This is a genomic window from Paenibacillus sp. PvR098, assembly GCF_017833255.1.
Taxonomy (GTDB): domain Bacteria; phylum Bacillota; class Bacilli; order Paenibacillales; family NBRC-103111; genus Paenibacillus_G.
Map to the genome: position 1 here is coordinate 3,157,844 of NZ_JAFIBU010000001.1, position 57,671 is coordinate 3,215,514.

A 57,671-nucleotide genomic window follows, 5' to 3' on the forward strand; every position below is an offset into this window, starting at 1 on the left:
TGGAATACCGCCGTTCTGGAAGGCACCCATCACCGACGCCAAAACATAGTTGTCCTTGGGGTTCAAAGAGTACAGGATCGTTTTATGCAGGGCGTTTTCTTTGTCCATAGCATCGAGCAATTTTCCTAATGGATAAGCAGGCGCACTGTCGTTGATGGAATCAAAGCCTGTATCCGGACCCAGCTGCTCAAACATCCGCGAGTTGTTGTTTCTGGCTGCGTTAATATGGAACTGCGTGACCCAGCCTAGCTCTGCATAAATTTTGCCTAAGAAAATTAACGTATATGTTTTAAACATTTTCTCTTCTTCTAAGCTTACCGCTCTTCCTTGCATTGCATAGGCAAAAATATCTGCCGCTTCTTCTTTGGTCGTCTCGGCATATGCTACATAGTCTAATGCATGGTCGGAAACCGTGCCGCCCACGCTGTGGAAGAACCTGGCCCTTGAATCCAGAGCAGCCAGGAAATGATCGTAGCTGCTGATCGGCTGACCGGATACTTGCCCAAGCTTCTCTACCCAAGGCACGAACGTGCTTCTGTTGATTTCCAGTCCTTTATCCGGTCTGAAAGCAGGTAGTACGGCCACGCTAAAATCGTTCTCTTCCTTCAGTTTGATATGATATTCCAGGGAATCCGCAGGATCGTCTGTCGTACATACCACTTTTACATTGGACTTTGCAATCAAATCCCTCGCACTGAAGCCTTCTCCACCCAGTAAAGCGTTTACTTTATCCCAAATTAACGGTGCGTTCTTTTCGTTAATTAATTCGTAGATGCCGAAAAACCGTTGAAGCTCCAGATGAGACCATTGGTACAGAGGATTGCCTATGGTCATGGGTACGGTTCTGGCCCATGCTAGGAATTTCTCATAGTCGCTTGCATCACCGGTAATGTACTTCTCGTCCACACCGTTAGCTCTCATGACTCTCCATTTGTAGTGATCTCCGTACAGCCAAACTTCGGTAATATTTTTGAAGGTTTTATTTTCATATATTTCCTGAGGGCTTAAGTGGCAGTGGTAGTCAATGATCGGCATATCTTTGGCATAATGGTTGTATAAATCGATCGCAGTGCCATTGTTTAACAAGAAATTTTCATCCAAAAATTTTTTCATAAACACTCCACCTTTGCCTTTTTAAGATCAATGTTCACGTGTGCTTTAATAGTACTTCTTTTATTGAGCAATTACAATACAAAAATGTTCACGTTAACAATCTATTTTTAGATATCCCTATGTGAGTTTTACTATGAGATCCATACACGTTCTCTCACTAAAAATGGAGGGCTGATTTGCTTTTTCTGCAAGCAAATCCAGCCCTCCATTTCCTATCTCATTACGACTCTTTTATGGTTTGACGAATACGGTTTTGATCGAAGTGAAAAATTCGATCGCCGCTTGACCCTGCTCACGGGAATGGGAGCTTGATTGTTTCATACCGCCAAACGGAGCCTGCAGCTCTACGCCCGCACTTTCGGAATTGACACGGACAAGACCAGCGTCCATATCCTTGATGAAATTCAGGATATTGCCGATGTCACGGGTGAAAATAGACGCGCTGAGACCGAACTTCACGTCGTTAGCGATCTCGACCGCTTCCTGCACGGAATCGACCTTAATCAAGGCAAGCACAGGTCCGAAAATTTCTTCCTGCGCGATGGTCATCTCGGACTTCACGTTCTCAAACACGGTCGGCTCCACATAGAAGCCGTTCTCCAACCCTTCTCCTTCAGGTTGACTTCCGCCGTGAAGAAGAATTGCCCCTTCCTCAATCCCTTTTTGAATATACGAAAGAACGGTATCCAATTGGCTTTGGCTGGCGCAAGGCCCCATCCATGTTTCGCTCTGCAGCCCATGGCCGACCTTGATGTCTTTCACCTTGGCCAGAAGCTTTTGTTTGAACTCGTCATATACCGCGCTTTGAACGATAACACGGCTGGTTGCGGTACATTTTTGACCAGTGGAACGAAGACCGCCGCTGATGGTCGCATCGACCGCAAGATCCAGGTCCGCATCGGCCGCCACGATAACCGGATTTTTGCCGCCCATCTCCAGCTGGTATTTAGCACCGCGTGCAAGCGCACCCTGTCCAACCATTTTCCCAACGTTATCAGAGCCGGTGAATGTGATACCGTTAATGTCCGGATGATCGATAATGCCCTGTCCGATGACGGACCCGTTGCCTGTGACCAGATTCAAGACGCCGGCAGGCAGCCCGGCTTCAGTCAAGCATTCGATCACTTTCGCTGCAGTGACAGCCGTTTCTTGGGCAGGCTTGATGACAACAGTATTTCCGTATACGAGCGCGGGTGCCATTTTCCAAATCGGAATGGCCACAGGGAAGTTCCAAGGCGTAATCACACCTACCACGCCCAGCGGAGCGCGTGTGGTAAACATCAGAGCATCTGCATCGGTAGACGGAATGACATCGCCGTTCTTACGCATGCCCTCACCTGCGTAATAACGCAAAATCGCAATGCCGCGCGCGGTTTCGCCCTTGGCTTCAGGCAGCGTCTTCCCCATTTCCCTCGTCATCGTTTCCGCTACTTCATCGAGACGCTTTTCCAGGGCGTTCGCCATTTTGTACAGGTACTCTCCACGAGCCGGGCCGGACAGCTTTTTCCACTGCGTCAGAGCCTTCTTGGCAGCAGCTACGGCACGGTCCAGGTCTTCCTTGCCGGATTTTTGAAAATAGCCGACAATTTCATGCTTGTTCGCAGGGTTAATGCTCGCGTCCGTTTTACCGGTGGAAGCGGCAGTCCACTCTCCGTTAATGTAGTTCAAATAGGTTTTGGCTTCAGTTTGTACGTTCATTTTTAATAGGACTCCTTCCGAATAACAAATTAGAATGTAGGGCCAATGCGCCAGATACCGAAATCATGCTGTTTTAATATTTCCGTCATCCGCTTATTGGCGTTTTACGAAGTTCGTCAGCACACCGATATTTGTGATTTCATTCTCAATGCGGTCGCCATCCTCCAACGTGAACTCATTCGGCGGAACGATGCAAGTCCCCGTAAGAAGGACCGTGCCGTCAAAAATTTCATTATCTCTAATTAGGAAAGAAACCAGCTCATCAAGCTTTCTCTTTAACTGCCCGGTGCTTGCCGTACCTTCAACGACCTTCTCATTATTGCGGTAAATTCGGCATGCAATTTCGAAAGTGTACGGATCCTTCACGGTTTCCGCCAAACGGATGGACGGCCCGATGGAGCACGATCGTTTCCAAACTTTAGCTTGCGGAAGATAGAGCGGATTTTCCCCTTCGATGTCACGGCAGCTCATATCATTACCGACGGTATAACCTAGAATCGTCCCTTTGCTGTCGATGACAAGTCCGAGCTCCGTCTCCGGAATTTGCCAGTCTGAATCGCTGCGCAGGTAAACATCGTCATTGGGACCCACGGTCCTTGCGGCAGTCGATTTCAAGAAAATTTCCGGACGCTCCGCATCGTATACTTTATCGTAAAACGTCGTTGCATCCAGCTTGCCGCCGGTAGCTTCATAGTTTCGGGCTTCCTTGCTTCGGGCATAGGTAACGCCGGCCGCCCATACCTCAGGGGCTTCAATCGGCACCAGTAGACGAAGGCTTTCGACGGCCGTTGGAAGAGGGTTACCGCCTTCGATTTCGTGCTGAACGAGCTTCAATGGAGTCGTGCCCTGCTCCGAAGCAGCCTGCGTCAGCTCCATAAATCCTTGATACGGCAGCACAAACACTTGATTCTCGTCCGTTAAAGCAGCGACCGTAGATACATCGGACTCATTAATATATCGAATTATACGCATAAAATATGCCTCCCCAGTTTGTATATATTGAACTCCCTCATATCCTTAGAGCACTTCCCGGGCATGATGAAATGAAGGAATGCCGAATCCCATCTGGTCTGAAATTTCCTCAGCGGCCTGCTGCAGGAATTTCACGTGTTCAATCAACTCCGCATCGTTAACGCGTGCGATGAGCGTTGACATACTGATCGCGGCGATAACCTGCCCAGTATGATCCCTTACCGGGACTGCGATGCAGCGCACACCCGGCTCATTTTCTTCATTGTCGACAGAGTAACCCTGTTCGCGTACCTTCTCAAGCTCTTGCATAAAATAAGATTCGCTCATAATCGTTTTTGGCGTATGTGACCTGTAAACATAACCTTCAAGTAATTTCTTTAACTCTTTTGGAATTTTATAAGCAACGAGTACTTTGCCAACCGCACTGCAATGAATTGGAATTCGTTTGCCGATACGGGAATAACGGATAATGGCCTTTGGTCCTTCCACTTTATCGATGTAGACGCCCTCTTTGCCGTCCAGGATGACCAAATTGGTCGTCTGGCCGGAACTGCTCGATAATTGGATCAGGTGCTTTCTTACAACGTTCCGAATATCGAGATTATGCATGACGATCGTCCCTCTCTCGAGCAGCTTCATTCCCAAGCGGTATTTTCCATTTTCGGGATTTTGCTCAATATAGCGATGAACCTGAAGCGTTTTTAAGAGAGAATGAACGGTGCTCTTATGCAGAACCATGCGATCGCTGATTTCGGTGATTTTTAGCTCAGTGTCATACTCATCGAACAAATCCAAAATCAAAAGTGCGCGTTCTACAGATTGAATCATCGGCATGTTTTTTCACCCTTTTACGGAAACCTTTCATTTTTACTCGATCACAGGAACCCCTAATCCGGCAGCGCCTTTTTCTGAGGTTTTCAAATCGGGACTGTACCGCTTGATCATATCCAAACCAATTCTTGCTCGTCTCACGCGCTCTTTGCACAGTGCAATCGAGGTTTGCTCCAAATGCGTGCCGGAAGGGTAAATGTTAGGTGAATTGCGCAATCCAAACTTAATATATACTGGAGCAGCCACACGGATGATTTCCGGAATTTCGTAATGCCGGATAAATCCGCCGATATCGTCTGGGACTTCAACATAAATGTCGATCGGAATATCAATAGCCTGACGAATCGCAGCAAGGCGGGCCAGGGTAAGATCGGTCGGAACGTTATAGGTGTCTGCCCCTACGCTTTCGATCAGTTTAATGGAAACGGGGTTAGCTTGCGCCATTTGCACGGAAATTTTTACGACCAATTCTTCCGGCAGCTCGCCCTTCTTTTTAAACTCATTTACAAGCCAAAGCAGCCCTTCATCCGCTACGAGAATACTGCGGATGCCCATGTCGCAGGCACGCTTAATATCCTCGATCGAATAAACGAGCTGATCCATGCTTTCTACACGAAGTCCGATGACCTTTCCGGCACTAGCCCAAGGCATAGCGTTAGTATCCCACGTGCCTCGAGGTCCGACAAACAAGCTGACCTCCAGGTTTTCGCGCTTGCCGATTTCCGCCATTTGCTTCAGCTCTTCATCGGTAAGCAGCATGATGCCGCTGCCCTGAGACACACGGTGAATCAACACATCATATTGCTTGCAAGCTTCAATCACCCCCTCAAAGGAGGCAGGTCCTTCGACGCTGGGAATTTCAACCCGATACTGGGCGCCATCCGGAAACGTCTTGGTGGAGGACGGCAGATCATGAAGGTCACCACGCGGGAATCCAAGCTGTTCAATCACATCACGAGTTTTTTGCAAGGGTCGCATCTCCTTTAGTTAACGTATTACTGGTTCAGAGCGAACCATTTTCAAATCGATCTAGTCATGCGCCTTTACGGCAAAATCCATGGAAAGCGGCTCCGAAAATATCGATACTCCTGTTGCTCCCAGCCAGGCCGCTTCCGGAACATGCCGCGTTGCCTTAATTCCCGCGCGCCTTGTTTACTTCATCGTACATTTCTTTGATTAAAGCTTCGCCTAACTCTTTGGAGAAAGTATCGAGGACAGGCTTGACGATTTCCTGCATCTTCGCTCTGTCTTCCGGTTTAACTTCATTAACCTGCATACCGGCCTTCTTCAAGTTTTCCAATGATTGCTTATTTTTCTCCCGGTTCATTTCACGTTGGAATTTACCTGCCTCGATAGATGCTTCCTGCAAAATCTTTTGCTCATCCGGAGTCAATCCGTCCCAGAACTTTTTACTGACAAGGAATACGAACGGCGTGTAAACGTGATTCGTCAAGCTCAAAAATTTCTGCACTTCAAAGTACTTATTGGATTCGATCGTCGGCAGCGGATTTTCTTGTCCATCAACCGTTTTGCCTTCCAATGCGCTGAATACTTCGGAGAACGGCATTGGCGACGGATTAGCTCCTAAAGCGCTGAATGCTTCAATATGCACTTTGCTTTGCAGTGTGCGGACTCTCAGTCCCTGAAAATCGGCTGCCGTCGCAACCGGCTTCTTGCTGTTCGTCAAATTACGGAAACCGTTCTCCCAATAAGTTAATCCAATAAGTCCTTGCTGCGGCAGCATATCGAGCAATTTTTTCCCCACAGGCCCATCAAGCACCGCATCTGCTTCTTTGTCGTTATTGAACACGAACGGAAAATCGTACATGCCGAATTCTTTTACCATCGAGGTGAGCGGAGAAGTCGAAGGAATCGTGATTTCCTGCGTGCCGGCTTTTAGCGCGTTCGTCATTTTCAAGTCATCGCCCAATTGAGCGGAGAAGAATGTTTGCACCTTCATGCTGCCGCCGCTCTTTTCGTTCACCAGTTCGGCGAATTTCTTTAAGCCTTGACCCTGCGGATGATCCTCATTCAAGCCGATCCCTGCTCTGAGGGTACGGGATTCTTTAGCTGGCGCTGCTGCCGGAGCTCCGGAATTCCCCTGTGCCGGCGCTGGGTCATTGCTCGTCGTTCCACCGCAAGCGCTCACTACAAGTAAGCTCGGCAGTGTAATACCGATCATTGCTTTTTTGAACCATTTCATGTGTGATTCCCCCAATCTTATTTTTGGATTATATGCTTAAAGGGTTTGATATCGCAGCTCCGGCTGTGAGGCCTTCATTTCTACCTGCTCCTTCACCTTCTGATTCACCAGGTACTTCGGATATTCACCGGCAATCAATACATCGACTACACCCATAGCTGCTTTGGAGCGCATCTCCGCTGCCGATTCTTCCGAATACCAAGCCACGTGAGGCGTTAAGATGACGTTATCCATCGACAGGAACGGATGGTCCTTTGCGATCGGCTCTTCTTCCACAACGTCCAGCGCCGCTCCGGCAATCTGTCCTCTAGTCAAAGCATCGACAAGTGCCTTTTCATTAATGACCGGTCCTCGGGAAGTATTGATGATAATGGCCTCTTTCTTCATCTGGGCAAATTGCTTCTCACTCATCATCCCGCGCGTAGCTTCCATAAGCGGAGCATGTACGGAGATAAAATCGGATTGGGCACACAGCTCATCCAGCTCGACCAGCGTGACCCCCTTCTCTTCAGCCGAATGCTTCGGATAATAAGGATCATAAGCAAGAATCTTCAAGCCGAGCGGCTTTACTTTTTCCGCCAGCATCTGAGGAATTTTGCCGAAGCCGACTAAGCCAATCGTTCTTCCGCGGAGACGATAAATCGGCTGCGTGACCTTGAAGTCCCAATTGCCGTTTTTCACATGATGATTAGCCAGCGTAATCTTCCTGGTCCAGCTCAGGAGCAATGCTAGCGCATGGTCGGCCACTTCATCCATGCAGTAATCCGGCACGTTGGCTACGCAGATTCCCTTGTCCGTAGCGGCATCCAGATCAATCGTGTTCACCCCGACGCCATAGCGCGTGATGACCTTGCAGTTCTCCAGCGCTTCAATGACCTTGCGGCTAAGCGGAGCGTATTGGTTGATCAGCGCATCGGCGTCTCGGCATACCTCAATCACGTCTTCCTCGGTTTTGCACTGGGCAGCTACGAGTTCGATAGCTTCGTGGCGAAGCAATACGCTTTCCTCAAACCGCAGATCTGTATACTCCCAATCCGTAACGACAACTTTCCATTTTTTCATCTACCATTTCCTCCTCTATGAAGTAAACCAACCAAGTGGAACAAGTACGATCTGCGGGAACAAAGTGAGAAGAAGCAGCACGATGAGTTCGACCAGCAAGAACGGCCAAACGCCCTTCATAATGTCTTCCATGCTCAGTTTCCCTACCCCGGCCACAACGTTCAGTACGGTTCCTACCGGAGGCGTAAGCAGACCGATCGAGCAGTTAAGAACAAACAGAAGTCCAAAAAGCACCGGATCGATTCCTCCAGCAATAACGATCGGCATAAGCACCGGCGTCAGGATCAGAATCGTAGGGGTCAAATCCATGGCCGTTCCGACCAAGAAGACAACGAGGTTAATCATCATTAAAAGAAGCAATTGATTGTCCATCAACGGACCGAGCATGGTCGTCAGTTCGTTAGGTATATTCGCTACAGTGATCAACCAAGACGATACCAGCGCTGCTGCAGCCAGGAACATGACAACGCTCGTCATTTTTCCTGAAGAAACCAGTACGCGATACAAATCTTGAAGCTTCAGCTCACGATAAATTACGACACTGACGAACAATGCATAGAAAGCCGCAACAACCGCCGCTTCAGTCGGTGTAAATGCTCCCCCGCGCAAACCGGCAATGATAATCACCGGCAAAAAAAGCGCCCATATCGCTTGACCAGATGCTCTCAAAATTTCCTTCCCCGATTTTTTCGGGAACACTTTATATTGATCCTTACGTACAATCAAAAACCAGGCAATAGTCAAACCTACAGCAAGCAATAACCCAGGGATAATGCCAGCCATAAACAATTTAGTGATCGATACACCGCTAGTCACGCCGAAAATGATCATCGGGATGCTTGGCGGAATGACGGGAGCAATGATGGCGCCAGAGGCAATCAACCCTGCGGAACGGTTTTTGTTGTATCCCGCCGCAACCATCATTGGAATTAATATCGCTCCGAGCGCAGCCGCATCCGCAACAGCAGAGCCGGATAGACCTGCGAAGATCACACTTCCGAGAATCGCTACATAACCGAGCCCTCCTTTGATATGACCGACGAGCGCCATAGCGAAATCTATAATGCGCTTGGAAATGCCGCCCGCATTCATAATTTCCCCCGCAAGAATAAAAAAAGGAATGGCCAGCAGCGGGAAGTTGTCGGCACCATCAATCAAGTTCTGGGCCATAATCTGGCTGTCGAATATATCCATCGTGTACATCAACACCACTCCGCTTACCAACAGCGAAAAAGCGATCGGGATGCCAAGCGCCATGGCGCCAAGCAAAGATCCAAGGAATACGGCAACGGTCATCTTGACACCTCCTGATTCGTATGAGAGGTGGAGGGACTTACATGTGAAATCATTTCCTCGGATTCATGTATCTGCATGTATTGATTAACATCCTCATTAGCAAACAAAATGCGGTATAACTTTATAATGACGATCAGCGCCATACCGACACCCATAACAATACCCGTTCCGTAAATCAGCGTTAGCGGCAAGCCGGTCGCCGGCGCGGTACTGCCAGCGTTAAGAAGCGTAATTTTCCAGCTTCCTTCAACCACCAGGTAGAGAACAAACAGCAGAATCACATTGCTGATAATAAATACGATCTTTTTCAGCGGTTTTGATAGTCTTTTGACAAGCATATCGACACCCAGATGTGAATTGTCCTTGAATGCAGCAACTGCGCCGAGAAGCACGAGCCAGATGAACAGAAATCTGGCCATTTCCTCGGACCAGGTAATTCCGGAGTTAAACAAGTAGCGCAGCACGACATTTCCAAAAACCAGGATAGCCATGAGCGATAGCGCAAAAGCGATGAAACCGTTAAACAGATGCTCAACAGCCTTCCCTACATTTTTCACGCAGATTTCCCCCTCACTTATAATCAGATCAGTGTTTACCGAAGTCATTCTAAGCAGCCAGCCCATATTGAGCGGTATTTTTTTATAACATCAGAAAGCGGATCTTCCAGATCAAGTGATCCTTTCTGATGTTATAAAAAAGGGGCTGGGTGTGCCAAACCCTCGCGCTTCCTTCCTTTGCAGTTATTGCGCTTCTGCCTTAATCTTTTCTACCATTTCTTTACCCCAAGGATATTTCTTGTAGAATTCCTCGTACAATGGAGCTGCGGCATCCTGCATCGCCTTCTTGAAGTTGTCGTCCGGCGTGATGAACTGCAAGCCCTTTTCCTGCAGGAATTTCTTATCCGCTTCAAAGCTGTCTTCAAGCAGCTTCCACTCATGGCTTGCCGCTTCTTTCGATGCATCTTGGATAACCTGCTGCTGTTCCGGCGTCAGTGTATCCCAGAATTTCTTGTTGATGATATACATATTAGGGCTGAACATGTGATTGGATTCCAGCACATACTTTTGCACCTCATACCAACCGGATGCGCGTAAGGTAGCGATCGGGTTATCCTGACCGTCAACCACCTTTTGCTCGAGTGCTGTAAACACCTCGGAAATCGGCAGCGGCGATACGTTGGCTTTCATGGCTTGACCCAGTGCGATGTAGTTCGGAATGTTAGGCAAACGGAGTCGGAAGCCTTTGAAATCCTCCATGCTGTTAAGCGGCTTGGTGCTGGAGAACATCCGGAACCCGTTAGCGCTCCAAGCGAGCACTTTCACGCCGTGTTTGCTTTCCATATCTTCAGACATCTCTTGACCGATTGGACCGTCAAACACTTTCTTGGCATGGGTAAAGTTTTCAAACAGGAACGGCCATTCGCCGACCTGCATTTTCTCAATATCCGCCTGCATAATCAGCCCCGGGATCCCCATCTCGATCGTTCCGCTGCGAACCCCGTTATAAAATTCTTTCTCAGCGCCAAGCTTGTTGTTCTCATAAATCTCTACTTTGAGAGAGCCATTGGAGTTGGTCTCAACCAAAGGCTTAAACTTCTCTCGAAGAGCTACGTTCTGCGGATGATCGATTGCAAAATAATTCGCTACTTTGATCGTTTTCGGCGCTTGACCCGAATTCCCCGCATCCCCGGAGGTTCCCGAACCGGTACTGGCGCCTTGATCGGCTCCTCCGGCGCAACCTGCAAGTACAACGGAAGCAGCCAGAAGAAGAACGGCTGTCATTTTAAACCCTCTTTTTACTCTCACAAATGACACTCCCCTTTGAATAAAGTTTGAATCATTTATTATTTCTGGAAATCCTGAAGGTTTGATTCCCAGTTAATAACCTTATGAAAGCGGTTAAATTATATCTTAATGTTTTATATTATAAAACAATGTTTTGGTTATTGTTCACAAAAAGAAGTGCTATAGTCTGAAGATACCAAATTGAAACGTGTAGGCTTCATGGGAAGGAACTGCTAATCGTCTAGGAGTATTGGTGCGATGTTGTTTTATAATATAGTACATCGTTTTATATATTTGATTTGAAAACGCTTTAAATGAAATATAAACCAGGCTGGTGACTTTTGTCAATCACCCCAATGGTTTTTCCTACGGAAGCCCTACAAGTGTCGGATCATACATCATATGACGGTTGGCCACAGATAGAACGTACTCAACAGCTTGCAGGGCTAAACATGTTGTAGGCCGAATTTAGTCCACCTGAATTGCCGCATGCCCACGAAGCGCAGCTCCATCCGTCCGATAAAGCTCATTCAGAAATTCGATTTGAAACGTACCCGGGCGGTCAGAACCCGATACTTCCAAGGCCTTTTCTGCGGCAACTCCATAGTAGGCCAAAGCAGATGCTGCGGCCAAGGTCAGATTCTTCTCCACAGCCGCAAAAGCGCCGATCACCGAGGTTAACAAGCAGCCCGTCCCGGTCACTTTGGTAAGCAGCGGGGTACCGTTGCTGACTTTGTAGGTCACCGTTCCGTCGGTCACGATATCGTCTTTCCCGGTAACGACCACTACGACCCCTAACGCCTGAGCCGCCCTACGGGCAAGTCCCGCTGCATCGCCTCCCGCTTCCGCGGCGTCGACACCCTTAATACTCCGCGATTCTCCGATGACATTGGCCACTTCGGCAGCGTTGCCCCTAAGAATAGAGATATCGATTTCCTTCATGATTTGGCGTGCTACTGCCGTTCGATAAGGCGTGGCTCCTGCCCCTACCGGGTCAAACACGACGGGCACCTGATGCGCATTCGCCGATTTCCCGGCAAGCAGCATTGCATGGACGACCTCTTCATCCAACGTGCCCATGTTCAATACAAGAGCGCCTGCAATCTTAGCCATATCGGCAACTTCCTCTTTGGCATAAGCCATGACGGGAGAAGCTCCTAAGGCAAGCAGACCGTTGGCGGTGAAGTTCGTCACAACGACATTGGTGATATTATGCACCAGCGGGTTCTTTTGCCGCACCTTTTCCAAAGCTGTGATCGCTTCTTGAATGTCCATTCCGGAAATCCTCCCTTTAACTCATTTCTCATGTACTAATGCATGGTCAATCCGCCATCTACTCTCAAGCATTGCCCCGTGATAAACCCTGCCCATTCCGAGGAAAAAAACAAAACAGCACCCGTAATGTCATTCGGGGAAGCGAGCCGTCCCATCGGCGTCAGACGGACAATCGCATTCTTGACATCTTCTTTCGTCTCGCGGCTCGAATCGGTAGGGGACGTCAGTCCAGGCGCCACACAGTTCACCGTAATGCCGAAGGCTCCGAGCTCTGCAGCCAGATTGCGGCTGTAGCCAAGCAGGGCCGACTTGGCCGTTGTATAATCGTGATAGGGTACGACAGGAAAATCAATCAGGTTGGTGACCATGTTCACGATCCGCCCGCGGTTCTGTTCCTTCATGTGCGGAATGACCGCTTTACAAACATGAAACGCTCCTCCAAGACTCCCGTCCAGCTGTCTTTGATAGTCGTCCCACTCGATATTCCACGCCGTTTGGCGCTGCTTGGGATTGAAGCTGTAATGACTGAGCGCATTATTGACAACGACATCGATTCCTCCAAAAGCATCCACCGCTTCGGAGATCATCCGCTGCACGGATTCCCCATCCGTTACATCGGCCTGCAAGGCCGCGGCCTCTCCGCCCGTCTGCCGGATGTGATCCACCACTTCCGAGGCCGCTTTTTTATTGCTTATATAGTTAACGATAACCAAGGCTCCCAGAGCACCGAACGCCTTGGCAATACTTGCGCCGATGCCCCGGCTCGCGCCTGTGACCAAAACCGTCTTTCCTGCGAAGTCCATTCGCATCCCCCTTTACTCTACATCGGGATCGTAACGTTCGGCATCCTGCTCAACGCTTCGTTCCAAATCGACCCAGCGGACCAAATCCAGTAAATTCAAGTGTCCGTCATGATGCCAGCCCGAAGGAGTACGCGACATCTCCCCGACCGCGCAGATACGGGTAGCCCCGTACATACCAAGCAGTCCGGCCACCGGTTCTAACCGGTCCGGACCGACAGCCAGGCCGACCGTCTGCAGGTAGTCCCGGTAAGGCTGTATCTGATCAGCGGCCGACTCCAAGGACTCACATGCAAACACATGAACCGTCCGGTTCAATGGAGACGCTTCGAAGCCGGGCTGACCATGATAAATAACGGTCCAATCCGTTCCCGTCCTACTAGCATAGACCGCTATGGGCTCTCCCCGTAGACCCATCATTTCAAACCGCTGTCTAACCGCGTGAATAGCCATCGATTCCTCGTCCGACAGAACCGCTCTGGGCTTCTTCTCGTGATAGCGCTCCATCTCGGAAGCCAACAGCTGCCCGAACTGACGCGGAGTCACCGCTCCGCCTTCTTCGACAAACACACTATGCGGCGCCAAGCACCCCTGCTGATCGTAGATCGATGCATCCTCCGCCAGCCTCCGAGCCGTTTCCTGATACCGGTCCGCGGTCAGCGCCTCTTTCCCGATCATGGCGAAGCTGATCTTATAGCCGTAACTGACGAAGCGCTTTGTCCCCGGCACTCTTGACCGCAGCTTTTCCACCGTTTCCTGCGAGCCGTAAGCGACAATCGCTTCCGCCGCATCAATGACGGTCTGCTCCAACGCCTCATTGCCGCCCTTCCACGGCAGTACGGCTAAGCAGTCCGCAAGCAGCGGGTCCACTTCCGCCAACGTCTCCGCGAACAGCACAGCCATGAGCGGTTCGGCCGAGGACGTCTTGCCCAGATTCGCCGATTTCAATAATATTCCCATGACTAAGCTCCAGATCGGAAGCCCAGGCACATTGCCGGAAAAGACGTGAAATAGCAGCTCAGGCCCATACGCCCGGCTCATTCCGCCATTTTTGCGCGGCCGAAACTCATCGAGTACCGCTGAAGCATCGAACTCTTCGTCCAGAAAGCGAAGCAGCTCCTTCCGTCGAAAGGTCCGGAAGAAGCGTTTAAGTTCGAGCCGAATCATTCCCCCGTCGTAGCCCGTAATAACCGGCAGCCAAGCCTCCGCCAACCGGCGGAGGTTATAGTCCGGGTCCAACCATTTGCGCACGGCCAGGTCTAATCGCTCAACAATCTGTTCTGTTCTTAAGCGGGACAAATAATCCCTTCGCCGCATGGATATTTCCCGGGCGATGTCCCCGATCAACTCCGGTGTCAAATCCGGGTATTTAAGAACGAGCGTTCCCTGAGGACCATTGAAATGCCGCTCCGTGAACGAGGTCAGCCGGATTGCATCTGGGACTTTATACGCAGTTCTTACGGTTATCCTCTCCATTGAGCTCATACTTTCACCTACTTCTTATTTGAACTCATCAGCTGGTCGATGGCTATGGAGCAGCCGCGGGCTTCCGAGCCTTTGATCCTCCCCAGCAGGACAAGCCCGTGTTCGTTCTTATACCCCATATCCTCCGTGAGAACAGCAAATGCCGAATTCCAACTGCCCAGATCATAATGGGCAAGCACACCGGTTTCCCCATCAGGAACCGGCTCCAATGAATCAGGATGAAGAACAAGCGTTCGAATCCAGGGGGGATTCGCTTTTTCGTGCACGGTGCGTCCCGTAAGTAAGCTGCTGCGTATGGTCTGATCATAGATTTGGGAGCTGAGCTCGGTCATCCCGTACATATTCACGCAGGACTCGCGCTTCAGTCCAAAATACCCTTCGATCTTCTGGTACAGCTCCTCCGCCGCGATCTCGCGGGACTGTCCTTTCAGACCGCCTGTATCAAAAAGACGGCTCCCCTGCGGAAGCTCGACTTGATATGAATGTTCAGCACAGTAATCCAGCAAATGCACATAAGCAAAGGTGGCCCCGATCAGAAGCACCGGTTCGTTACGAGCCGCACACTCCTGAAGTGACGCAAGAACCCCTTCCATATCCAACCCGCCTTCTTGCGAGTAGAAAAACCGGCTGCCGGATGTGCCGTAATGCTCCACAGCCTTCGTCAAATAACGGGAGAGGGAAGAATTACGATTCAGGTCGGCCGCGGGAGACAGCACCAATACCGTAATCTGGTCACGGTCCGGAAGCACATAATGTTTGAAAGGAGGCGCCATCGAGGCATCCCATACCTCCAAGGTCGGATGATAATGCTTGCCCCGCTTGTCCGCATTCGTTGTTCCGCTTGTCATGAATACGGCTTCCGCTTCCTCCGCCGGCTCGCAGGATAGCGTCAGCTCTTTAAACGCCTGAATCGGGATCGGCGGAATTTCTCGCCAATCCCTTACCGTTAATGGGGATTTACGCCGGGCCTGGCCATATTTCTTGTACGCTGCGTTATGCTGGAATTGATAGCGAAACAGCTTCATGGCTGCCTCTTGAAACGAAGCCTCCGTTTCCGCCTCCGTTACATCGCCTGCCGAGAAGCGCTCGATATACCCCAAAATATGTTGTACGATTTCTCTCGATTCCGCCTTCAAATGCGTTCCCCCTCCCTATATCACAATTCCCATTATTGAAAGCTTGATTCCGGCTCACACTTAGGGCATTACTTCTTCGGCACCAGGTCATTGGTCACAATGTCATTTAGCTTCAAATTGTTTTCGATCAAACCGAGCTTCTTATATACATCGGCGCCTTCCTGCAGCACAGACGCATCCAGCCAACCGAGTCCGTTTTTGTCCGTATCTGCGGATACCGTCGATTCATTGCGAAGTTTAATAATCTCCACATTGCGCTGCTTATCTTTCCCGTCGATTGCTTTTGTCAAAGCAACTTCCGCTGCCGCGTCGGGATTCTGAATCATCCACTCTGCGCTTTTCTTATAAGCCTCCAGGAAGTTCTTCAGCATTTCTTTCTTCTGCTGGAAGGTCTCCTCGGTTACAACGAACACATCGCTCGGTACATTCAAAGAATCCCTCACGTTGATGACATTCACGTCTCCGAGTCCCTTCAGCTTCGCATCGGACAAGCCCGTATCTGTGGCCGCCGTTGCATCTACCTGTCCTTGGATCAGAGGAGCGAAATTGGATACGCCGGTTTCCACGATGGTGACGTCCTTTTCCGTTAGTCCAGCCTGATTCAGAACAACCAGCAGGTTATGCCGGGTGCCGCTGGATAGACTGTATACCCCGATCTTTTTCCCCTTGAGATCTTTAGGATCCTGGATGTTTTTATCCTTCAGAGACACGATATTAAATACGTTTTGAGGATAAATATTATAAATGACATGCAGCTTCTCGCCTTTATCTAAAGCAAAGTATAAGGAACCCGGGTCTGTAAACGCAATGTCGGCCTGCTTGGACAAAATGTTCTTAATCGCATCTCCGCCCCCGGCACCCGGAACAAACGTAAAATCAATACCTTTTTCCTTAAACCAGCCTTGCTCCTCCGCATGATAAAGATTCGTTTGTTCGGTGATCGGCTTGCTCCAGCTGGCCATTACGACCTTTTGCGGCTGCGATGGCGCCTCGGCTGCCGGTGGAGCTGAATGGGTTTCATTCGAGGATGAGGTGCCACATGCCGATAACAGCAGACTCCCCGCCAATATCATGATGGCTGCGATAGAATATTTTTTCATTTGTCTTTCTCCCTTTTATATGGTTTTAATTTGATCCGCTCTACGATAATAACCACTTGATACAAGGCCATGCCCAGAACAGTGAGCAGCAGCAGCACAGAAAACATCAAGGGCGTATCCATCATGCCCTGGGAGGCGATGATCAAAGCGCCGAGGCCTTGGTTGCCCCCGATAAACTCACCGACCACCGCCCCCACTACAGCCAACACCACAGCGACGCGAAGCCCTGAAAGAATACCAGGCAATCCCGCCGGCAGCTTCAACCGGATCAACGTCTGCCACCGGGAGGCCCCCAGCACCCGGAACAAGTCCCGCTTCAACGGGTCTACGTAGTGGATAGCGGTTACAGTGCTTTCCAGCAGAGGAAAGAAGGAGATTAACGCCGTGATGACGACTTTGGGGGTGGTTCCGAATCCGAACCAGATCATAAATAACGGAGCCAGCGCCAGCTTAGGGACCGCTTGACTGGCCACGATATAAGGGGATAAAAGCCGCCTTAACCACGCCCACTCTCCCATCCCGATTCCGCAAAGAACCCCGAACAAGCCGCCCAGCAGCAAGCCGAGTACAATCTCGAGCAGCGTTTGGCCGATATGTTTCGTAAAATATCCAGTGACCAAACCCGTCCACAGGGTATCCGCTATGACAGAGGGGGCAGGCAGTACCAGCTCTGAGACCCCGCTGGAGCGGACAAAGCCCTCCCATACGGCGATCATCAGTACAAAAAGCCCGACCGGAAGGATAGAATTCCGAATCACTTCCGCTCCCCTCCTTCCATCGCCTGTCTTACCGCTAGACAGACTCGGTTAAATTCGCTGTCATAGCGCATCTCATAATGGCGCGAATCAGGTAGAGGTACGGAGTATTCCCCCGCAATTCCTCCTCCATGAAGAACAATGACACGATCCGATAAATACACGGCCTCCGTAATATCATGGGTAATAAAGAGGACCGTGATCTTCTTGCTCCTGCACAGCTGGAGGAGATCCTCCTGCAAAGACTCCCTTGTCAACGCATCCAACGCGGCGAAAGGCTCATCCATCAGCAGCAAGGACGGCTCTCGTATCAATGCTCGGGCAATGCCCACGCGGCTTTGCTGTCCGCCGGACAGCTCGGCGGGATATTTATCCGCATGCAGAGCCAAACCCATGCGTTCCAAATAGGCATCTGCCGCTTCCCGGTCCGCCCGTGTCGGCTTACGCACCAAAGACACCGGCAGCAGGACATTCTCCCTTACGGTTTGCCATTCCAACAAAGTAGGCGCTTGAAATACAACACCAACTTGGGTTTGCGGCTTCGTTACCGGCTTGTCCGCGATCCGGACCTTTCCTTCGTCAGGCGTCAGCAATCCTGCTGCCATTTTTAACAGGGTCGTCTTGCCGCACCCGCTTCTCCCGACCAGGGTAACAAATTCACCCTCCTGTACCTGCAAATGCAGGCTATGGATGACTTGTTGCTCCCCATTATAGTTGTGACTTACTCCTTGAAATTCCAGGTAGGTCACCTTAATCCTCCCCCTGCCCTCAGCTAACAAAAAACACACCTTGCCCATAGCAAAGTGCGTTCCCTCACCTCTCCCTACGCTGGCATGACCCAACAGGTTCAAATGGTTAACGGCGAACCAGCCGTACTCTCAGTCCGATTCCTCAGACCCCCATGCTGTATACAATTACATCCATGATACGCTATATATTATCGGATGGTCAAGAAAGAGCCTGTGTTCCTATATTCGGAACACAGGCTCTTTATTACATATCCTTAGGAGCTAATTCAATGGCATCCCGAATGGCCGCTAACATGCTTCGTTCATCGGCAACATTTTTACCTGCAATATCAAAAGCGGTTCCGTGGTCTACCGAGGTGCGAATGATTCCGCCTTTTAACCCGACCGTAATGTTAACCCCTTCTTCCAATCCCAATACCTTAATAGGTCCGTGACCTTGGTCGTGATAGCAGGCCACAACGATGTCAAAATCGCCGCGAACCGCACGGAAAAACAACGTATCGGCCGGGTACGGTCCTGTGACATCCATGCCCTCTGCTTTAGCCTTCTCGATGGCCGGAATCAACTTCTCTTCTTCTTCCCCGTTCCCGAACAATCCATTCTCACCGGCATGGGGATTAATCCCGCATACCGCAATTTTCGGCTGGGATTTCCCCGCACGGGTCAGCGTCTCATGAGCCAGCTTAACGACCGTATACGTTCTTTCCGGATTAATCATTTCGATCGCTTTAATCAATCCCACGTGAGTGGTGAGATGGATGACCTTGAGATTCGGTGAGGATAACAGCATAGAATAATCCTCAGTATCAGTTAATTCGGCCAGGATTTCGGTATGACCCGGATACAGATGTCCTCCTTTATGAAGGGCTTCTTTATTCAAGGGAGCCGTACAAATCGCATGAATTTCCTTCGCCTTGGCGAGCTCCACTGCCTTTTTAATAAATTGGAAGGCCGCGTTCCCCGCTTCACTCGACACTTGCCCAAACGGTAAGTCTTCCGGCAAAATATCCAAATCAACACAATCGATGATGCCGTGCTGGAATACAGCCTCGCTAAGCTGACTAATTTTACGAATGTTCACGTCCGCCTGCACCACTTTTCTGGCCCGCTCCAGAATTTTGTAATCGCCTATGACAACCGGCTTGCATTGATCGTACACCTGAGCGGATTGCAGAGCTTTCACGATAATTTCCGGACCAATGCCTGAAGCATCGCCCATCGTTATACCTATGACTGGTTTCATATGGTTCATTCCCCCTTGAGCTTTTGTATGGAATTGAGCAGCGATAAGTCCGTACCGAATGCCCCCGCTTTGGTGATGGCATACATGGGCTTAGCTCCAATGGTGCGGCCAAGCGGGATGCCGATTTCCACTTCGGCAATGAGATGAAATCCGGTCACGCCCAGCTGCATGCAGACCTGCTTCGCCGTATCGCCTCCGGTTAACACCATGCCCTTGATTTCACAGGCTTCGATGAGCCATGAAGTCACTGTTCCCAGCGCCCCGGATATCGAATTGCTCACAGCGCTTTCGTCCATCCCGTTCTTTTTCCCCAGCCGCTGTGCCTCTTCAATATCTTCAGGTCTTCCTGAGGAAAAGAGAGCAATATCATGCCGATCATCCAGTGCCCTCTTCGCTTCCTCATACACCCTTTGCATCTCTGCCTTGCGTGATGCATTATCGGCTACAAGCAAGGAAGACCGGAGCTCTATTCCTTTAATATGAGGCTGTTGAACGACAATGTCCAGCTGCTTTCGGGTGGTTGGGCTTACGCTGCCGACCACGAGCAGCACAGGCTTTTGATCTCGCTGAATGTCAAGCTCGATCTCCTTCGTTTGCAGCCCGTAGATTTCCGGCAAATAGTTGGCAAGTCCTGCCGAGCCTACCCAACAAACGGAGCGGCCGATGCGGGCCATCGTTTGAACAATACGCCTTAAATCCTCTTCCTCTTCGGCATCAAATACGACATATCGGATTCCATCTTCCTGACACTGGATAAGCTTCGCCTGAACAGCTTCCAATCCAGAACGCAGCTCCTCATAAGTAACCAAGGCGATCGGCTGCTCCGACTGACTTTGAATAATGCTCGGAATAAAGGAATCGCGAACAGGCGTTTTCGGATCTTTTGCGATTTCCGTTTCACTCAAAGGTTTCTCGTGAAGATAGTGATAGCCATCGATCGTTTTTCTGCCATTCTTTGGATAAGCAGGTGCAATCACGACAAAGTCCGGGCGGAATACTTCGTATAAAGCGTCGATCTCCGCTCCAAGATTTCCCCTCAGGGTAGAATCGACTTTTTTATAAATCACATCAAAGCTGCCGGATTTGAGTACCTGCGATACTTCTTTTACCTTATCGTACGCTTGACTCCGGGGTAACCAGCGGCTGTCCGTATCGATAACAACCGCTTCCTGATGGATTGCCGTTACATCTGGCTCGAACAGCACTGACGTATTCAATCCGTAACGAGCCAGCTGCACTCCGCTGTCATTAGCCCCGGTCAAATCATCAGCAATCATCGCTAATTTCAACGCCTTCACCTCTCTTGGAGTAAGTTCCGGGCAGCTGCAGCTTACTGCTGAGCCGCCTCTCCTCTTTGAATTCCATACTTTTCAAGTTGTCCCTTCTTTTCCAAACGTTTCACGAGGAACGCAATAAAAATCGGCATCAGAATGGCTGTCGTTACCACACTTGCGGCGACTTGCACTGTGGCCAATTCGGCCATCGGAGCGAATGCGGCGTTGGCGGCGGCGATGGCTGCAGGCGTTGCTACGGCGTTGCCTGCCGTAGAACCTTCGGCCGCTCCGACAATAGGGTTCCAGCCGATCGCTTTAAATACGAGGTAACCGCCCAAGCCTGTAAATAGGACCGTGGCCACACCCAGCATAACCCCGCTGATCCCGCCATTGATAATGGCGTTGAAGTCAATTCCCATACCCAATGCGAACGCAAAGAACGGAATTAACATATTGCTGCCCTTCGCAAAAAATGTCCTCATTTCGGGATCCAGATTCCCAAGCACCATCCCTACCACAATCGGAAGTAACACAGAAACGAAGGATACAAACGAAAACATACCTTCAACAAATCCCATCGCTCCAAAAATCGATAAAGCCACCATCGTCAAAAACGGGCCGTCATTCAGCGCCAGCAAGGAATACGCCGCTTTATCGTCTTCTTTCCCGTATTGACCGACAACCGCCATGTAGAGGCCGCCGTTACTGTTGGTCATTGCCGCAATAATGGCGATAGGCGCCAATCCAAGGAATAATCCGTTAGGTCCGGCCAGCAAAAAAGCCGCTAAACCGAATAAGGCTCCGATTAACCATTTGATGGTCAATAAGGTTGCGCCTTTGCCTAAGGAAACTCCAACATTTCTAAGATTGATTTGGGCTCCTGCACAAAGAAGGAACAGAGCAATCAACGTCGAAGCGCCGTTAACGAACAACGCCTGTGTGAAATTTCCGATCCTTAATAAATCAGGCGCAAACGTATTTATAGTTGCAGCCAGCAGCAAGGGTACGACCATCATCCCCCCCGGGATGCGTTCTAAGGTTGCTTTGATTTTCATGATGAAACCTCCTGGAATGTTTAAATATTATACAAGTATATTAAAACCGCTTTCATTTTCATCTCAATCATAAATCAAAGTGTTAAAAAAATCAACATAAAAATCATTATTAGACCATAAAAACAAAAAAACTAACCAAGGTGTTTATTTTTTAAACACCTTGGTTAGTTTTGGTTGCTTTCAGCTTTCTCCACAATGTAGCTCGCGTAATGCCCAGCCGCTTGGCCGCTCTGGATTGATTCATGTTCTCCTCGGTAAGAACTCTCCCGATAATCTCGTACTCAATCTCCTCAAGCGTTTGGCCGATATCGATTTCCATGACATCGCCTCGTGCTGTATTTTTGACCTTGTCCGAATGCATTGGCATGGACAGCAGGGACAACACGGGCTCTTCGATATATTGTCCTTCCGACAACCTTACGAAGGCATCAACCATATGTTCAAGCTCTTCCAGGTTGCCTTGCCAAGCATATTCAGACAGCTTCTCCAGTACCTCTTCCCGGATCCCGACAATTTGCTTTCCATACTTTTCATTATATTTCCCGATAAAATAGCGGATATACTCATCCAGATCCTCCAGCCTTTCACGTAAGGGCGGAATATAAATTTCATGGGCCGAGATGAGGCGATACAGCTCTTCGCATAGGATTCCTTGATCGAGCATGGCCTTCGAGGATTCCCTGAAGGATAGGATAAACTTATAGGTCTCCCGCTCCAGCAGCCGGCTGATGACGGACTGACTGGAATGGTCAAATTTATCCAGCCCTTTCAGATAGACCGATCCGGCTTCGCCCCCTGATAGTGCGTCTTTTAATCCGGAAAGAGCGCCGGGAGTGCCTGCCTTGATATCCACTTCGATAAACAATCCGTTCCCCGGTCCAAGCGACCCGTGAATGGCACCCGCAATATATTTTTTCCCTGTTCCTTCTTCCCCATACAGGGTAATGAGGCGCTCGGCGGCCGCTTGCTTCGCTTTCTCGACGGCTTTCTTGCCTGCCTTGGCTGATCCTAAGATTTGAGTAAACGAAATGATAGGCGGCTCCTCATATTGAATCTCCAGCTCATCCCCTGCGGCCCGCAGCGATTTCATTTTTATATAATACAGCCGCTGATGCTTGTCCTCTTCAAAAATCCCCATGGTCCACTGCAGCTGCTGACCGCCAGCATTCACATAGGATATCGCCTTTTTATTTTCATTCACGGTTTGCACTATGGCGATCCAATCGGGAAACAATTCAATTAAAGATGGGTTTGCCTGCTCTCCGAAAAGCTGCACAAACCGATGAAAGCTAGGATTGGAAAATCTGATCCTCCCCTGCTCGTCCACAATCGCAATGCCTTCCTTCAGTTCATTGAGCAGCACTTCATAAGCCTGAATTTTCTTATCGCTGCGTGAGAGCACCTGATATACCTGCTTCGCGTGATGGAAGGCTTCAATAACAGACTCTCTGCCTGAAGTAATCAAGACCCCCTGTAAGCCGTGCTTCTTGGCCATTCTTATGGTCACGGTATCTCCCACAACCACCTGGACGCCCTTTTCTTTCGCTTCCAGAATAATCCCCTCGACTTGTGACTCTTCATGAATCACGGTATAAGGAATATCGATCCCCATCAGGTGGGAAACCGCAATGACTCCATCGCAAATATTCGGAAAAGCCACCATCTCCAGCTTTCCCTTATAGTCTTTGATTAAGGTTAATGTCCGAAGAATATCGAAGCCTGATAAAGGGATTTCAATCACTGGCTGTGGCACATGATCCCGGAGAAGATTAGCCGTTCCTCCGCGGCTTATAACCATTTGGTACCCTTCGTTTTCCAAATGCCTATAGATGGCCAACGCTTCTTCAAGATCGCCTTCCCTTACCGTGATATCAAAATCATTTTGTTCCGAAGCAAGGCTTAAAGCTAGTTCCTTCAATCCTCTATATGGGGCTAGCAATAAAATCTTGATCTTCATAGCAAGTAGACCCTCCGACTCTTCTTGATTGCTGTTAATCAGCTGCTTGCTCAAACAACAAAGCACTTTAAGCCCCTCCCTCTGTTCGGGTCACCTAAAGTGCTTAAACTGTTTAAAGTGTATCACTATCCGTATGATAATTCATCCCTCTATTTTTCCTGCGACGCTCCCCTTTTCTCGAGTTAACAAGCCACACCCCGGCAAGAATACAGACGATACCGCCCAAGGTTGCAGGCTTAAGACTCTCGTTCAGAACAAGAACCCCCGATAGTACTCCGACCACCGGAACCATCAGCAGCGAGACGGATGCTTTGCTTGCTTCTAATGTCGATAGGATACGATACCACAGAATAAAAGCAAACGCCGATGCGACAACTCCCGCAAATACAATATACAGGACAGGCATGATCCCCCAGTCACTTTCCGTATGCTCAAAGAGAAATGAATACAGGAAGAGACCTGCGGCCCCCACAGCCATCTGCCATGTCGTAAACTGCATATTATCGCAATGAACTAATTTCCTTTTCATAATGACTGTGGATACCGCCCATGTAACACCCGATGATAGTGCCAGAAAAAAGACGCTGTATCCCCCTCCCAAATGTACATCGAGAGTTAAAAACAACCCGGCTATTCCCAATATCACCCCGGCCGTTTTGGCGAGGGTTAACCGCTCCCCCGGGATCCAATAATGGGCCATGACGGTAAGCCACAGCGGCATGCTGTACGTCAGAACGGAAGTTAATCCGGCGCTCATGTCATTTAAAGCCAGCTGTATGGCAATATTGAAATAGGTGGTGTGCAGGAGACCGCACGCGATGATCCACTTCCAGTCCTTTTTATCCGGTAGCGGAACTCGTTTATACACATAAAAGATCAGCAGCACCGCCGCACCCAATCCGAACCTGTAACCTGCGAACAACACCGGGGGGAAAACGGTATTCGCCTGCTTCATCACAACCCAATTAAATCCCCAAATTAAACATAAGATCACAATCATCACGTTCATGACTAGCTCCTCTAGATGTATTCCATTCAAATTGCCTTTTTATTTACCGTACTTCCCGACTTCATGAGGTTGACTTTCCGATGATGCAAGCCATAATAAATGACTGCCGTACAAGCAACAACCAGACCAGCGATGAAATACATCGTATGATAACTGGTGCTGGCTGCCACAATGCCTAGAAGATAAGCGCCCAGGCCGTAGCCGGTATCAAACAGGACAAAATAGGTGCCCGTTGCCACTCCTCTTCGATGATTCGGGGCCGATTGAACCGCTATCGTTTGGAAACTTGGGAGAAGCGCGCCAAACCCGAGCCCGATGATCCCCCCTGTCATCAAAAACACAAGCGGCGTTTGAGCCAGGCTTAATCCGATCATGCCTAGCGAAAACAGTACGATGCCCGGGTAAACCAGAACATGAGGTCCTAACCGGTCAAATATTTTTCCCGTAAAGGGTCTGGATACGACAATCATTGCAGCAAAAATCATAAAAAAATAACTTGCATAGGACCCCATCCCCATGTCAATCGCATACACGGATATAAAAGTGGTGATCGCTCCGTAGGAAAAAGCCAGAATACTTCCAGCTAACGAAATAGGCAGCGCCTCCGGTTCGATAAACTTCCTCCAGCCCGTGGCACGTTCCGTTTTCTTCCGCTCTTCCTGTTCGGGGATCCTTACCATGATCCCGCAAATAAATGATAATAAAGCAAGCACGACACAGAACCCGAATAAAACAGCATCATTAAAATGCTCCATCACGGTCAGCCCCAAAAAAGGCCCGATCACCATGGCAAGACTCATAAACAGGCTAAAATAGCCGATCCCTTCCCCTTTGCGATGATCTGGAACCAATCCAATGGCAATCGCTCCTGTCGCCGTCGCGGCCATTCCGAACCCGATGCCGTGCAGAAACCGTAAGACAAGCAAAGCATAGAAATGATCGACAAGCGCATAGACGGCGGTGCAGCCCATAAACAGCGCCAGCGATAAAATAATGATTTTCCGTTTATTAAACTCGTCAATCCATTTGCCCGCCAGAGGCCGAAAAATAACGGCCGCAATTACAAACACGGTCATGACCAGCCCGATTTGCTCTTGTCCTCCCATTAATGAATCCGTAACAAAGATCGGAAGCGTGACGGCCAAAATATAAAACGTCATAAATAAAAAAAAGCTGCTGAAACATACAGCAACAAAATCGCGATTCCATAAGCCTTGTTCCCTGTTCAAAGTTGTTCCTCCACCTCATTAATGATTCGGTTGGCATTTCTGGTAATCCGGTTCAGCATGACTCTAAGAAGGTCAATTTCTTCCTTCGACAAACCCTGTAAGGCCGAGTTTATGACCTCTTTTTCGACAGGCAGCAGCACCTCGTTTACCGATTTTCCTTTGTCTGTAATGAACGTTAAAAAGGATCTCCGATCGACGGCGTTCGGCCTTCTTTCGACGAGACCTTTGCGCTCCAGCTGGTCTAATATTCTTGTGATGTTAGTCTGGTCTTTTTCCGCTCTTTGGGCTAAATCCTTTTGACTAATTCCATCCTGCTCCGCCAACCGGTTCAATACCGTCCATTGCTCTGTTGTAATGGCATAAGGCTGATAATGAAGCGAGAGCAGATGACTTAATCTGCGGCCAGCATGATTTATAATGAAACCTAAGGAATGATCAATATTCAAGAATGGACCTCCCCATTTAATTGCTATAGCAATTATAGGTTCGGCATGTATTTCTGTCAATGAAGCCAATCCATCTTGAGCTCAAAAAAAATGAGCCCTTGGGCTCATCATGTATGAGATGTATTCCATTTATTCAAACTTCCAAGCGCTTAAACTGAGGTTGCCGTACTGATAGCTCCGATGCAGCAGCGTCGCCTTTTGATTGGAATCGCCGCTGCCCATCGCTAATAACAGCGGGATAAAATGCTCAGGCGTGGGAACCGCTTCTTTAGCATACGGTGCGATTTCGTGATATCGAAATAATGATTCCACATCCCACGCGGTCAGTTTGTCTTCAAGCCATTGATCAAATTCTGCTGCCCACGGGTTGATATGGGATGCTCCCCATTCCAATCTTCGTAAGTTATGAACCGTGCCTCCGCTTCCGATGATCAATATATCCTTCTCTCGAAGTGAGGACAATGCCCTGCCGATACGGTATTGTTCAGCATTCGTCAAATGACGGTTTACGGATAGAGCGATCACCGGAATATCCGCATCCGGATAGAGCAGATGCAGGACGACCCAAGCGCCATGATCCAAGCCCCGAACGGGATCGATTCCCGCCGGGATATTCTCCTTTTGGAATAAAGCTTGAACTTCGCTCGCGAGGGCCAGATCACCGGGAGCAGGATATTGCATTTGATACAGCTCATTCTGGAAACCGGAAAAATCATAGATCGTTTCGTACGCCGCTGACCCGGACACCTGTAGTTCCCCGCTCTCCCAGTGAGCGGAGAATAAAACGATGGCTTTAGGCTTGGGAAGCTGGGAAGCCAACTCCTTCAAAAAGGTGGTATATGGGTTATTCTCTAATGCAAGCGACGGGGCGCCATGGCCAATAAAAAAGGATGGTAGCATAGCAAAAGCTCCTTTATGATGTTATAGTCATCGCATTCTGCTGCAGCCAAATGGTAAAGTCTCTTTTGTTCTCAAGGGTCACTTCATGGCCGGCTGCATAAGTTCTGTAGGTGACATGATCGGATACTTGACGGAGATAGTCATGGTTGTCATCACCAAGCTGCCTCGGAAAAATGGGGTCAAATTCGCCATGAGATATAAAGACGGACAACTTTTTTACCGTTTGAATCGGATACTCGTTTTTCACAAATGATGGAATATATCCATTCAAGGCCACGATTCCTTTGATTTGTTCTCCCATGACGAGGGCCAGCGACATCGACAGAATGGCCCCCTGACTAAAGCCGAGAAGATAGCGGCGAGCAGGATCAATAGCGTATTTATTCGTAGCATAACCCATAAATTGCTCCAACCGCTGTACCGCTTGATCGAAGAGTTCGCGAATCGGATTGCCGATGCTTTTAATATGGAAATAAGCATACCCACTCCCCAAGGGGAGGTCACCACGAATGCTGATCACGATAAAATCTTCTTTTAAACCATCAAGTAAAGGAATCATATTTAGTTCATTAGACCCTTTCCCATGCATGGCGAAAATGACCGGATACTTCGTTACAGGGTTATAGCCCTGGGGCAATATAACCTCATATTTATAGTGTGCAGACATCGGAATCCTTCCTTTACTTAGGATATTTAAGGAATTGGTATTCTTATACAAAACTTTAGTTCATATTTGTTAACTTAAAAATACCATCCCACGTTTGTACTGTCAATCATTTGTTTGGTAATATGAATAATATATATTTAACAATAAACCAAGGGGCGTTCCGTATGGATATTGGAGCTACAATTCGTGCAATACGTAAAAGAAAAAAACTGACCATTCCGCAGCTGTGCGAAGGAACCGGACTTTCCAAGGGTTTTATCAGTAATGTGGAAAATAATAAAACCTCCCCTTCCATTGCTACTTTAGAGAGCATTGCTGCTTTTCTCAAAGTTCCTCTCCCTTATTTACTGCTGCAAAAAGATGAACGTATGCACGTGACCCGGAAAGAAGAAAGGGAGCGGACTACCACAGGCAAAGAAAAATTAAACGTAGAACTTCTCTCTGCCAAAGCAGGCCTGCGCATGATGATCGTGGAGTTTCCTCTGGGAGCCACAACCGGGGACAACCCCCATGCTCATGAAGGAGAGGAGTGCCATTTCGTTTTAAAGGGAACAATCTTAGCAGAGCAGGGAGAAGATCAGGCGGTGCTGGAAGAAGGAGATTCCTTCAGCTGGAATGCCAGTGTTCCCCATAAAGTAACCAATATCGGAGAAGACCCCGCCCTTGTGCTAATCTCAGTTTATAGAGAGGCTCACTCCGATGATATGATGTAACGCAAGCTCAACGTATATTGACACATCGAGGTTTCAAGATATAATGAGAGGCATGAACCCAATACTCGTTTTTAAAGCACTGTCGAACGAAACACGTCTGCAAATTCTCCAATGGTTGAAGGAGCCTGACAAACACTTTCCCTTGCAAGAAGGCGGTGACAATAAGAAAATCGGGGTTTGTGTCGGTCACATTCAAGAAAAGGCCGGCTTATCGCAATCGACGGTTTCCCAGTACCTGTTGATGCTTCAGAGAGCGGGTCTGCTGGAGGCGACTCGTCACGGCCAATGGACATACTACAGACGAAACGAACCGGCTCTTCAAGAGCTGGCCGGTTATATCAAGGACCAGCTATAGCATAGCTTCCCAAGATACATGGCTGAGTTTTCTTGCCTCATTGGAAATTCATCCATGTTTTATCGCGGTTGGTATATCTAAAAAATTAGATATACCAATAAATAAATTTAACTACTGGGAAATCGATATACAGTAAATAATAAAAAACTGGAACTCTTCATAAATGAAGTTACATTCCAGCCGGAAGGGGAATCTGCAATGTCAGAAAGCAGCAATGCACCTAAACGAATTCGAGAAATTCCCATTTCTATTTTGGATCTTGCACCCATTGTCGTAGGCAGCACGGCGGCAAAATCTTTTAAAAATACACTCGACCTTGCACGTCATGCCGAGAAATGGGGCTATCACCGTTACTGGCTTGCAGAGCATCACAACATGACAGGGATCGCCAGCTCAGCCACATCGCTTGTCATTGGACATGTCGCTGCCGGTACGGAAAAAATCCGGGTGGGCTCCGGCGGAATCATGCTGCCCAATCATGCGCCCTTGGTGATTGCCGAGCAGTTCGGAACTTTAGAATCCTTATTCCCGGGCCGTATTGATCTTGGATTAGGAAGAGCACCGGGATCAGACCAGCCGGCAGCCCGTGCCCTGCGACGTGGTTTGGGGAGCGACGGCCATGATTTTCCTGAACAGTTAAGCGAGCTTCGGGCTTACTTGAATCCGTCTATGGGATCACGCCCGATGGGGGTAAGAGCCGTCCCGGGTGAGGGCTTGAATATCCCGATCTGGCTTCTGGGCTCCAGCGGCTTTAGTGCGCAGTTAGCGGGCCAGCTTGGTCTTCCCTTCGCTTTCGCCAGCCATTTCGCACCGGATTATATCCTGCAAGCGTTGGAGCTGTACCGCAGCAACTTCCGTCCTTCAGAAGCGCTGGATAAGCCTTACGCCATGATCGGCATGAACGTTATTGCAGCCGATACCGTTGAAGAGGCTAAGAAGCTGGCCACTTCGCAGGAACAGCAGTTTCTTAACCTCATCCGCGGTCGTCCCGGCCAGCTAAATCCACCGGTCGATAGCATGGATTCTCTGTGGGGCGCCCATGAGAAAGCGATGGTTCAAAAACAGCTGAGCTTTACTGTTGCCGGGAATCAAGAGATGCTGCGGGAGCAATTAGAAGTTTATCTTGAACAAACACAAGCCGACGAATTGATTGTGACGGCCCAAATCTATGATCATCAAGCCCGATTGCGATCCTATGAAATTCTGGCAGAGGTTATGAACGGCAAGTAAATCACCTTGGGCAACCAGATAAACATCATAGCAAAAAGAGAGGTAGCGCTGCGCACCTCTCTTTTTGCTATGATGCTTGGACACGGCCGTCCGACTCATCGGAAAGTATCCGCTGATGACGGTCACAGGCAGCTCCTGATCGACAAGCAATTGGAGCAGCTGCCGGCGGTCGGATCAGCGATGGCTTGAAAAACATCATGCTTTGGTGAAGGGGCCGCCATATTAAGCCTCGACGTACTCGCTCAGCGTCTTGAGAAGGCCAACCCAGCCATTGTCCATCCGTTCGCGAATCATCGCGTGTGTTTGCCCGAATTCGGTTGCCTTGTCCGCATCCCAGCCGGAATGGATCAGCGTAAACTCGGTTTGATTACCCTTCTCCATTAATTCGAAGGTGAGGGTCCAATCTTTGCCCCACTTGAAAGAAAGACGGTGAGGCGGATCGATTTCAGTTACTGTGCAAGGAGACTTCCCGAATGCACCTGCTTCCAGGTGAAACTCATGTCCGACTACAGGCTGAAAATCATTAGGCATGAACCATGCCGAGATTCCCTCCGATGTCGCCACGGCGTCCCACACTTTTTGAATCGGGGCGTTCAACAGCTGCATCTTACGGATGTCCGGCAATGTATTTTGATTTTTACTTTCCATAGACTTACCTCCAGGTTCATTGATGAATAACTCCGCATTATATTTTGTGACCACATTTCCCAAACTATCCTATTTGTCATCGGATTTATGAAACCAAATGGTTTATGCATTAGATGCTACGACACCATTTGGTTTCATGTCAAGACTCTAGGTATTTGTCACATCCTTTCCCCCATTGCATATTATTTTTGTATACTCAATCATCACCTGAACATTCATGACATGGAGGGATACAAATGAGCAAGCTCACTGTAATGGGGATAGACCATGGGAACGGGTATTTTAAAGGATACAGCAATGATGTCAAAGGATTAGTGCTTCCAAGTGGATTTCTTACGAAAGATAGTGTGAAAAGGGAGGACTCCACGGGAGTAGGCGATATCAAATACAGTGAGTTTGAGTCCAGTCTATACGAGGGAGAACGTTATATGTGGGGCCATGCGGTGAATTTAGCCAAAGGCAAGTTCCTTTCCACCTATACAAGCGAAGACCGATATGCTCAAAAATATTACAAGTTATTAAGTCAATTTGGCTTGGCCAGCCTGATCCAAGAGGAAGAAGGAGCATTTGACGTTTTTCTTGTCACCGGTTGTCCTTCGCGGGAAAAGGGTACAAAGCGGGAGGAGGAACTCGCTCGTATATTCAAGGGCAGACACAGTGTCCTAATGAATGATCGTCTTAAAGTCATTAACGTAAAGGAATGCAAAATTTTGCCTCAGCCGCTGGGGAGTATCCTGGACTTATACATTGATGACGAGGGACATATCGACCGACAAGAGATCGGAACTTCTTATATCGGCATTGTAGATATCGGTTCCGGTACGACAGATTGTGACGGAATTGATTCGTTAAGAGCCATCCCGGAGGATCGTCATACGATTCCGGTAGGGCTTCATGAAATATATCAACGCCTTGCGGATTTCATCAATTCCGAGAACCCGGATGCTTATGCGACACCTAAAAGCGTAGAGATCCAATTCGATTGTGATGATTACCAAGTCTCAAAACGTCTTACCATCCCTATTAAAGAGGTTAAGGAAACCATAGTCCGTGAAACGGCGGAATATATCATTAATGAGCTTCAAATCCGTTGGAGAAACCGCAGCAAGTTTGACATGGTTATTTTGACGGGCGGCGGTGTCAAAGTCATGGAACCTTGGTTCAAAACATTTATTAAAGACATCACCGTTATCGAGGATTATCAAATAGCCAACGCCAGAGGATTCCTGAAATTCGGTTTATTGCTTTCTAAAAATCATGATGACGCCGAAGAACGCCTGAACCGGCAGGCCGTCCTAATCAGGAGCTGATATACGTGAAGAAAGCTGGATCCATTGTTTTTCAATTAAACTCCAGTGACTTCGAAAGCAAAGGCAAAGCGGATCGTTTGTTGACATTTTATAAACAACTGCTGAGAAACCGTCGTCTGGCTCGATTCTGCAAAGAGGCTTTTATCGAAAAAGCCGATCGTCATCTGAGTGGGTTAGAGGAACAGTACACCCTGCTCCATAGCCACATTAAATCAAAGGGCTTGGATTATATCCTGGATGCCATACGAGAGAAAGAAACACGAACGTCGTCCGTTGTAGATGAGGAAGATTTCGAAAAGGCAGTCCAACAGATCCTCCAAGCTCTTTTGAGGGAGTTTCACAACGAGCATCACACGCCTATTTCCCTCGATCCCCAAGAACCCATCCCTTTACCAAAACCAAAACCGGATATGGTCAAATTAATGGCTTTACTGTAATGGATGAAACCACTTGCCGCTGCGTAGAGTAGGGTGTCCGTGCCACGAGATAAACACCGGCGGCAACCATCGTAGCAGCATGAATCAGAGCACTGATCGGCGTCGGACCTTCCATAGCATCCGGCAGCCACGTGTGCAGCGGAAATTGCCCAGATTTCCCGATCGCGCAACATTCGGTTAATGACGTAACCGTACAAATGCAAGATGTTTATGAAGCTGCTCAACACATGATGGCACCCATTGATCAAATTGCTTCTAGCATAAATCAAATCGCTCATATTTCTATGGAAAACGCATCTAAAACCCAGCAAGTTTCCGTTTCCGTGGACAACCAGTCTTCTTCGTCTGAGGAAATCAATGCATCTGCCGCGTCATTGGCCAAGATGGCCGAGGAGCTTCAGGAAATAGTTCAGAAATTTAAAATTTAATTTGGGTCGTATATGGGTTTTCTTGAAATAATAAAAAACAGGCTCGCACTTCATACAACGAGCCTGTTTTTTTTTGCCCCAATCTGCCTGTGATATGGATTGCTGATATTGTCCGTATTGAATCCTAGTACTAGTTGGGCTACAATGATTGTATGAAATTGCAACACACCGCATTTGGAGGTCCCCTATGAACAAAATATTAGTGATCGCGCCTTACCAAGGATTGAAAGAATTGTTTCTGGAAGTCAACGAGGACCTTCAAAAAAACATCCATGTCGAGGTAGGCGATTTATACAAGGGCTTGGCCATAGCCAAAGAAAATGAAAATAAGGGCTATGATGTGATTATTAGCAGAGGAGCAACAGCCATATTACTGCAGGATCACTGTCAGCTTCCCGTAGTAGATGTGAAAATTTCTGGCTATGATATCTTACGGACGCTAACGCTGATCAAGGGATATCCTGAGAAAATTGGAGTCATGAGTTATCGGAATACCATTCAAGGTGCCGATGTAGTAGGCAAACTGCTTGAGATGGATCTTACTTTCTTTCCCATAAGTACGGAAATGGAGATTGAAGGCCAAATCCGTTCAGCCATAGACCAAAACATCCAAGTTATTATCGGGGACCGGATATCCACATATACGGCATCTCAAATGGGATTAAAGGCCATTTTGATCACTTCAGGGAGAGAGTCGGTTGAAGAGGCTTTAAAAGAAGCCGAGAAGGTAGCGTATTATACGAAGAAGGAGAGAACACTTCGTCAATTATATGAATCGATTGTACAGGATTACCCGGATGGCATTCTTGTCATGGATGAACATGGTCAAATTCAGGTGCTAAACGACAAAGCGGAGAAATTGCTTGACCTTCCGAAAGAACAAGCTACAGTACAAAAGCTTCGGGGAATTCATCCTGCATTAGGTGTTTCCCATGGTGCGCAAAGTGGAACAGATATAAAGGAAATCATCGAAATGAACGGTGATACCGTGATTTTGAACAAAAGCACTATAGCCGTTCAGGGAAACCTGCCCGGCGAGCTGACGATTCTGCAGACGGTAAGTGACATCCAAGAAACGGAGAGTCTGGTTCGTCAAAAGCAATCGCTTAAAAGCTCGCGGGCGACCAAGCATTTCAATCACCTCGTTGCCAGTTCCCCAGCCATGAAAGAGGTGATCCGAACGGCCAAACAATTTAGTAAATCAAACTCACCTCTATTGATTTACGGTGAACCGGGAACAGGCAAGCACAGTCTGGCTCAGGCGATTCACAATGCAAGCGGACGAAAAAAACAGCCGTTTCTATTTATTAACTGCGAGGCTTTTAACGAAAAAAACACGGAGCTGAAACTACTGGGAGATCATCAGGAGCAGGTACCGGGGATCTTTGAGATTGCGCATGGCGGAACGGTATTCATTGATGCCATCGGAAAATTATCACTTTCACTGCAAGCCAAGTTAATTAACATCTTAATGGAGAAGAAGGTTTCCCGTCAAAATGGCGGAAAAACAATCCCTATAGATGTTCGTATCATTGCCGCCCACCCCAATTCCCTGCATGAACTCGTGGAATCAGGCCGATTCCGTGAAGATTTGTACTACCTTTTGAATGGGGGGACAATTGTTATTCCCCCTTTAAGGGAACGCAGAGAAGATATTCGGGAATTGATCCGTTGGTTTATCGTATCGGCCAATCTGAAAATCGGAAAACAGATTGTGGGCTGTCGGGAAGAGGTGCAAAACAGATTAATACAAGCTTCATGGCCGGGAAATGTGTTGGAATTAGAGCTTATGGTTGAACGAATGTGTGTATTTACGTCAGGCCCTTTCATCGAATTGAAGGATGTGCTGCCTTTTTTAGAGGAAATGGATATGAATGCAAACCACCAACCGCATGTTCAAGGTGTTGATATTGCGGGCAAAACATTAGATCAATTGGAGAAAGAAATTATTTCCAAAGTCCTGGAAGAAGAAAATCATAATCAAACGTCGGTAGCCAAACGATTAGGCATTAACCGTTCGACTCTGTGGCGTAAAATCAAGGAAATTGAACTAAACCAATAACCAAGGCTAATCTATTAGCATGTAAAGACTTATTTTACAATGTCACTTGAACCGTTTGGCGGGTGTATATCACCTTTGAACGGTTAGGGTGACATTTTTGTTTTTAAAAATGTTGCTTTACTACACAAATGGAAAATAAAATCTAAAAATCGCCCTACCTCGTCTCATTAGAAGTCACTAAAACTGGATAAATCCACCATTTAATTGTTCTATTTTGAAAAATAATTGATGCGAAATATAATAGTGTTTTATTTCTCATCATTTTTTTCAAAAATAGGTATTGTAATTTTCAACAACTTCGTGTATTTTAATTATGAAAACGATTTCTTTATAAAATGTATCAGGGGGTAACATGATGAAAAAACTAATTCCTGTTTTGACACTGGCAGCCATTCTAACGTTAACCGCATGCGGCGGAGGTGGGCAGTCGCAGGGCTCCACTGACGGAGGAGCGAAAAAGGTTGCTCTGAAAATAGGTCATACGCTTGCGGATACGTCCCATTATCAAAAAGGGATGGAAAAGTTTAAAGAATTGGTTGAGCAAAAATCCAACGGCGAAGTTACGCTTCAATTATTTCCGAACGGATCCCTTGGCGGTGAGCGCGATATGATCGAAGGCTTGAATGTAGGCAGCCTGGATATGGTGCTGACTTCGACGGCACCTATGAACGGGTTCGTTCCGGAAATTAGCGTCGTAGATTTGCCTTTCTTGTTCCGTGACGCCGATCATGCACATAAAGTATTCGACGGTGAAGTTGGACAAGATCTGCGCAAGAAAGTGGAAGACAAATTACCGAGCGTAACGACGCTGGCCTGGTGGGAGAATGGATTTCGTAGTGTGACGAATAAATCCGCTGCCATTACTAAGCCTGAAGATCTGAAAGGCATTAAAATCCGCATTCAGGAAAATCCGATTCACAGCGATACCTTTAAGGCCTTTGGCGCTCAGCCGACTCCAATGTCCTTTACAGAGCTGTTTACCGCGCTTCAGCAGGGTGTAATCGATGCGCAAGAAAATCCTGTTCCGGTCATTTACACCTCCCGGTTCAATGAAGTTCAACAGCATATGACCTTGACTCGCCATTTCTACTCACCGTCGCTGCTTATGATCTCCAAGAGCACATTTAACAGCCTGACACCGGAACAACAGAAAGCGCTTAGCGAAGCTGCAGTGGAAGCAGGAAATTACGAGCGTCAAGTTGTACAAGACATGGAGAAGGAATATCTCGCCGAGTTGAGCCAAAAGGGTATGAAAATTATCGAAACACCGAACATTCAGTCTTTCATAGATGCCGTGAAACCGGTTTATGATAAATACGAGCCAGAGTTCGGAGAGCTAATTGAAAAAATTCGGAATGTGCAATAAGTTGCAACGGCTACTGTGGCGGATGAGAATCTTATCCGCCATTCCCAATCTAGATTAGAACAGGGTGAGAACGTGTGGATACAATCATTAAACTCATTGACAGGTTAAATGTCGGAGTGCGTTATTTGTGTGCGCTGCTGTTGGGCATTATGACCATTGCTGTCACCTTTCAGGTGGTCACCCGCTTCGCGGCAAAATATTTTGAACTTCACTTGCCGGACTGGTCCGAGGAACTGGCGCGATACAGTATGATTTGGCTCGTCTTTTTGGGGACAGCTTTAGCAGTCCGTTACAGTGCGTTAATCGGTGTGGAAGCCATTGTGGAACGGTTGAGCCCAACCGCGAGTCGGATCGTCCGTATCCTGGTTACCATTGTGACCTTGTTTTTCTTTATTATCCTTATTTATTACGGATTCATGATGCTGGGTCATGTTTCGGCACAAGTCTCCCCAAGCCTGCGAATCCCTATGTCGATTCCTTATGCAGCACTTCCTATTAGCGGTATATTCATGCTCTTAAACGCGATAGCCGTGCTGTTGGAAACGATTAAAGGGAAAGCCGGACTGCAAAAAGAAGTATTTTCGGGGAGTGAATAACGATGGCGCTGATAATGATTGTTTCTTTATTTATTATGCTGCTGCTCAGCGTACCGGTAGCCTTATCATTGGGACTTGCTTCTGCTGTAGCAATTCTCAGCGATGGAAATATGCCTCTGCTCGTTCTTATTCAGCGTATGTTTGCTGCTTTGGACGTCTTCCCGCTGATGGCTATACCTTTCTTTATTTTAGCCGGTTCCCTCATGGAAACAGGCGGAATATCTCGTCGATTAGTCAATCTGGCTAATTCGCTCGTGGGTAGCATGACGGGCGGTCTGGCCATTGTGACCGTCGTAACGGCCATGTTCTTTTCTGCCATTTCGGGCTCTAGTGCCGCTACGACAGCGGCGATCGGGTCCATCCTGATCCCGGCCATGGTAAAACGCGGTTATGATATCAGGTTCGCTGCGGCTAACCAAGCCGTATCGGGTGAACTAGGGGTAATCATCCCTCCATCGATCCCGATGATTCTGTTTGGTATTTCAGCCGGCGTATCCATTGGCGATTTGTTCTTGGCTGGTTTTTTACCCGGCCTTATGATTTCACTCTCTCTGATTTTAGCTTGCTGGTATATTTCCAAACGGAAAGGCTATAAAGGAGAAGGAACATTCTCCGTGACAGCGGTAGCAAAAGCGTTCAAGGAAGCTTTACTGGCGCTTCTTATGCCCGTCATCATTCTTGGGGGAATTTACGGCGGTTTGTTTACACCGACGGAAGCGTCCGTTGTTGCCGTAGTCTATGCGTTTATCATAGGGGTGTTTGTGTATAAGGAACTGAAATGGAAGGACCTTGTGAACATCTTCGCCAAGTCCTCCATTACAACGTCGATTATCATGATCATCATTGCGAATGCCGGCATGTTTGGTTGGATATTGACGCGTGAACAGGTTCCGCAAGAAATCGGAGCATTCTTCACCTCGATTTCCGATAGTCCTCTTGTTTTCTTGTTCTTGATCAACTTATTGCTTTGGTTCGTGGGTATGTTCTTTGAAACTTCCGCAGCGATTATCATCCTGGCTCCATTGTTGACGCCTGTAGCAATCGCACTTGGAATCGATCCCGTTCATTTCGGTATGATCATGATTGTCAACTTGGCTATGGGAATGGTTACACCTCCTGTCGGCGTGAATCTATTTGTCGCTTGTCAAATTGCAGGTATTCGACTAGACCAAATTATGAGACCATTGGTTCCTTTCTTGTTCGTACTTATTATCGATATCTTAATCATCACTTATATTCCTAAAATTTCTCTTTTCTTGCCCTCATTATTTAAATAAGTGCATTATCGAGCCATTTTTTAGAGAGATATAGAATACACTATTTGGATTAGAGAGGTGCTGTTTAAACCATGCAATTTCCAAAGTGGGTTAAAATTAAGCAGCGATTTACCGGACCTGTTGTAACCGACATTGATGCGGCCATCTCGCAGGAATTCGCAAAGGTTAGCCTGGCTGAAAAGATCAGGCCGGGACAACGCATTGCGATTACTGTGGGAAGCCGGGGGATTGCCAATATCGCGTTCATCGTGAAAGCGGCAGTACAAGAGCTGAACAAGCTAGGCGCAGTCCCCTTCATTATTCCAACGATGGGAAGTCACGGCGGTGCGACAGCCGAAGGGCAGATCGAAGTACTAGAGAGCTTAGGCGTTACGGAAGCATTTTGCGGCGCGCCTATTCTATCTTCCATGGATGTGGTCCAAGTAGGTGAAACTCCCCAGGGGATGCCGGTCTATGTAGATAAATATGCCGTAGAAGCTGACGGCGTCCTGCTCATGGGAAGAATCAAGGTTCATACCGATTTCAAATCGCCGATCGGTATTGAGAGCGGTTTAATGAAAATGGCCGCGATCGGCATGGGCAAGCATAAGCAAGCGCTGCTGATTCACAGCTACGGGGTGCACGGGATTCGTGACATGATGCCGGAGGTCGCAAAGGTGATGCTCCAGCAGGTGAATATTGTGTGCGGCGTCGGCATTGTGGAAAATGCTTTTGAACAAACCGCCATCATTGAGGCCATCCCAACACCATTAATACAGCAAAGGGAAAAAGAGCTGCTGCAGCAATCAGCAGCTCTCATGCCCAAGCTTCCTGTAGAAGATATCGATGTTCTTGTTGTTGACGAGATTGGAAAAAACTACAGCGGCACCGGGATGGATACGAACATTATCGGGCGTATCCGAATTTTGGGCGTTCCTGAGCCCAGCAGTCCGCGTATCAAATATATTGTCGCGAGTGATGTCAGCGAGGAATCGCATGGGAATGCGCTGGGTATCGGGCTTGCGGATTTAACCACCAAACGTCTATTTGATCAAATTGATTTTCAAAAGATGAATGAGAATGTCATCACCAGCACGTTCTTGACTCGAGCAGCCGTGCCGATCGTACTCGACAACGACCGTGAGGCCTTGAATGCTGCACTTCGCTCCAATTGGGGCGTAGAACCGGAGCAGGCCAGAATCATCCGCATTCCAAACACGCTTCATTTGGAATATTTATATGTTTCAGAATCACTTTTGCCAGAAATTCTCAATCAGTCTCATATTGAAGTCGTCGGGGAACCGGAAGAGATCCGATTCGATTCGACAGGTTATTTTTCTAAAACAGATTTTACTCATGCCTAAGGAGGAAAAAGCAAGCATGGAAACTTACGGTCATTACATTAACGGAACATGGATTCAAGATGAGAAACACTTTACGGTTTACGACAAGTACACGGGTGAAGCCTTGGCTAGCGTTGGAAATGCGTCTGCGGAGACGGTTAAAAAAGCGGTTGGTGTGGCACTCGATACGTTCCGTTCCCGTAAGCTGAGCCCAACCGAACGTTATGACATCTTGATGAAAGCAGCACACCTTATTCAAGAGCGTAAGCAAGAATTGGCTCTCGTTATGGTGCGTGAAGTAGGAAAAGTACTGAAGGACGCGATAGGGGAAATCGACAGAGGTACCCAAACGCTCATCGCTTCGGCGGAAGAAGCCAAGCGCATTTCAGGTACGGGTATTCCTTTGGGTCAGCCCGGTAACGATCAGAAAATGGCCTTCAGCATTCGCGTGCCCGTAGGCGTGATCTGTGCGATTACTCCTTTTAATTTTCCGTTCAACCTGACTGTTCATAAAGTAGGACCAGCCATTGCAGCCGGAAATACCATCGTTTTGAAGCCGGCTGAAATGACACCTCTTATTGCTTGTAAATTAGCTGAAATCTTAACGGAAGCCGGACTTCCTGCGGGTTATTTAAATGTGGTTAACGGCTTAGGTTCGGAGATGGGTCAATATTTGTTGGAAGATGAGCGCATTGCGATGTATACCTTTACGGGAAGCCCGGGGGTAGGACGTCATATCAAGAGTGCGACCGGGATCCGTAAGGTGACATTGGAGCTTGGCAATAACTCCCCTAACATTGTTCATCGGGACGCTCCTGATCTGCAAAGAGCAGCTGAGCTTTGCGTGACACGCGGCTATTCCAATGCAGGTCAAGCTTGTATCTCGGTTCAGCGCGTTTATGTTCACCAAGACGTATTTCATGAGTTTGTAGACAAAGCCATCCAGGTTGCTCAAAAGCTGAAGGTCGGCGATCCGAAAGACCCTTCGACCGATATCGGCCCGATGATTGCCGAGAAGGAAGCGGTTCGTGCAGAATCCTGGATTAAGGAAGCCGTCGAACAAGGCGCAAAGATCGCATTCGGAGGCACGCGTGAGGGAGCTGTCCTGCAGCCGACCATCCTTACGAATACTACCCCGGACATGAAAGTAATGTGCCAAGAGGTGTTCGCGCCTGTCATCAGTATAGTGCCATATGAGGACATTGACGATGCATTCCGGCAGGTTAATGATTCCCGCTTCGGGCTTCAAGCCGGATTCTTCACCAATGATCTTCAATTGGCGATGCGCGCGGCTCACGAACTGGAGTTCGGTGGTGTCATCATCAATGACGTTTCTACTTATCGCGCGGATGTCATGCCTTATGGCGGCGTGAAGGACAGCGGGACCGGAAAAGAAGGCCCTCACCATGCGGTTCAAGAAATGACGGATGAGAAAATTGTCGTTATTCATATGTAATAATTAGCGTGGATTATCATGATTATATCTTATAGATAATGGGGTAATGGACATGAGAAACGTATGGGAATATTTTTCTACAGAACAAATTGTATTTGGTAATGGCGCCATTCGTGAGTTGGATAAAGTTCTTAAACGCCTTAAAGCGAGCCGCGTTCTATTGGTTACCGATCCGGGAATCAAGCAAGCGGGCATCGCCGATAAAGTGGTTACTATTTTGCAGGATGCCGGTTATACGATCGTTGTGTATGACAAAGCGGTACCGGAACCTCCGGTAAGCTCGGTATTGGAATGCTTCGCATTCGCCAAGGACCAATTGAACCCCGATGCCGTTATCGCTTTGGGCGGAGGCAGCAGCATCGATTTGGCAAAAGTGGTCGCCTTATTGATGGCTCACGGCGGACATCCGCTGGATTATGTCGGGGAGAATCTGGTTCCAGGACCAATTGCTCCTTTGGTGGCTATCCCAACAACAGCAGGAACAGGCTCCGAAGTCACCTCTGTCGCTGTACTTACCGATACGGAAAAAAATCTTAAGGTAGGCGTCTCCGACAATTACCTTCGTCCAGCTGTCGCTTTGTTAGATCCTGAATTAACACTGGGGCTTCCTGCTTACGTAACGGCCTGTGCCGGTATCGATGCGTTATCTCATGCGGTTGAGGCCTACACAGCCAAAAATCATAAGTATATTCAAGCGGAAGGCAGTATCTTGTTTCAAGGATCCATCCCGATCAGCGATGCGCTTGCCATGGAAGCCATTCGCCTCATTGCAAACAATTTAACCGTCGCCGTACAGCAAGGAAGCAACGTGGAAGCTAGGTCCAATATGCTTCTCGGCAGCTTGCTCGCCGGATTGGCTTTCTCGAATGCAGGGACAGCTTCAGCACATGCACTGGCTTATCCGATCGGCGGTCTGGTCAAATCTCCTCACGGCGAAGTGACAGGGCTCCTTCTGCCTTACGTCATGGATTTTAACGGAGATGTAGAGCCTTATAAAATGGCCAACATCGCAAGAGCATTTAATATGAATGTGGATGGATTGACTGACCGGGAGATCGCGGAAAAAGCATCCTTGGCGGTATTGAACACCTTACGCGCGATCGGTCTGCCTACAAAGCTATCCGAGATCGGTATCCGCGAGGAAGACATTCCGCATATCGCTCAAACCGCTTTAACTATCGCTCGTCTTGTCCGGAATAATCCAAGGGTTCCTACACAAAAAGGATTTGAGGAGCTGCTTCGCAAAGCTTTGTAATAGAGCCTGAAGTGTAAGAGGCTGCTGTGAAAGATGAGGAACAGTGTACCTGTTTCCCATCTTTTTGTTCACGTAAAAGAGGCTTGACACTACGTCAGGCCTCTTTTACTTATTATTTTTTAATAAAAGCGCAGTTTCCTTACACTTAAAGCATTTCTATTTTAAAGAAATCAGCCCTACTGAATACAGGAAAATGAGCACAATCAGTACCGGACACACGACTCGAAGCAAGAACATCCATAGCTTATACCAGAAGCCGGACAGTCCCGCTTCCTCACCGGCACGTTTCCATGCATACCCAGTAAATAATGTAACGATAAGACCGCCAAGCGGCATCAATACATAGGAAGTAGCAAAATCGAACAAATCGAAAATCGTTTTGCCCCCGACTTGGAAGGGGTTCAGGATTCCCGCAACGGAAAGGGCTGACGGAATGCCCACTAAAAAACAGAGGATCGATGTATACACGGAAGCTTTTTTTCGGCTCAACTTCCATTTGTGCATAACGTACGCTACAGGCACTTCTAAAATAGAGACCGCAGAGGTTAGCGCAGCAATAGCAAGCAGCAGGAAGAATAAGCCTCCAAAGAAAAATCCAAACGGCATTTGCGAAAATGCAGCGGGCAGTGCCATAAAGACCAGTCCTACACCTTCACCGGGCTTAAGCCCATAGGAGAACACGGTAGGAAAAATAACTAAGCCTGCAATAAACGCGTAAATCAAATCGCCGAATCCAACGGCTAGCGTGGCAGCACCCAAGGATTGCTTTTTCTCAACATAAGACCCATAAGTGAGCATACAGCCAAATCCGAGTGATAGGGAGAAGAAGGCATGCCCCATTGCCACTAGCGCCGATTCTGCATTAAGTTTTGTGAAATCGGGTTTTAGGAAAAAGCTTACCCCCTCCCCTGCACCCGGAAGCGTTAGAGAACGAACCATAAGAATAAGCAAAATAATCAAAAAGCCTGGAATCAAAACCTTATTAAATTTTTCAATTCCGCCGGAAATGCCTTTGGCCAAAATCCAGCCGGTAAGCAGCATGACAACAGCCTGCCAAAACAGCGGCATATACCCGCCGGCAAAGGACACGAACTTCTCTTTATAGTCGACCCCCGGTTGAAACAGTAAGCCGGTAAACGATTCTACCGTATAATGCAGTGTCCATCCCACCACCACTGCATAGTAGCACATAACCAGAAAAGCCGTAATCACGGGGAGCAGTCCGAGTATACCCCAGTATTTTTTTCCGGACAGGTTAAACAAGGAGGTGGATGCATTGCCCCTTCCGCCGCGGCCAATCGTCAACTCTGCGAGCAAAATCGGCAGTCCTGCTACAATTAAACAAATGATAAACAATAAGAAAAAAGCGGCGCCGCCGTATTGTCCTGTAATGTAAGGGAATTTCCACATATTCCCTAACCCTACTGAGCTTCCGATTGCCGCCAAAATAAACCCTGTGGAAGTAAAACGTTCGCTTACCCCTGCCTTAGGAGATGACTGGGATGCTGGTATCTTTCTCATGATGTGTCTCCTGTTCTTTATAGTTATGCTAAACTAGCATAAAACGAATTGTAACTTCTGTCTATGCGGGAATAATTAGCAGCTTCTGCAAAGTTCTTTTCAAAATTTTTCCGTTACTTATAATACGATTTACCGTATTGCGTTTCGATATACCATTTTAGAGAAGATTAAAGTGCGATTTGATGTGAACGTCTAGGCTCCGTGCTAATGCTAGGTTTCTTTTCTCGGAAAGAACTGTTTTAGTACGGGATCAACTCCCAGGGCTGTCACGTTCTCCCGGCTACCGCCAGCATATAACCGCCAGTAATAAAGGCCAACCAGTAAACTCTGATTGACCTAATAATACGAAAGGTATGCCTTATTGCCTTATGAACTTTTAATAACTTGCAAATATAGCTTCATAGCGCTATTAATTGTTACGGAAATTATTTAGTATTACTTTGTATTATAAAGTAATACCTAATGGTGTGTAATACTAAGTAATACTTGGTATTTTTAAGTGATATATAGTATTACTTAATGGGTCTCTTGTCGTTTTAATATAAATCCTGCTTTTCAAAGTGTTTCCGATTAAACCCATGATTCAATATCCTCATCATCGATTTCATCATCAGCATTCAGTTCGGTCATGGGGCGTGTAGATACCTCGGGTTGTCTCGTCTCTTTCTGAGGCATAGACAGGTTCGGCCGTTCCGGCTCCTCCCGTTGAACGGACTGTCCAGCAGAGGCTTCTTCTCTCCCCTCACGTATTTCCCGCATTCCGTCGACGAGAACAACCGTCGCGTTAGGAAGCAGCTCATTTGATTGGGGAGTGTTCATGGGTCCTTCCTGCAGAGGTGGAACCGATCCCAACACGTTTCTTTCTACCGGTATAAAAGTCTGCAGATTGCGAACCCCATTATGAAGAATTTCGTGCTCGATTAGGTACCGCAATGAATCCATCAAATTCGTTTGTGCATTGATCCAATTCATCACTGAAGGATCTTCTGTTTTTTTTGTTTTCAAACTGATGTTGTCGCCGGGTTGTTTCGTCTTTTTCACGCGTGCCACCTTCCGGTATACCTTGGATTAACCACAGACCGTGCCCTTAGACAGGCTGTACCGCTTTATTTTTCAGGGCCTCGTAGATCTTTCCACGAACAAAGGAATCCAGCCCCATGGCATTCATCTGAACCGCATAGTCGGCCGGTATATACAAAAGCTGCATTTCCCGTTCCACACACAGCTCCTCCAGCGGCGGATAAAGGAGGGAACGCATCGAAATACTGCCCCCTCCATAGACACAGATCAGGTCGATCTCATTCCGTGCTTTGGTCAGCTGTCGTTTGACATTCTGCACGATTTGCCTTACTTGGCTTTCCATAGGCCTTTTCAGCGTTTTAATGGCCCGAGCATGATACTTATGCTTGGGACTCTTAATGACATCGCTGAAAAATTGCCGCGGGCTGTCGTGCAGATGAATCAGCCTGTTGAATTCATCCAGGGCTTCCTCGATAGCATAGCCTGTTCCATGGTGGCTGCCATGGACAAATTGGCGCAAAAACTTATTTCCCTCAGTGATCGGATATTCAGTAGACCCATCACCGATGTCCACGTGAAGAATGCGTTTATCTTTGAAATAATTGCCGTTGAACTTCTTATCAAATTCATAGTTTTCGATGAACTCTTGAAATATTTCCCCTTCTCTCCAATTTCCATCAGAATCCTTCTGGAGTGTGAAGATTACGGGTGTTGCTTCCGGAATTACTTTTGTGAATGGAAAAACGATTTTGACCGCCACCCGATGGATACCAAGATGTACCGTGACATGGTGGAAGCCAGTAGTAAACCGTTTCTCAAACTTTGCTGAAGTTTCATCCGTATGCTGGGTAACCGGCAAAGCCGTGGCCATATCCACTTCGACATCGATGTGATCTGGTACCTTTTTCTCTTCCTCGTACGCCTTTTGCACCGCTACTGCGGCAATTTGAGCCAACGTATTCACAACCGGTAAATCCATATCGCATTTCATATCGATGCCGATCTGCAAATTATCCAAAATTTCTCCGCTTTCCAGAGCAAATTTACCGACATAATACATTCCTGGGCGGGCAGCCGGAGAATCGACGGTCACAACTAACTGTTCCTGCAGGTTCTTTATGAAACTCTCGGGCGCCTGTTCCTCGCTCCACGGAAGCTCGTCCACCGAACAATTGACATTCGGCTGCTGGATCAACTTGCCGTCTATGATTAGATCATGTTCGCTATTTCCGTTATCATTACCTACGAAAAAATGATAATTCATGAAGTCTTCCTCCTATTATGTAAAATGGGTACAGTATTACTTTGCCATACACGGTGTTATTTAACAATCCACTAATAGACTCATAAATGGAGTAAACAGTGTTTTCATGCTAAAAGGTGTTATAGTATTGGGTCAACGTTGAAATATAAAGGGCTTAAGGCTCTTTCATCGCCAATTTACGACAAAGGCAATCGAATTATTCAACTCTTTCGTTTCAAAAAACTCCTTTAATGAATATTTCTCCCTATACCGACCTCTTATGGGTAAAAAAGTGCCTATCTGAATCATATCAAAAGGAATATGGGGAATTTGTCATATTGTGTAGTTCCTAATAAATTTATTCCGAGCCAAGAATATACTAGTTTCATATCAAGCGGTTAATGTCAAAAATTTCGCCTACTTATGATACGGTTCACCGTATCATAAGTAGGCGAAAGTTTTAAGGTCACCCTCAATGTATGGCGCCCCCCGATTCTTTAACAAAGCCTTTAAAACATGAAAGGAAAAGCAAATGTAACGAATGCTGCCCAAAGTCCGTAAGCCGGCAAATACTTCGTAACGGCAACGTGGATGGTTGTAGGCCCGGTTTTGTTTCGTAGAAAAGGCAAATAGGAAAGCATAATCCAAATCAAATGGGCCCAGATCAGTAGGTTTAGACCTAAACCAGCAAGCCGGTTGGGTGTAATCCCATAAGAAGAAAGCCTGAACACTATAGCTGATACAGCCACACTATCAATGATAAGAGCAAGAACAATCAAGGCAAAATTTATATAATCGGAAATATGCTTTTTCTCGTCTGTGCCGCTTTCGGTAATGGAGAATATGGTCACGACCAATACACTTAGGAGTACTCCGTTGAAGGACAGGAGGAAATTGCGGTCCAGGAATGGATTTTTTCCGACCCAAAAAACCGTTATCAGATAGATCAACAAGGTGGCCAGTACAAGAGGACTAAAAATTTTGGCTATATAGGGTGCAATATTTTTAGCAAGTTTAAGGTTCCTTGTCACCAGGTATGCAGCCACAATAGCGAGAGCGGCAGCGCCAAATAAAACGACATTTTTAAAATAGAATTCAGATATATCCATCCCGACAAAGGTAAATAGCCGCATGGTTAATCCTGTTAGCAGCATTCCGCTAATTGCCATGCTGGCGTATAGTATGCAAAATTCCCCATTAAATTTCAGATAGGCTAATCTTGTGCTGCCTGTGCCATATTCATTTCCTGTAAACGCAAGCCCCAATAATACCCACAGGAAGATGGGAAGGTGCAGATAAACCAGGATAATACTGTCTTTATGCTCTAGCGGCAGCATATTCAGATAAAGTCCGGAAATTAGGAATAACGATACAAGGGTATAAAGAATAATTTTTTTTGGGGGATTATGGTATACAAAATAGGCGGCAATAAAGGGAAGTATTCCAAAAACAAGATTAATTGGGGCTATCGCTTGCTGTTCGACAAAATGAAAAAGGATCCTGGTGCAGATCCCGGCCAAAATGGCCCAAAAGCCCATAAATAAGGAATCTTTTTGAAGCAAGGGAGCGTTTTCTGTATTTGCACGCTCATTGAAATGCAATCTTTCATACCAAACCGCAAGAACAGGCGAATCAGGGTTTTGTTCCCAGGCTTCTGAGAGTGCCTTTTTAAAAGCTTCGGGTTCTTTTCGAAACATACTCTCCAGCTCATGCGGGTTCGTCATATTTTCCATAATAATCAGATGGTTCATACCCATGGCTATGCCTCCGTTTAACCAAACTATGTTAGGCTTGACTGTCTTCGTCACTTTTATATTCCAAAAGATCTCCAGGCTGACATTCTAACGCCTTGCAAATCGCCTCCAGCGTTGATACTCGAATTGCTTTGGCCTTTCCGTTTTTCAATATGGAGAGATTGGCCATCGTTATGCCAACCCTATCCGAGAGCTCTGTGACGCTCATTTTCCTTTTTGCCAGCATCACATCAATATTGATGATAATCGCCATGTCATTCACCTCAGACCGTTAAATCATTTTCTGTTTTAATATCTATGGCTTCTTTGAGAAGCTTTTGAAGGACAGCAGCAAAGACTGCAATCACCATGGAAGCAAAAATCATGATCAATCCAATTACGATGATACCTGGGGCATCGTCTCCCTCTGCCAGGAGATAAAAGAGCGGCATGCCTAATACATACAAGGTACCGATTGTGACAGCGCAGTATTTTATATTCCTTAAAGCTCTTACGGATAATTCCGAGAAAGCTGTGTTCTTGTCAATATAGCTTAAAAGTTTAAAGGCTTGATACAGCGCAAAGTAAAAAGGGATTACCGTTGCATACAAATCGATAAAAGCGAGATATTTCAGATAAGCCATGTCTGGGTACAGTTCCGCCGTATACTTTCCGATCTCAGGAACCAAAAATATGCACAAAGCCAGAACTGGTATTCCAATAAAAATTACAGCTATCTTTAAAAAGAGTGTAGTTCCCCGTTTCACAAAAAGCACCTCAACTTATTTAGTGTTAATTTGATTGTATCACCGTATTTATCGTTTTACAATAAATAATTACTGTTTAAGATTATATTTTTATCCCAAAAAAAGACCCTCCGCCTAGGCCGGAGGGTTTGGAGCACGCTTATGATCGATGTTTTCGCCTCATTTATGATACGGTTCAGCATATCATCAAGAAGGCGAAATTTAAGAGAGCAGAATTCCTGTTAATTTTAGCGAGCAAAGAATGCATCATACGTTTTACGCCTTATATCCCACTCACAATAATCTGTATATCCCATTTAGATAGAGCGCTAAATCAGTAAAGCAGAATATCAAATCAATCTTCTGCTTTTTACCACTGGCTTAAATCAATAAGTTTAGACTACTTAGTAGATTTTTCTTTTCAGCTATTGTTAACTCGCTCTTATCACTTTTAGAAAAGTAAAAAACAGGAAATTTTCCTTGACTAACAGATTTGTTGTATCCTAATTTAACAAGATAATTTTTGAATTTTGTCAATTCATCTTTTTTAACATTTCCAATACTTTTAAGCGTTACTAAATAAACTGTTGTATCGTTATCAATTAACCTTATCAGCACATTGTTTGCTTCATTGGAAAAATTCACTTTTATTGTATTCTCAAGTGTTATATCTTTGACCTTTAAAAAGCTATTGAGCACTTTTGATTGCCTTATTCTCTGAATTTGATCAATTAATCCCTTTGTTATTTTCGACTCATCATAACTATCCAACGAATTATCATCCACAGTGAAAAGATCACCGTTATAGAGATCCTCTTCAATATTTGGTGATTTGTTGTTTATATAACTTACTGGGAATCTATCACATATTAAAGCCCTTATTTCAGCTAATTGCTTGTCTATTACTTCAACTAATTGCTCATTTCTATATAATTCATTGGTAATAATACGACTTAATCCAGAAAAACCTGAGCTTGTTCCAATAAAACCATAGATGAGAAAATTGTATCTCAATCCATGCTGACTTATTAACAATTCTAGCTCTTCTATATTTCTATTCTTTAATAAGAATAACAAGAAGCTTTTTAGTACAAGTGAGTTTATTGAATTAATATCAACCTGATAATTTCTGTTAAATAATCTTTCATTGATAATATTAATATCGGCATTATATTGTGCCATTAAATCTGGTGCATTTTCTTGAACAATCATTCTTATATTTATTAAGTCTTCTTTTTTAAGTTCTAATTCTAAGTTATTCCCTTTATCAATTAATCGATTAGTGATACTTTCGTATATTTTGAGCTCAATGGCTGATATGACTTCAATATGATTAAACTCTATAGTCCTGTTGTTAGTTAAGTGACGGATTAAACTAAAATCATAGTTATGTATCTTAGGTGCTGACCAAACGTACTTTCCGACCAATTTAAGACCATCTTCAATAAAATTAGAGTATGGAAAAGGGAGCTTGTGAGCAAGAGAAATAGCCTTGTCAATATATTCGACTAGTTCGTTTACATCGGAATCTTCAAGTGATGAATAATATTTATAAAGGAAAGCATAAAGTAGGCCTTTTATTTTATTGTATAGTCTGTCGTTTGCTACTTGTTTCCTTACAACTTCAATATTCGACGGGTCAACTTCTAAGTTATCAATAATATATTCTTTTAATATGTTTTCTGTAATCAAGATAAAGTTATTTCGATATTTATGTACTGTTTTTACTTCTTCAACGATCTTACTCTTAGCAAGAACCTTCTTAACGTGTAGTTCATCAAAGAACCTGAATTTAACCGTTTTTTCGTCAAAATATACTGTCTTGGGATAAATATATATTTCATCATTAATTCTGTGATAATGTTCGCAATCTGTTAATTCTAATTCTAAGATTATTGGATATTCATCGTATTCCGACTCTTGATTAGAAATCAATTTAAATCTTGGTGGTGTTGAGAAAAAAGTTAAGTAATCTGGGCTTATGGACATCTCTGTCTCAAAGTGTCTCTTTGTCCCGAATCCTCTAATATCATAAAAACTTTTGGGAGAAATACTTTCTGTAGCCAGCATGTCATTAAAATTTAAAGATGTTGTTGGATAAAATAATCTCATTATTTTTCTCCTCATTAGTTTATTTCATGTATGTCATAATAGTCGTTGGAAATATTTTTAATGTGAGGGGATAAGTTATCTGTATATAAGATAAATAGATTATCGCTAGCCCGGGTGATCGCCACATAGAGTGCATCCTTAAGATTGTAGGCATTAGTATCAACTTCGCATGAAGGCAGAAATACATGTTCAAACTGAAGCCCTTTTGAGCTATGGTACGTCATAACTTTTGGCTTTGCAGTATAAAAATCAAGTTTGTTTACTGATTGTTTTCCTCTATTATATTTTGCTTCTATGGCAAATCCAATTTGTTTGTAAAACTCAAACGCATCTTTAACTTTATCGTTATTTTGAAATAAAATTGCTACATCAAGCCATCCTTCTCTTTCAATAACTTCTTTGATATATCTAAGCTCTTCATAAAAACTTGTTCCATGTATGACTAGCGGTTTTTCCCCTCCTTTTTTGACACATCTCCCCACCAAATCTTTGTCGTCACTTTTGAGATGGATTGCGAATTCAGCAACTGATTTTGGTAACCTATAATTCTTCACTAATTTTTTATGGTTTGAATCCTTAATGGAAGTTATAGCTTTTACCTTAGCCAGATTCAAACAGCCTTTGTGGGAATAAAGTTGTTGTGCATCATCTCCGAAAAATAAAAAATTTTTATTAGCCATACCCACCATTTTTTTTATTTGCTCTTTGGTGAAATCTTGAATCTCATCAACAATTATATAATCGGCGCTTTCATATCCAAGCTTCTCCAATTGATGATAATTACAGACGCGATCTGGATCTAAGCCTAAATGTGTTATACCATCTTTTATGAACGCTCGCAGTGTAACTGTATAAATAATTATTAAATAGGTACCGGCACCTGAATCTTGAATTTCCTTGGCTTTTTGTAGAGCTAGTATTGTTTTGCCGCTACCTGCACAACCCTCTATCAGATAGTTATCCATTTTTAGCATTCTTATTTTATATTGCTCATCATCTAATTCGTCTTCACGAATTAACCATCTTCTATCCGTAACTTCGCTATGCTCAAACATTCTTTGTTCCCCCTCTCATAAAACAAATGTAGCCTTATTATCAAAATTATGATACCATATTATTAACCAAAACGGTTAATTATTTTTCTTTAGGGGAGAATATCAGTGTGGAGATACGTTTTGAAAACGACACTCAAAAGGAGTTCTACGAAAGTGAAAAGTTACTCCGCAGAGAGTATGGAGAATTAGCAAGAGCAATAGCGCGTAGGTTAGTCCAAATCAAGGCTTATGAATCAGTTCGGCAACTTCTTAATACAGGATTAGGTAAGCCACACATGTTAACTGGTGAATATGATAAATGTATCGCAATAAGTGTTAGTGCAAATTACCGATTAATAATAAAACCCGAGTATCCAGAGTACACGGACTTTGCGAAGCTTGATTTATCGATTGTAACGGTGGTCACTATTATGGAGGTGACGGACTACCATGGAAACTAAAGATTTTCAACCCGGAATAGCGATCCCACCGGGAGAAACATTACAAGAAATATTAGATGATATTCAAATGAGCCAAAAAGAACTTGCAATACGACTTGGTTGCACACCAAAACATGTAAACAATGTCATAAAGGGTACGGTATCCTTAACTCACGATTTTGCAATAAAATTAGAATCTGTTCTAAATTTTCCAGCACAGTTTTGGATGAATCTCGAGCAAATTTATCAAGAGACACAAACTAGACTGAAGGCACTTCCTGAAATAGAAGAAGAGACTTACCTTTTAGATTTGATACCCTATAATGAAATATCCAAAATGGGCTGGGTACCTTCGACTAAACACCCTGTTGAAAAGATAAAATATTTGCGCTCGTTTTTTAGAGTTGCCTCCCTTGACTGTGTACCAAATATTCATGCTGTAGCTTTTAGAAAATCAGAAAAATTTTCAGCCGAAGAGTATGCATTAGCCACATGGATTACAAAAGCTGAAAATCAGGCTAGAGAGATTGACGCTGAGCAATACGATAGAAGTAAGTTAATCGAATCATTGCCCACATTAAAACGTCTAACTACTCGTCCATTAAAGGCATCCGCGACCGAGCTTATAACGATATGTGCTTCATTCGGTGTGGCTGTAGTGATTATTCCTCACATCTCAAAAACCCATATCAATGGAGCAACTAAATGGTTACCTAACAACAGAGCACTAGTGGCATTAAGCCTAAAAGGCTCATATGAAGATATCTTTTGGTTTACGTTTTTTCACGAACTAGGTCATGTCTTACAACACAAGAAGAGCACTATTTTTATTGACATTGAACAGGAAGAAATCAATAAATGGGAGACCGAAGCAGATCAATTTGCATTAAACACCCTAGTTGATAATTATTCCTACACGGAATTTGTCAAACACGAAAATTACAAAAACAAAGCAGAACTCAGAAAGTTTTGCGAAATTCAGGGCATACACCCTGGAATCATGGTTGGCAGATTAATGAAAGATGGTTACATTTCATATAGTGATTTATCATATCGAGATTTTAGAAGAAGGGTAAATTAGGATCTTCATTTCAAAATCTCACCTCTAACGAGTATGAGACCACTTATTTAAAACGATCCCTAAGTGGTCTCACACCCTCTTCACCGGGGCAACTTCCGCTCCCGGCAAGAATGTAAGGCCAAAAACTTCGCCTCACTTGTGATACGGTTCCCTCCGTATAATCTTAAAAGCCCGATACACTTGCTCTACCAGCACAAGACGCATAAGCTGGTGGGGCAGCGTCATCCGCCCGAACGAAAGCTTCAGGTCAGCACGCGCTAATACCTCAGGCGAGAGTCCAAGCGAACCGCCGATCACGAAAGCTACACTGCTGCGCCCGTACGTGGCCAGGTCCTCCACGTGCCTCGCGAGCTCCTCGCTCGAAAACGGCCGTCCGTCGATAGCGAGCGCCACGACATGGGCGTCGCTGCGCAGCTGCGCAAGAATGCGCTCACCTTCGCGCTGCTTCACCTGCGCCTCCTCCGCGGCGCTCATGGACTCTGGCGCCTTCTCGTCAGGCACCTCGACCATCTGCAACTTGGCATAAGGGCCAAGGCGTTTTACATACTCCGCGATGCCCTGCACTAAGTATGATTCCTTTAACTTGCCAACAGTAATAATTTGAATATTCAACGCGTATCCTTCCTCCTTATGATGCAACAAATAAAAAAGAAGGCCGCTTAACCTAAGCGAGCCCCCTCCGACATGATCTTCGGCCTATGCCACTTTCATCTATACCACTAAAAACCGTCCCGGCTCGGCACAACGCTCGCAATGCGCAGGAGCCGTCCAATCCGTAAAATGGACTTCCTCCAGATCGACAATGTCCGGCGCATCCTCATACTCATCAACGAACATATCAATCGCCAGCTCCAAATGTTCCTTACAAACCACGTACATCGTAAGACCCCTTTTTCTCTTTGCCCACAAACCCGCACAGCCGTGAATGCTATCAGACAAATGATCACGTTATATGTTCTAGTTTACCCCAAAGCATGCAGCTCTAACAAGTCGATAACCCTAGCTCAACATTCATCGTTCTTGCTGTAATTCTTCCAGCTTCAGCGGCAGCGTGCTCTTCTTAGCCCCCCGGTAGAAGGTCACATTCAACTCATCGCCTATCCGCTTATGACCATAAATGTATTTGCGCAGGGCCAGCGTTCCCTCTACCGATTTACCGTCGAGCTCTACAATCACGTCACCGCTTCTGAGTCCCGCTTCCTTGGCCGGTCCGATGACCTCCAATACGATGACGCCCCGCTTAATATCCGATGGGATTTTCAAGTTATCCGCTTCGGCAAACAAATGGAGATCTTGAGTGACTACGCCTATGTAGGGTCGCTTCACCTTTTGGTCCGTAACCAGCGCTTGGATCACTGTTTTCGCCTGATTGATCGGGATGGCAAAGCCGAGTCCTTCTACACCCATATCGGCAACCTTCATCGTATTAATACCAACGACCTTGCCTGCCAGATTGACAAGCGCGCCACCGCTGTTGCCTTGATTGATCGCGGCATCCGTCTGAATGACTTCCATCTCCCAATCAAACTCGCCTTCCCTGCCTAAAGATACCGGGATCGTCCGCTTCGGCCAGCTAATAATGCCCTTCGTCACGGTTGGGGCATAGCCGAGTCCAAGCGGATTACCTACCGCGATGGCCGTCTCCCCTGCCCGCAGCGCGTCGGAATCGCCGAACTCCGCCACCTGCTTAATCCCGCTTCCATCGATCTCCAGGACCGCCAAGTCGGTGATCTGATCGCTGCCGACCAGGGCCGCCTCGCGCTTCTCGCCTGTAATGGTCATAATATCGAGCTTCGTAAATCCATCCACCACGTGATTGTTCGTCACGATGCGTACTTTATCGCCTGCCCGGTCAAAAATCACGCCAGAACCAAGACCCATGGACCCTCCACGTTCCTTGTCCCCTTCGCGGCGGGTTCCGAAGATACTCACTACGGTAGGAGATATCCTCTCCGCCGCGCCTACAACAGTATCGCTCATTTCCCGGTCGCTCTGATCTTCGACATCGGCCATTCCCGGTGCTGGAGCAAAGGCCGCCAACGCTTGCGGCTGCGCCATATCGTCCGACGATCCGCCGCCAAAAAATAAAAACAGCACAGCCAGTACCACTGCCCCGACGGTAGCAGGGAGCAGCCAAGGCCATCGCGTGGGCAAACGACCCGCGGAGAGACGCAATGCTTCCTTGTGTGACATCTTCGTTGAATAGAAATCGTCGTCGTCAAACAAACTCACCGCAGCCGCCCCCTTATTTCCCCATGAATACATGGGAATGCATCGAATCCCAGACCTACCCCAGCAATATCCAAGCCGAATCTCCTCATTCTCTGCCCTTCTATTTTACCTTAAAAACTCGCAGTCTGAGAAACTAAAAAAATAGGAATATTATTCTAAACACTAGACTAGAATAAGAACATGAGTTAACCATTCCCATTCCTGAATAAAAGAGGTTATGCCCTATGACTAGCAACCGTATCCATTCTCATCTCGAAGAAATTGCACTGATCGGCAAACTAGCCGATTTGAAGGAAGACCACTACCAGCACTCCCTCCTGCTCAGCGCCGTCATCGAACTGCTCATGGAAAAAGGGATGCTCACCGCGGAAGAACTATCCGTCAAAACGCAGGCTTTGGAAGTTCAAGATGAGGCAGCTGTTATGTCAGATTTGTTTCATGAATGACACCAATAGCTACTCCTCATTGAGCAAATCCCAAGCTGTAGAGCGATCGTGATACGTATCCATCAGCTTTGCCCGGTGATCATCCGGTGCGAGCCGCTCCTCTACCATACTATTCACAGTTAGCCTGGCCAAATCCATCAGATTGTGGTCGCGGCTCAAGTGAGCGAGATAAACCCGTTTGGTTTTCGATGTCATCACATCTACCAGTCCGGTGCCTGCCGCTTCGTTCGATAAGTGTCCTACGTCGCTCAAAATGCGCCGTTTAATATTCCAAGGATACCGGCCCACTCGAAGCATCTCGGTATCGTGATTGGATTCCAGGATCAGCACGTCGCTATCCTGAATTTTCTCCTTCACCTTCGAGCTCATGTAGCCAAGATCGGTTGCTAAGCTCAACTTTTCTTCCTCATGGTAAAAGCAGTAGCCTACCGGTTCCGCCGCATCGTGCGAAATGCCATACGATTCAACCTGCAGCGAACCGAATTCGCGTATTTCCCCTGTTTGCATGACGCATTTGTTCGCTTCGGCAATCTTGCCAATCTGCTTATCGAGCGCTTCCCACGTTTTTTCATTGGCATAGATCGGCAAATCGTACTTGCGGGCAATCGCCCCAAGACCCTTAATATGATCCGCGTGCTCGTGCGTCACTAGAATGGCATCCAGCTCTTGCGGGGACATTCCCCGCTCCTTCAGAAGCTGCTCCACCTTCTTGCCGCTCAGCCCCGCGTCAACCAGCACCTTGCCTTCCTCTGTAGCCACTACCATAGCGTTCCCCGTGGAACCACTGCCAAGCATACAAAACCGCATTCCCATCCCCATAACTCCCAACCGCTTACTTATTGTTTTGCTGTGGCTCCTCCACCGCACCGTTAAACGCATGAACAAAATAAAATTCCCCGTTAGCGAGCGACACACGCCAAGACGGTACCATGTACATCGTCTGTGAATTGTACACCTGCCCATGATACCCCAGCCTCACGCCCGTAATGACCGAACCAGGCGGCAAATAATTCTCAATCATGCTGCGAAGTGCTATATAGGGCGAAATGACCTTTTGCTCCTTCTGGTCATCTTCGGACTGCACCTCCACGTAGCCCTGCCGATAGGATGTCACCTGCCCGTTATGCTCAATCAGCTCCAACTGGACCTCGAACATGGGCAGTGAGCGGTACAGCTGGTGGAACACATACGTCCCCCCAAGGCTTGTCATCGGATCGAACTGGTACGCTCCGACATGCGCAATCCCGGTCCGACCTAGCACATCCTTGAAGGATCCCTTATTGATCAGAGGATCAAATTTAAAAGGTGTTCTAAGCGGAATCGTCTCCTCCGGCGTCAGCTTTTCGTCGAATTTCACAACGATTTCCTTAAGCCTCGGCAGATCCTTCGGGATGTCTGCTGGCACTTGAATATTTTTGCTTTTCACCAGCCGCTGAAGCTCCTCAGCCGTTCCGCTCGGGTTCGCCTCCAGTTCAAGAATGTCGGCACGGCTGGACCAGAGCTGGACGCCCAGCACTATATTGAGCAGCAAAAAGGACATAATCAATATCGTCTTGGCCCGGCCCCAAT

56 protein-coding genes, 2 pseudogenes and 1 riboswitch (2 of these 59 running past the window's edge) are annotated in these 57,671 nt (G+C 46.8%); of the genes and pseudogenes, 16 read left to right on the plus strand and 42 right to left on the minus strand.

Annotated elements, in window-relative coordinates:
* The 26 genes from uxaC to JOE45_RS15800 form a co-directional block, all read right to left on the minus strand.
* On the minus strand, positions 1 to 1,113 hold the 5' portion of the coding sequence (uxaC, locus tag JOE45_RS15675) for a glucuronate isomerase (RefSeq protein ID WP_210019358.1). Its footprint begins 300 nt before the window's first position; only the first 1,113 of its 1,413 coding nucleotides appear in the window; the start codon lies at positions 1,111 to 1,113; its stop codon lies beyond the left edge, outside the window.
* Between the two features lie 231 nt (positions 1,114 to 1,344).
* Positions 1,345 to 2,811: an alpha-ketoglutaric semialdehyde dehydrogenase GucD gene (gucD, locus tag JOE45_RS15680; protein ID WP_210019357.1), complete on the minus strand. Its 1,467-nt coding sequence runs from the start codon at positions 2,809 to 2,811 to the stop codon at positions 1,345 to 1,347.
* A 93-nt stretch (positions 2,812 to 2,904) separates the two neighbouring features.
* Complete coding sequence (locus JOE45_RS15685; RefSeq protein WP_210019356.1) at positions 2,905 to 3,783, minus strand: fumarylacetoacetate hydrolase family protein; 879 nt, start codon at positions 3,781 to 3,783, stop codon at positions 2,905 to 2,907.
* Positions 3,784 to 3,828: 45 nt separating this feature from the next.
* The gene (locus tag JOE45_RS15690) at positions 3,829 to 4,617 is read right to left on the minus strand and encodes an IclR family transcriptional regulator (protein WP_210019355.1); all 789 of its coding nucleotides are present in this window, start codon (positions 4,615 to 4,617) and stop codon (positions 3,829 to 3,831) included.
* A 33-nt stretch (positions 4,618 to 4,650) separates the two neighbouring features.
* On the minus strand, positions 4,651 to 5,592 hold the full coding sequence (locus JOE45_RS15695; protein ID WP_461480188.1) for a U32 family peptidase: 942 nt from the start codon (positions 5,590 to 5,592) through the stop codon (positions 4,651 to 4,653).
* 154 nt (positions 5,593 to 5,746) lie between these two features.
* Positions 5,747 to 6,817 (minus strand): TRAP transporter substrate-binding protein, encoded by a 1,071-nt coding sequence (locus tag JOE45_RS15700; RefSeq protein ID WP_245247018.1) that lies wholly within the window; start codon positions 6,815 to 6,817, stop codon positions 5,747 to 5,749.
* Positions 6,818 to 6,853: 36 nt separating this feature from the next.
* Complete coding sequence (locus tag JOE45_RS15705; protein ID WP_210019353.1) at positions 6,854 to 7,879, minus strand: C-terminal binding protein; 1,026 nt, start codon at positions 7,877 to 7,879, stop codon at positions 6,854 to 6,856.
* 15 nt (positions 7,880 to 7,894) lie between these two features.
* Complete coding sequence (locus JOE45_RS15710; RefSeq protein ID WP_210019352.1) at positions 7,895 to 9,175, minus strand: TRAP transporter large permease; 1,281 nt, start codon at positions 9,173 to 9,175, stop codon at positions 7,895 to 7,897.
* Positions 9,172 to 9,732, minus strand: coding sequence for a TRAP transporter small permease (locus JOE45_RS15715; RefSeq protein ID WP_348632545.1), 561 nt, complete (start codon positions 9,730 to 9,732; stop codon positions 9,172 to 9,174). Before JOE45_RS15715 ends, JOE45_RS15710 begins: the two co-directional genes overlap by 4 nt.
* Before the next feature lie 183 nt (positions 9,733 to 9,915).
* Positions 9,916 to 10,980 (minus strand): TRAP transporter substrate-binding protein, encoded by a 1,065-nt coding sequence (locus JOE45_RS15720; protein WP_348632546.1) that lies wholly within the window; start codon positions 10,978 to 10,980, stop codon positions 9,916 to 9,918.
* 447 nt (positions 10,981 to 11,427) lie between these two features.
* Positions 11,428 to 12,234, minus strand: coding sequence for a hydroxyethylthiazole kinase (thiM, locus tag JOE45_RS15725; RefSeq protein WP_210019350.1), 807 nt, complete (start codon positions 12,232 to 12,234; stop codon positions 11,428 to 11,430).
* 35 nt (positions 12,235 to 12,269) lie between these two features.
* Positions 12,270 to 13,037, minus strand: a complete 768-nt coding sequence (locus JOE45_RS15730; RefSeq protein ID WP_210019349.1) for a 3-oxoacyl-ACP reductase — start codon at positions 13,035 to 13,037, stop codon at positions 12,270 to 12,272.
* A gap of 12 nt (positions 13,038 to 13,049) precedes the next feature.
* Positions 13,050 to 14,510 carry an acyl-CoA reductase gene (locus tag JOE45_RS15735; protein WP_210024691.1) on the minus strand — a complete coding sequence of 487 codons (1,461 nt, stop codon included), beginning with the start codon at positions 14,508 to 14,510 and terminating at the stop codon, positions 13,050 to 13,052.
* Between the two features lie 17 nt (positions 14,511 to 14,527).
* The gene (locus JOE45_RS15740) at positions 14,528 to 15,655 is read right to left on the minus strand and encodes a LuxE/PaaK family acyltransferase (protein ID WP_210019347.1); all 1,128 of its coding nucleotides are present in this window, start codon (positions 15,653 to 15,655) and stop codon (positions 14,528 to 14,530) included.
* Positions 15,656 to 15,723: 68 nt separating this feature from the next.
* Positions 15,724 to 16,755, minus strand: coding sequence for an ABC transporter substrate-binding protein (locus JOE45_RS15745; RefSeq protein ID WP_210019346.1), 1,032 nt, complete (start codon positions 16,753 to 16,755; stop codon positions 15,724 to 15,726).
* Positions 16,752 to 17,513, minus strand: coding sequence for an ABC transporter permease (locus tag JOE45_RS15750; protein ID WP_210019345.1), 762 nt, complete (start codon positions 17,511 to 17,513; stop codon positions 16,752 to 16,754). Before JOE45_RS15750 ends, JOE45_RS15745 begins: the two co-directional genes overlap by 4 nt.
* Positions 17,510 to 18,259, minus strand: a complete 750-nt coding sequence (locus tag JOE45_RS15755; RefSeq protein ID WP_210019344.1) for an ABC transporter ATP-binding protein — start codon at positions 18,257 to 18,259, stop codon at positions 17,510 to 17,512. Before JOE45_RS15755 ends, JOE45_RS15750 begins: the two co-directional genes overlap by 4 nt.
* Before the next feature lie 54 nt (positions 18,260 to 18,313).
* Positions 18,314 to 18,423, minus strand: a riboswitch (TPP riboswitch).
* Positions 18,424 to 18,503: 80 nt separating this feature from the next.
* Positions 18,504 to 19,502, minus strand: coding sequence for a 4-hydroxythreonine-4-phosphate dehydrogenase PdxA (pdxA, locus tag JOE45_RS15760; RefSeq protein WP_210019343.1), 999 nt, complete (start codon positions 19,500 to 19,502; stop codon positions 18,504 to 18,506).
* Positions 19,503 to 19,507: 5 nt separating this feature from the next.
* Positions 19,508 to 20,791 (minus strand): four-carbon acid sugar kinase family protein, encoded by a 1,284-nt coding sequence (locus tag JOE45_RS15765; protein ID WP_210019342.1) that lies wholly within the window; start codon positions 20,789 to 20,791, stop codon positions 19,508 to 19,510.
* A 41-nt stretch (positions 20,792 to 20,832) separates the two neighbouring features.
* Positions 20,833 to 21,831, minus strand: coding sequence for a 2-keto-3-deoxygluconate permease (locus JOE45_RS15770; protein WP_210019341.1), 999 nt, complete (start codon positions 21,829 to 21,831; stop codon positions 20,833 to 20,835).
* Between the two features lie 151 nt (positions 21,832 to 21,982).
* Complete coding sequence (locus tag JOE45_RS15775; RefSeq protein ID WP_210019340.1) at positions 21,983 to 23,854, minus strand: sigma-54-dependent Fis family transcriptional regulator; 1,872 nt, start codon at positions 23,852 to 23,854, stop codon at positions 21,983 to 21,985.
* Between the two features lie 46 nt (positions 23,855 to 23,900).
* Complete coding sequence (locus JOE45_RS15780; RefSeq protein WP_210019339.1) at positions 23,901 to 24,797, minus strand: DMT family transporter; 897 nt, start codon at positions 24,795 to 24,797, stop codon at positions 23,901 to 23,903.
* A 26-nt stretch (positions 24,798 to 24,823) separates the two neighbouring features.
* Positions 24,824 to 26,026 (minus strand): MFS transporter, encoded by a 1,203-nt coding sequence (locus tag JOE45_RS15785; RefSeq protein ID WP_245247030.1) that lies wholly within the window; start codon positions 26,024 to 26,026, stop codon positions 24,824 to 24,826.
* The gene (locus JOE45_RS15790; protein WP_210019338.1) at positions 26,023 to 26,472 is read right to left on the minus strand and encodes a MarR family winged helix-turn-helix transcriptional regulator; all 450 of its coding nucleotides are present in this window, start codon (positions 26,470 to 26,472) and stop codon (positions 26,023 to 26,025) included. Before JOE45_RS15790 ends, JOE45_RS15785 begins: the two co-directional genes overlap by 4 nt.
* A 129-nt stretch (positions 26,473 to 26,601) precedes the next feature.
* Complete coding sequence (locus JOE45_RS15795; protein ID WP_210019337.1) at positions 26,602 to 27,372, minus strand: dioxygenase family protein; 771 nt, start codon at positions 27,370 to 27,372, stop codon at positions 26,602 to 26,604.
* Between the two features lie 13 nt (positions 27,373 to 27,385).
* On the minus strand, positions 27,386 to 28,039 hold the full coding sequence (locus JOE45_RS15800) for an alpha/beta hydrolase (RefSeq protein WP_210019336.1): 654 nt from the start codon (positions 28,037 to 28,039) through the stop codon (positions 27,386 to 27,388).
* Positions 28,040 to 28,203: 164 nt separating this feature from the next.
* Here JOE45_RS15800 and JOE45_RS15805 point away from each other — a divergent pair, with 164 nt between their 5' ends.
* From JOE45_RS15805 to JOE45_RS15815, 3 genes are all read left to right on the plus strand, one after another.
* The gene (locus tag JOE45_RS15805) at positions 28,204 to 28,752 is read left to right on the plus strand and encodes a helix-turn-helix domain-containing protein (RefSeq protein ID WP_210019335.1); all 549 of its coding nucleotides are present in this window, start codon (positions 28,204 to 28,206) and stop codon (positions 28,750 to 28,752) included.
* Positions 28,753 to 28,804: 52 nt separating this feature from the next.
* On the plus strand, positions 28,805 to 29,107 hold the full coding sequence (locus tag JOE45_RS15810; RefSeq protein ID WP_210023273.1) for an ArsR/SmtB family transcription factor: 303 nt from the start codon (positions 28,805 to 28,807) through the stop codon (positions 29,105 to 29,107).
* 198 nt (positions 29,108 to 29,305) lie between these two features.
* Positions 29,306 to 30,337, plus strand: coding sequence for an LLM class flavin-dependent oxidoreductase (locus JOE45_RS15815; RefSeq protein ID WP_210019334.1), 1,032 nt, complete (start codon positions 29,306 to 29,308; stop codon positions 30,335 to 30,337).
* Between the two features lie 72 nt (positions 30,338 to 30,409).
* On the opposite strand, the pseudogene JOE45_RS23600 reads toward JOE45_RS15815, so the two are convergent.
* A pseudogene (locus JOE45_RS23600) lies at positions 30,410 to 30,558 on the minus strand (ArsR/SmtB family transcription factor); the annotation flags it as partial.
* Position 30,559: 1 nt separating this feature from the next.
* Positions 30,560 to 30,985: an SRPBCC family protein gene (locus JOE45_RS15825; protein WP_210019332.1), complete on the minus strand. Its 426-nt coding sequence runs from the start codon at positions 30,983 to 30,985 to the stop codon at positions 30,560 to 30,562.
* A gap of 236 nt (positions 30,986 to 31,221) precedes the next feature.
* On the opposite strand from JOE45_RS15825, the gene JOE45_RS15830 reads away from it, so the two are divergent.
* A complete protein-coding gene (locus JOE45_RS15830; protein ID WP_210019331.1) occupies positions 31,222 to 32,295 on the plus strand; it encodes a ParM/StbA family protein in 1,074 nt (357 codons plus the stop codon).
* Between the two features lie 5 nt (positions 32,296 to 32,300).
* Positions 32,301 to 32,732 carry a hypothetical protein gene (locus tag JOE45_RS15835; protein ID WP_210019330.1) on the plus strand — a complete coding sequence of 144 codons (432 nt, stop codon included), beginning with the start codon at positions 32,301 to 32,303 and terminating at the stop codon, positions 32,730 to 32,732.
* On the opposite strand, the pseudogene JOE45_RS15840 reads toward JOE45_RS15835, so the two are convergent.
* Positions 32,725 to 32,895: pseudogene (locus tag JOE45_RS15840) on the minus strand (proton-conducting transporter transmembrane domain-containing protein); the annotation flags it as partial. The gene JOE45_RS15835 and the pseudogene JOE45_RS15840 overlap by 8 nt on opposite strands.
* Positions 32,896 to 32,929: 34 nt before the next feature.
* Between JOE45_RS15840 and JOE45_RS15845 the strand changes: the two are divergent.
* The 8 genes from JOE45_RS15845 to JOE45_RS15880 all read left to right on the plus strand — a co-directional run bounded on the left by JOE45_RS15845 (position 32,930) and on the right by JOE45_RS15880 (position 42,494).
* Positions 32,930 to 33,160: a hypothetical protein gene (locus JOE45_RS15845; RefSeq protein ID WP_210019329.1), complete on the plus strand. Its 231-nt coding sequence runs from the start codon at positions 32,930 to 32,932 to the stop codon at positions 33,158 to 33,160.
* 187 nt (positions 33,161 to 33,347) lie between these two features.
* A complete protein-coding gene (locus tag JOE45_RS15850; protein WP_210019328.1) occupies positions 33,348 to 35,222 on the plus strand; it encodes a PrpR N-terminal domain-containing protein in 1,875 nt (624 codons plus the stop codon).
* Positions 35,223 to 35,574: 352 nt separating this feature from the next.
* The gene (locus JOE45_RS15855; RefSeq protein WP_245247031.1) at positions 35,575 to 36,588 is read left to right on the plus strand and encodes a TRAP transporter substrate-binding protein; all 1,014 of its coding nucleotides are present in this window, start codon (positions 35,575 to 35,577) and stop codon (positions 36,586 to 36,588) included.
* Between the two features lie 74 nt (positions 36,589 to 36,662).
* Positions 36,663 to 37,184, plus strand: a complete 522-nt coding sequence (locus JOE45_RS15860) for a TRAP transporter small permease (RefSeq protein ID WP_210019327.1) — start codon at positions 36,663 to 36,665, stop codon at positions 37,182 to 37,184.
* 2 nt (positions 37,185 to 37,186) lie between these two features.
* A complete protein-coding gene (locus JOE45_RS15865; protein ID WP_210019326.1) occupies positions 37,187 to 38,461 on the plus strand; it encodes a TRAP transporter large permease in 1,275 nt (424 codons plus the stop codon).
* A 71-nt stretch (positions 38,462 to 38,532) separates the two neighbouring features.
* The gene (locus JOE45_RS15870) at positions 38,533 to 39,804 is read left to right on the plus strand and encodes a nickel pincer cofactor-dependent isomerase, group 22 (RefSeq protein ID WP_210019325.1); all 1,272 of its coding nucleotides are present in this window, start codon (positions 38,533 to 38,535) and stop codon (positions 39,802 to 39,804) included.
* A 16-nt stretch (positions 39,805 to 39,820) separates the two neighbouring features.
* The gene (locus JOE45_RS15875) at positions 39,821 to 41,239 is read left to right on the plus strand and encodes an aldehyde dehydrogenase family protein (RefSeq protein WP_210019324.1); all 1,419 of its coding nucleotides are present in this window, start codon (positions 39,821 to 39,823) and stop codon (positions 41,237 to 41,239) included.
* Positions 41,240 to 41,291: 52 nt separating this feature from the next.
* Positions 41,292 to 42,494, plus strand: coding sequence for a hydroxyacid-oxoacid transhydrogenase (locus JOE45_RS15880; protein WP_210019323.1), 1,203 nt, complete (start codon positions 41,292 to 41,294; stop codon positions 42,492 to 42,494).
* Positions 42,495 to 42,650: 156 nt separating this feature from the next.
* Here JOE45_RS15880 and JOE45_RS15885 read toward each other — a convergent pair whose 3' ends face one another.
* The 8 genes from JOE45_RS15885 to JOE45_RS15920 all read right to left on the minus strand — a co-directional run bounded on the left by JOE45_RS15885 (position 42,651) and on the right by JOE45_RS15920 (position 51,924).
* Positions 42,651 to 44,015: a sodium-dependent transporter gene (locus JOE45_RS15885; RefSeq protein WP_210019322.1), complete on the minus strand. Its 1,365-nt coding sequence runs from the start codon at positions 44,013 to 44,015 to the stop codon at positions 42,651 to 42,653.
* A gap of 570 nt (positions 44,016 to 44,585) precedes the next feature.
* Positions 44,586 to 45,056, minus strand: a complete 471-nt coding sequence (locus JOE45_RS15890) for a hypothetical protein (RefSeq protein WP_210019321.1) — start codon at positions 45,054 to 45,056, stop codon at positions 44,586 to 44,588.
* A 46-nt stretch (positions 45,057 to 45,102) separates the two neighbouring features.
* The gene (locus tag JOE45_RS15895; RefSeq protein WP_210019320.1) at positions 45,103 to 46,299 is read right to left on the minus strand and encodes a ParM/StbA family protein; all 1,197 of its coding nucleotides are present in this window, start codon (positions 46,297 to 46,299) and stop codon (positions 45,103 to 45,105) included.
* Between the two features lie 488 nt (positions 46,300 to 46,787).
* Positions 46,788 to 48,035, minus strand: a complete 1,248-nt coding sequence (locus tag JOE45_RS15900; RefSeq protein WP_210019319.1) for a DUF4153 domain-containing protein — start codon at positions 48,033 to 48,035, stop codon at positions 46,788 to 46,790.
* A 28-nt stretch (positions 48,036 to 48,063) separates the two neighbouring features.
* Positions 48,064 to 48,285: a helix-turn-helix domain-containing protein gene (locus JOE45_RS15905; RefSeq protein WP_210019318.1), complete on the minus strand. Its 222-nt coding sequence runs from the start codon at positions 48,283 to 48,285 to the stop codon at positions 48,064 to 48,066.
* A 10-nt stretch (positions 48,286 to 48,295) separates the two neighbouring features.
* Positions 48,296 to 48,778 (minus strand): DUF2975 domain-containing protein, encoded by a 483-nt coding sequence (locus JOE45_RS15910; RefSeq protein ID WP_210019317.1) that lies wholly within the window; start codon positions 48,776 to 48,778, stop codon positions 48,296 to 48,298.
* A 360-nt stretch (positions 48,779 to 49,138) separates the two neighbouring features.
* A complete protein-coding gene (locus tag JOE45_RS15915; protein WP_210019316.1) occupies positions 49,139 to 50,869 on the minus strand; it encodes a hypothetical protein in 1,731 nt (576 codons plus the stop codon).
* Between the two features lie 14 nt (positions 50,870 to 50,883).
* Positions 50,884 to 51,924, minus strand: coding sequence for a 3'-5' exonuclease (locus tag JOE45_RS15920; RefSeq protein WP_210019315.1), 1,041 nt, complete (start codon positions 51,922 to 51,924; stop codon positions 50,884 to 50,886).
* A gap of 107 nt (positions 51,925 to 52,031) precedes the next feature.
* Between JOE45_RS15920 and JOE45_RS15925 the strand changes: the two genes are divergently transcribed.
* Both JOE45_RS15925 and JOE45_RS15930 read left to right on the plus strand, forming a co-directional pair.
* Positions 52,032 to 52,364: a type II toxin-antitoxin system RelE/ParE family toxin gene (locus JOE45_RS15925; RefSeq protein WP_210019314.1), complete on the plus strand. Its 333-nt coding sequence runs from the start codon at positions 52,032 to 52,034 to the stop codon at positions 52,362 to 52,364.
* Positions 52,354 to 53,424 carry a HigA family addiction module antitoxin gene (locus JOE45_RS15930; RefSeq protein WP_210019313.1) on the plus strand — a complete coding sequence of 357 codons (1,071 nt, stop codon included), beginning with the start codon at positions 52,354 to 52,356 and terminating at the stop codon, positions 53,422 to 53,424. The genes JOE45_RS15925 and JOE45_RS15930 overlap by 11 nt, the downstream gene beginning before the upstream one ends.
* Positions 53,425 to 53,556: 132 nt before the next feature.
* Here JOE45_RS15930 and rlmH read toward each other — a convergent pair whose 3' ends face one another.
* From rlmH to JOE45_RS15945, 3 genes are all read right to left on the minus strand, one after another.
* Positions 53,557 to 54,036 carry a 23S rRNA (pseudouridine(1915)-N(3))-methyltransferase RlmH gene (rlmH, locus tag JOE45_RS15935; RefSeq protein WP_210023271.1) on the minus strand — a complete coding sequence of 160 codons (480 nt, stop codon included), beginning with the start codon at positions 54,034 to 54,036 and terminating at the stop codon, positions 53,557 to 53,559.
* A 99-nt stretch (positions 54,037 to 54,135) separates the two neighbouring features.
* On the minus strand, positions 54,136 to 54,303 hold the full coding sequence (locus tag JOE45_RS15940; protein WP_210019312.1) for a CxxH/CxxC protein: 168 nt from the start codon (positions 54,301 to 54,303) through the stop codon (positions 54,136 to 54,138).
* Positions 54,304 to 54,435: 132 nt separating this feature from the next.
* Complete coding sequence (locus JOE45_RS15945) at positions 54,436 to 55,656, minus strand: S1C family serine protease (RefSeq protein ID WP_210019311.1); 1,221 nt, start codon at positions 55,654 to 55,656, stop codon at positions 54,436 to 54,438.
* A 224-nt stretch (positions 55,657 to 55,880) separates the two neighbouring features.
* On the opposite strand from JOE45_RS15945, the gene JOE45_RS15950 reads away from it, so the two are divergent.
* The gene (locus tag JOE45_RS15950) at positions 55,881 to 56,102 is read left to right on the plus strand and encodes a hypothetical protein (protein ID WP_210019310.1); all 222 of its coding nucleotides are present in this window, start codon (positions 55,881 to 55,883) and stop codon (positions 56,100 to 56,102) included.
* A gap of 9 nt (positions 56,103 to 56,111) precedes the next feature.
* On the opposite strand, the gene JOE45_RS15955 is transcribed toward JOE45_RS15950, so the two are convergent.
* On the minus strand, positions 56,112 to 56,915 hold the full coding sequence (locus JOE45_RS15955; protein WP_210019309.1) for an MBL fold metallo-hydrolase: 804 nt from the start codon (positions 56,913 to 56,915) through the stop codon (positions 56,112 to 56,114).
* Positions 56,916 to 56,934: 19 nt separating this feature from the next.
* Positions 56,935 to 57,671 carry the 3' portion of a two-component system regulatory protein YycI gene (gene yycI, locus JOE45_RS15960; protein WP_210019308.1) on the minus strand. The gene runs 4 nt beyond the window's last position, so 737 of the gene's 741 nt are visible here — the last part of the coding sequence; its start codon lies beyond the right edge, outside the window — the gene reads right to left on this strand; its stop codon occupies positions 56,935 to 56,937.

What these genes read in the sequence shown, in the direction of transcription:
- gucD (WP_210019357.1), bottom strand. Translation starts at nt 2,811, where the DNA reads ATGAACGTACAAACTGAAGCCAAAACCTATTTGAACTACATTAACGGA.
- JOE45_RS15685 (WP_210019356.1), bottom strand. Translation starts at nt 3,783, where the DNA reads ATGCGTATAATTCGATATATTAATGAGTCCGATGTATCTACGGTCGCT.
- JOE45_RS15690 (WP_210019355.1), bottom strand. Translation starts at nt 4,617, where the DNA reads ATGCCGATGATTCAATCTGTAGAACGCGCACTTTTGATTTTGGATTTG.
- JOE45_RS15695 (WP_461480188.1), bottom strand. Translation starts at nt 5,592, where the DNA reads ATGCGACCCTTGCAAAAAACTCGTGATGTGATTGAACAGCTTGGATTC.
- JOE45_RS15700 (WP_245247018.1), bottom strand. Translation starts at nt 6,817, where the DNA reads ATGAAATGGTTCAAAAAAGCAATGATCGGTATTACACTGCCGAGCTTA.
- JOE45_RS15705 (WP_210019353.1), bottom strand. Translation starts at nt 7,879, where the DNA reads ATGAAAAAATGGAAAGTTGTCGTTACGGATTGGGAGTATACAGATCTG.
- JOE45_RS15710 (WP_210019352.1), bottom strand. Translation starts at nt 9,175, where the DNA reads ATGACCGTTGCCGTATTCCTTGGATCTTTGCTTGGCGCCATGGCGCTT.
- thiM (WP_210019350.1), bottom strand. Translation starts at nt 12,234, where the DNA reads ATGGACATTCAAGAAGCGATCACAGCTTTGGAAAAGGTGCGGCAAAAG.
- JOE45_RS15730 (WP_210019349.1), bottom strand. Translation starts at nt 13,037, where the DNA reads ATGGACTTCGCAGGAAAGACGGTTTTGGTCACAGGCGCGAGCCGGGGC.
- JOE45_RS15735 (WP_210024691.1), bottom strand. Translation starts at nt 14,510, where the DNA reads ATGGAGAGGATAACCGTAAGAACTGCGTATAAAGTCCCAGATGCAATC.
- JOE45_RS15745 (WP_210019346.1), bottom strand. Translation starts at nt 16,755, where the DNA reads ATGAAAAAATATTCTATCGCAGCCATCATGATATTGGCGGGGAGTCTG.
- pdxA (WP_210019343.1), bottom strand. Translation starts at nt 19,502, where the DNA reads ATGAAACCAGTCATAGGTATAACGATGGGCGATGCTTCAGGCATTGGT.
- JOE45_RS15770 (WP_210019341.1), bottom strand. Translation starts at nt 21,831, where the DNA reads ATGAAAATCAAAGCAACCTTAGAACGCATCCCGGGGGGGATGATGGTC.
- JOE45_RS15780 (WP_210019339.1), bottom strand. Translation starts at nt 24,797, where the DNA reads ATGAACGTGATGATTGTGATCTTATGTTTAATTTGGGGATTTAATTGG.
- JOE45_RS15795 (WP_210019337.1), bottom strand. Translation starts at nt 27,372, where the DNA reads ATGCTACCATCCTTTTTTATTGGCCATGGCGCCCCGTCGCTTGCATTA.
- JOE45_RS15800 (WP_210019336.1), bottom strand. Translation starts at nt 28,039, where the DNA reads ATGTCTGCACACTATAAATATGAGGTTATATTGCCCCAGGGCTATAAC.
- JOE45_RS15805 (WP_210019335.1), top strand. Translation starts at nt 28,204, where the DNA reads ATGGATATTGGAGCTACAATTCGTGCAATACGTAAAAGAAAAAAACTG.
- JOE45_RS15810 (WP_210023273.1), top strand. Translation starts at nt 28,805, where the DNA reads ATGAACCCAATACTCGTTTTTAAAGCACTGTCGAACGAAACACGTCTG.
- JOE45_RS15815 (WP_210019334.1), top strand. Translation starts at nt 29,306, where the DNA reads ATGTCAGAAAGCAGCAATGCACCTAAACGAATTCGAGAAATTCCCATT.
- JOE45_RS15825 (WP_210019332.1), bottom strand. Translation starts at nt 30,985, where the DNA reads ATGGAAAGTAAAAATCAAAATACATTGCCGGACATCCGTAAGATGCAG.
- JOE45_RS15830 (WP_210019331.1), top strand. Translation starts at nt 31,222, where the DNA reads ATGAGCAAGCTCACTGTAATGGGGATAGACCATGGGAACGGGTATTTT.
- JOE45_RS15845 (WP_210019329.1), top strand. Translation starts at nt 32,930, where the DNA reads ATGCAAGATGTTTATGAAGCTGCTCAACACATGATGGCACCCATTGAT.
- JOE45_RS15850 (WP_210019328.1), top strand. Translation starts at nt 33,348, where the DNA reads ATGAACAAAATATTAGTGATCGCGCCTTACCAAGGATTGAAAGAATTG.
- JOE45_RS15855 (WP_245247031.1), top strand. Translation starts at nt 35,575, where the DNA reads ATGATGAAAAAACTAATTCCTGTTTTGACACTGGCAGCCATTCTAACG.
- JOE45_RS15865 (WP_210019326.1), top strand. Translation starts at nt 37,187, where the DNA reads ATGGCGCTGATAATGATTGTTTCTTTATTTATTATGCTGCTGCTCAGC.
- JOE45_RS15870 (WP_210019325.1), top strand. Translation starts at nt 38,533, where the DNA reads ATGCAATTTCCAAAGTGGGTTAAAATTAAGCAGCGATTTACCGGACCT.
- JOE45_RS15875 (WP_210019324.1), top strand. Translation starts at nt 39,821, where the DNA reads ATGGAAACTTACGGTCATTACATTAACGGAACATGGATTCAAGATGAG.
- JOE45_RS15880 (WP_210019323.1), top strand. Translation starts at nt 41,292, where the DNA reads ATGAGAAACGTATGGGAATATTTTTCTACAGAACAAATTGTATTTGGT.
- JOE45_RS15885 (WP_210019322.1), bottom strand. Translation starts at nt 44,015, where the DNA reads ATGAGAAAGATACCAGCATCCCAGTCATCTCCTAAGGCAGGGGTAAGC.
- JOE45_RS15895 (WP_210019320.1), bottom strand. Translation starts at nt 46,299, where the DNA reads ATGAATTATCATTTTTTCGTAGGTAATGATAACGGAAATAGCGAACAT.
- JOE45_RS15900 (WP_210019319.1), bottom strand. Translation starts at nt 48,035, where the DNA reads ATGGGTATGAACCATCTGATTATTATGGAAAATATGACGAACCCGCAT.
- JOE45_RS15905 (WP_210019318.1), bottom strand. Translation starts at nt 48,285, where the DNA reads ATGGCGATTATCATCAATATTGATGTGATGCTGGCAAAAAGGAAAATG.
- JOE45_RS15915 (WP_210019316.1), bottom strand. Translation starts at nt 50,869, where the DNA reads ATGAGATTATTTTATCCAACAACATCTTTAAATTTTAATGACATGCTG.
- JOE45_RS15920 (WP_210019315.1), bottom strand. Translation starts at nt 51,924, where the DNA reads ATGTTTGAGCATAGCGAAGTTACGGATAGAAGATGGTTAATTCGTGAA.
- JOE45_RS15930 (WP_210019313.1), top strand. Translation starts at nt 52,354, where the DNA reads ATGGAAACTAAAGATTTTCAACCCGGAATAGCGATCCCACCGGGAGAA.
- JOE45_RS15940 (WP_210019312.1), bottom strand. Translation starts at nt 54,303, where the DNA reads ATGTACGTGGTTTGTAAGGAACATTTGGAGCTGGCGATTGATATGTTC.
- JOE45_RS15950 (WP_210019310.1), top strand. Translation starts at nt 55,881, where the DNA reads ATGACTAGCAACCGTATCCATTCTCATCTCGAAGAAATTGCACTGATC.
- JOE45_RS15955 (WP_210019309.1), bottom strand. Translation starts at nt 56,915, where the DNA reads ATGGGAATGCGGTTTTGTATGCTTGGCAGTGGTTCCACGGGGAACGCT.